Source organism: Bacteroides sp. AF34-31BH (genome assembly GCF_003602795.1).
Taxonomy (GTDB): Bacteria; Bacteroidota; Bacteroidia; order Bacteroidales; family Bacteroidaceae; genus Bacteroides; species Bacteroides uniformis.
Genome location: NZ_QTLV01000013.1, coordinates 57672 through 115342, shown reverse-complemented (window position 1 = coordinate 115342; position 57671 = coordinate 57672). Strand labels below are relative to the sequence as shown.

Below are 57671 nucleotides of genomic sequence, written 5' to 3'. Positions count from 1 at the left end.
CAGTCCAAGGTTCTGCCGATCCCCTTTATGTCATTGATGGTATTATCAGTAGTGCTTCTATGGTTAATCCTGCTGATATTGCTTCTATTGAAGTCTTGAAAGATGCCTCGGCAACTGCAATTTATGGTTCGCGTGCGGCAAATGGAGTGGTAATGATTACTACTAAACAAGGTGACAAGAACAAGAGTCGTATCAACTTTACTGCTAATTTATCGGTTCAGTCTGTAAACAATACGATAGATGTTGCTGATGCTGACTTATTTACTTGGGGTGTTCGTCAGAGTAAAGCGGCGGATGGTAAGTCCTTGACCAATTTAGCTTGGGGAGAACAATATGCAGGGCAACTTCAAACTATAGACTGGCAGAAAGAAATGACACGGACTGCTTTGTCGCGTAATTATCGGTTATCGGCCTCCGGAGGCAGTAGCACTTCCAACTATATGGCTTCCATAGGTTATACAAAAAATGATGGTACCATTATCAATTCTTGGTATGAACGGATTACAGCCCGTGCTAATGCAGCCAGCAAAATTCGTGACTTTCTGACTGTTAATACTAATCTTGCATATGTTCGTACTGGTAGTCACGGAGGTGGGAACATGCGGTCATATGCTTTGACGGTTCCAACTATGGACCATCTTGATGAAAATGGTAATTTGATGAATGTACCTATCAAATATCCTGACGGAAGTTATGGGGTACCTTTGCAAGAGATGAATGGGGATGTACCGAGAGGTAGTGACAATTTAGTGGCGAGAGCATACGATAATGACAGCAAGAATTTTACAGACCGGGTACAGATTGATTTTGGTTTGACAGTGGACATTTTGAAAGGCTTAACATTCAAAACCACCAACAGTTACAATGTAACCAATAAAAGTTCTTGGGATTATTCACCTCGAAATGAACGTACCATTACTTCTGATGGTTTGGATACCTTTTCCATGGAAATGAGTCGTAGTAGTGATTGGAACAGTGAGAACTACTTTAATTATATTTTTGATACAAAGGGGCATCATATCAATGCTATGGTAGGGCAATCATTCAATCAGTCGGTAGATGGATTTGAACTAAAAGGAAGCGCTAAGGATTTTCCTGCGGATAACTATCGTGACATCGCTTCTACATTGAATTCTACTACTAAAAACGTTGAAGGTGCTTTAAAAGTTAAAACTACCAGTCTTTCTTATTTCGGTCGTTTGATTTATTCTTATAAAGATAAGTATTTATTTACTGGTACAATCCGTCGTGACGGTTCTTCAGCTTTCGGACGTACAAATCGTTGGGGAACTTTTCCTTCAGCTTCGGTAGCTTGGCGACTGAATGAAGAATCTTTTATAAAGAATCTGAATATTTTCAGTAATTTGAAATTTCGTATTGGCTGGGGTAAAACTGGTAGTTCTTATGGTGACGGTTCTAAATCTATTGCCCAGATTTCAACAAGTAAGATGTATTATTATTGGTGGAATGGGGTAAATTACACAGAACAGATGGGAGCTGCCAAAGACAAGGAAATTGATACGAATCTTCATTGGGAAACGAATGAACAGACCAATTTGGGTATTGATATGGGATTTATGGACAATGCCTTGAATGTAACATTGGATTATTTTATACGTAATTCTTATGATTTGTTGCTGGATCGTAATATGCGTCCTTCTACAGGTTTTACTTCCATTTATACGAATGCCGGTAAAATCCAAAATAAAGGATTTGAATTTGCTGTGAATTATCGTAAGACTTTTGGAGACTGGTTTGTCAATGTGGGAGTGAATGGTTCTGCCCTTAGGAATGAAGTAAAGGAAGTCGGTGATCCTATTTTTGCTACAGAGGCCTCGAAGGGATATGAATGGGACAACCATTCCATTATTAAGAATGGATATGCCATAGGTTCGTTTTATGGTTATCGTGTAAAAGGAATTTTTCAAAATCAGGCCGAAATTGATGCCCTTAACAATGCGTCTTCCACTGGTAAATACCAATCCGGTTCTACACAACCCGGTGATTACTATTATTGGGATAAAGATGGTAATGGATATATCAATGCGGACGATAAGGATATAATAGGCAATGGATTTCCTAAACTGACTTATGGTATCTCTATTAATGCCAATTATCGTAAATGGGATTTTATGCTTTATGGTTATGGAGCTTATGGGCAAGATATTCTATCGTATTCAGCGATGAGTCTGTCTTCTATCCATAATTCAACGGGTGAATTCCAGAATTGTTTGCAGGAATATATAAGTAATGCTTGGACACCAGAGAATCACAGTACCAAATATGCTCGTATGACGGTTTCGGACAATAATAAGAATACACGTGTGTCTGATGCTTGGATTAAAAAAGGTGATTTCTTCAGACTTCAAAATATTCAGGTCGGTTATACCTTTGATTGGGGAATGAGAATTTATGGGAGCATTGAGAATTTATTCACGATTTCTTCCTATAATAAATACGGTGATCCGGAGATAGGTACGGGGAGATTGAATTTGGTGGGATATGATTCAGGCCGTTATCCCTATCAGAGAACTTATAGTGTGGGTATTAGTTTACAATTTTAAAAAATAAGAATATGAGAAAGAACAAAATATTATCTGTTATCGGTGGATTGGCAGCCTTTATATTTACTTCATGTGATGGTATATTTGATGTGGATTATTATACATTTTTGCCCGAAGATTATATATTTACCAATGAATCTACTATTGAGGAGGGGCTATTGGGATGTTACGAATTGCTTTATCCGAATAGTTTCGGAGGAAGTTCGTGGGGGGTACGTCCTCATATGATGCTTGCGAACTTACCTACTTTAGATGTACAAGCTTCCGGATGGGATTTTAATTATTGCAAGTATGAGTGGACTGCTTCCGAGAGCCAGTTTCGTTATTCATGGAAGTGCTCGTATGCTGCTATCAGTCGTATAAACAGTCTGCTTGCGGGAATGGAGAGTGTTAAGGAATCCGTATTTAAGGAAGGGATAAAGGCGAAAAATGAAGTTATTGCTCAAGCCCGTGCCTTGCGTGCGTATAATTATATTTATTTAGGTAAGAACTTTGGACGTGTACCAATGTTGATGACCGGTGAAAACTACTCAACCTCTCCCGCCAAGCCTCGTCCTGAAACAGCTGATGAAATGTGGAAGCTCATTATTGAGGATTTGGAATATGCGACTGGTGTGCTTGATTGGCAACCGTTAAATGGCCAGTATGGGCGTGTAACGAAAGGTATGTGTCTGGCCTATTTAGCTGAGGCTTATATGTATAATAATGATTATGATTCTGCCAAGCAAAGGTTGAAGCAGATTATTGATAGTAAGACTTATGAATTACTTCCTTGTTTTGCTTCAGTTCACGATATGGGAAATTATTGGTCGAAAGAAAGTGTTTGGGAACATTCCTTCTATAAATTCTCTACAATGACCAGTAGTGCGAGTAAACTTACTGATGCCTTGATTCAGATGGGTTACCGTTGTGCTTCTATGGAACATGCAGGTTATGGCTCATTCTGCTTGTCATGGGAGTTTTATAATTCGTTTGAACCGGGTGATAAACGAAAGCAGTATTCGTGTGTTGCATTGGGTGAAACCAATCCTTATACCGGTGAAGCTATAGGGGTTGATCCTGCTTATAATGCAGAGTTTGTAGGGACAGACCATAATCCGAATGTTTATACATTGAAATATTGGCGGGAACAGCATGGAGCCATGAAAAAAGATCATAACTATAATCCTTGTTCACTTACCATGAAACGATATGCAGGTGTATTGTTGGATTACGCAGAGTGCTGTTTCCGTACCAACGATGAGGCAACCGGTTGGGAAATAATCAAGCAGATTCGCAACAGGGCGTGGGGAAATCTGGAAACTGGGATGTCGGGTGAATATGTGTTTGGTTTTGAGGATCTTTCTTATGTAAGAGATGATTATAAACTTAATAAGGTAAAAGTAGAGGTGCCTGATGCTAAGAGCTTCTATACCAGATATAAGGCAGAAAAAGGATATACGGCAGATGTATGGTTAGTGGCTCTGACGATTGAACGCCGTCATGAGTTCAACATTGAATTTGAATTGTGGTATGATTTATGTCGATCGGGAATGGCCGAACAGTTTATCAATTGCGAATATCCGATGAATGAAGGTTGGACGAAACGCGATTTTCCGTTCTATGACTACTACATGCTTTTTCCGATTCCTACGGATGAGATTTTGAATAATGATCTTATTAATGAAGAAGACCAGAATCCCGGATATTAAAAATAATAACCTATAAATTTTTAGTATATGAAACGATTGAGGTGTATTTGCATTTTACTGTTTTTGTTTAGTCTGGCTTATGCTCAGCAAGCAAAATATGTATTCTATTTTATTGGTGATGGAATGGGAGTAAATCAAGTGAATGGTACGGAAATGTATCTTGCGGAGCAGGAAGGCCGTATTGGAGTAAAACCATTGTTGTTTACTGCATTTCCCATTACGGGTTTTGCTACAACATTTTCTGCTTCCAATTCTGTTACTGATTCTTCGGCTGCGGGGACAGCTCTTGCCACCGGAAAAAAAACATATAATGGAGCTATTAGTATGGATAATGAAAGGAATGTCCTTCAAACTGTTGCTGAACAAGCGAAAAGGTCCGGTCGGAAAGTGGGCATAGCAACAAGTGTCAGCGTGGATCATGCAACTCCTGCTGTGTTTTATGCTCATCAACCGGATCGTAACATGTATTACGAAATAGCTCTCGATCTTCCAAAGGCTGGATTCGACTTTTATGCAGGTAGTGGCTTTTTGAAGCCTGCAACTTTTGCCAATGGGAAAGAAGCACCAACAGTTTTTCCTGTCTTTGAGGAGGCTGGATATGCGATAGCCAGAGGTCTGGATGATTTTAAAATAAAAGCTGCACAAGCCGGTAAGATGATTCTTATCCAGAAAGATGGTGCATCGCCTTCCAGTTTACCTTATGCTATCGACCGTAAGGAAGGGGATATGACATTGGCACAAATTACGGAAAGTGCCATCTCTTTCTTGACCAAGGACCGGGATAAAGGTTTCTTTTTAATGGTTGAAGGTGGGAAAATAGATCATGCCTGCCATGGTAATGACGCTGCTACTGCTTTTGAAGAAGTCATTGATATGGATAATGCGGTGAAAGTGGCTTATGAGTTTTACAAGAAACATCCGAAGGAAACTTTGATTGTTGTTACGGCTGACCATGAAACGGGTGGTATGGGTTTAGGGACTATCAAATACGAGTTGTCACTGAAATCTTTGGCTAGTCAGAAGCAATCTCAAGATATCTTGTCGCGTTATATTACAAACTTGCGGAAAGATAAAAACAATAAAGTTTCTTGGGAGGATATACAATCATTATTGGCTGATAAAATGGGCTTCTGGAAGGAACTGCCATTATCTTGGGAGCAAGAAAGGATGTTGCGTGATGAATACGAACTTTCTTTTAGAAGAAGGAAAGCTGTTTTTGAAGAGACCCTTTATGCACGTACTGAACCTCTTGCTGCCGCAGCCAAGAAAGTGATGAACCAGATTGCCATGGTGGGGTGGACGAGTGTAAATCATACAGCTGGATATGTACCGGTTTTTGCTATAGGCATCGGTTCCGAGCTGTTTAAAGGAAAGATGGACAATACGGAAATCCCGAAACGAATAGCGAAAGCTGCTGGATATAAATGACAATAGGTATGGAAAAGGCCATTCTAATTCAAATGATTGGAATGGCCTTATTTTTTAGCTGTTATTTATTGAATAGAAATCAGTCGCAGACTCTCTGCCGGAACCTGAACCCTACTGTGGCTTGTATACATTGATAAGATTGATTTCAGTATTCAGAGGTAAATTCTCAGAGGAACTGCCTACCCTGATGATGGCAGGACCTTCTTCGAAAGTCCAACCATGTTTCTTTTCGTCCCAATGGCACAACTGTTCCAGAGGTATGGAGATAGTAATTTCTTTACTTTCTCCGGCTTTTAGGGCTACTCGCTGGAAACCTTTCAGCTCGTGTGCCGGACGTTCGATGGCAGATTGAGGGCGTGTGATGTAGACTTGTGCTACTTCTTCCGCATTCATTTTTCCTATATTATCTAATGTGAAACTGACGTCCACTTGGCTTTTGTTGATTTTGGCTTGCAACGCTGAATATTGGAAATTTGCATAAGAGAGTCCATGGCCGAATGGATAAAGAGGAGATATATTCTTAGTGGCATACCAGCGATAACCCACAAAGATGTCTTCGGCATAATCAGCTTCGGCTTTTTGCTCTGCACGGAATTTATCTCTGTTTACGAGGTCTACGAATACATCGCGTGGCCTTTCTGGTTGTTGCTGAGGGTAAACCCCTAAATGATAGGCTGGCGAATCTTCCAGTTTTATAGGAAAAGTGAAAGGTAATTTCCCCGAAGGCGAAATTTTCCCGGACAGTACATCTGCTAAGGCATGTCCTCCCTCTGAGCCATTAAACCAAGATACTAAAATACTTGAAGAGTTTTTCTCTATTGTCTGCAAATCAACAGGACCACCAATTACCATTACCGAAACAATGTTTGGATTGGCTTTGGCTATGCTCTGTATTAATTCGTCCTGATGCGATGGTAAAGTGATATTTTTGCGGTCAGAACCTTCTGTTTCCACTTCGCGGTTGTTGCCTCCGACAAAGATGACCAAGTCCGCCTCTTTGGCTAAGGCAATCGCTTCTTGAACCAGCCGTTCGCTTTTTTCTCTGATTTCTTTCTCTGATGAGGCTGTTTCGCTGCTGTTGCGCTTGTGCCGTGAGGAACGTTCCTGCGGCAGGTAACCTTGTGCATACTTGATTTTGACATTGGTTCCCTCATAAGCCTTCTGTAGTCCTTCCAAGGGTGTAATTTCATATAAAGCCTTGACACCGGCACCTACACCGCCCGTAGCCATATGCCGGACTGCATTGTCTCCGATGACGGCTATGTCCTTCACTTTTTCGGTGTTTATGGGCAGCAGTCCGGAGTTTTTGAGCAATACGATGCTTCTGGAAGCTACTTCATAGGCAATCTGCTGCTGGGCAGGCAGGGAAGTCATTTGGGTATTGGCTTCTTCTTTGGGAACAGCCGGGATAGCCAGCCGCACACGAAGCAGGTTCCTTACTTTCTCGTCAATGACTTTTTCCGAGACGACACCGGCTTGTACCGAATCGAGCAATGCCTTACCAAAATATCTGTCGTTGGGCATCTCTACATCAAGACCTCCCAGTGCAGCTTTTGTGGTGGAGTGGGTGCCTCCCCAGTCGGAAATGACGATACCCTTAAATCCCCATTCACCGCGTAGGATTTTATTCAGGAGGCGGTCATTCTCCGAGCACCATTCACCTGACACTTTATTGTAAGCAGCCATTACACCGTAGGCATTGGCTTTCTTCACAGCCGCCTCAAAAGGGGCGAGGTAAATTTCTCTCATGGCACGTTCGGAAACTTTTACGTCTACGAATCCGCGCATGTTTTCTTGGTTGTTCAGTGCATAATGTTTCAGACAGACAGCTTCCTGATGGTCTTGTGCACCTAATGTATAGTTGACAGCCAGTTCACCACTCAGTAGGGGGTCTTCACTTAAATATTCGTAAGTACGTCCTCCGGTTGGGATGCGTTGTATGTTGATGGCCGGCCCTAAGATCATGTCTTTACCCCGGAGTTTAGCTTCGGCAGCCATTCCCTCTCCGTATTTGTATGCCATTTCCGTGCTCCATGTAGCTGCAAGGGCAGAGCCTGTCGGGAAGAAAGTGGCGGAATCGGTGCTTAAATGCAAGGAGTTCCATGAATGCGGTTCCATTTCTTCGCGAATGCCGAAGGGACCGTCGGCATATTCTATGTCAGGTATATTCAGACGTTCGACACCTGCCGATGAAAACATGTTTTTTCCGTGGAGCATGTTTATTTTTTCTTCCAGTGTCATTTCTGCTATGATGTTTGTGATTTCGTCCTCGTGTTGTGTCAGGGGATTGACCTTTTCATTGGTAGGACTACATGCAGAGAAACATCCTCCTATGCAAATTAGTAATGATAATGTTGAGTGTTTCATGGTATGATTTTTTTATTGTTATCTTGTTGTCAATGTAAAATGGAGGATACTGGGGGCATCACCTACTTGCGGTCCTCCCCAGTCTGTCTGGTCACCGTTGAGGATACGGAGCATTTTGAAATCACCGTTCTCATCATAGAATCCTTCTTGTACTTTCAGGTACTGCCAGGCTTTTCCTTGTTTTTTCCCTATTGGTTCGAAAGTGAACCGGCAATTAGTACCGATACCGATGAATTCGTTTTCGCCAAGTTGGATAATCATGGCCTTTCCGTTGGCCGGACGCTTTTCGGCGGCAGCGGTTTGCCCTCCACGGGTGTTGCCGAATTTGATGATGGCTTTCCAACTGCCTAAGCTGACGTACTGTTCTGAATGGTCGGAAGGCTCTATGACAGGGTGTATCCTGTCTTCTGCACTCCATTCAGCCAGCAAGTGTGCCATCGGTTTTAGTATTTCATATTCAGCGGATAAGGGGGATTGCCTTTGCATGTCTGGAGAAAAGTTCCTCCGTTGGTCTACGCCGAATGGGGAAAAGCCGATTCCTTTTGCGATGGTATGATAAAGGAATCTCGGGCTTCCGATGGTTTCGGGAACCATTAATGCGTTATCGGGGCGGGCATATAGTTCGAGCACTTTCAGGACCGCCTTGTTATCACGGAGGTAGATGTCCGGAGCGACGAAGTCGATGTCAGGGGCTGCGGCTTTCCAGATGGATATGACATTGTCCGTTGCACCGCCGCTTTCATAGTGGTCTGCTGTGGGATTCGTCAGAGGATCTCTTAAGGCAACATTGATGTATAGGGGAAGCGGATAAATTTCTTTTCCTGCTTTGGCCACATAATTGATATAACGGGCTACGTGCCATGCATGGAAATATTCGTCTGCCCGTTCGCCAAAGACTTCCTTCCAGCTCCCTTTTGCATTTTTCGGTACATTCAGTTCTTTACAAACAGTGGGTGTCAGAATTTCTTGGGGAATGGAGCCTTCGAATAGTTTTTGGGCTTTCTTCGAATAGTCTCTTACGCTACCCCATGTCCCCGGTTCATTCTCCACTTGTACCATGATGACCGTATGTTGTGTATCTGCTTCCTTCAGATAACCCATGAATCTGGCGAAAGCTTTGGCATCCGCTTTCATCGCTTCTTCACAATGCGGACTGGGAGAGTCTACTTCTTGACCATTTTTGCCGACAACATTGGGATACTTCTTAGAATCTGTTTTCATCCATTCGGGCATGTAGTGATTGCTTCCGTTCTTCCAGGTGGCAAACCAGAGGAAGATAAGTCTCATATTGTTTTGCCGTGCCTGATTTAATACTGACTGCACTTGTGAGAAGTCGAACTTGCCTTCTTGAGGTTCCAGTTGTTCCCAATATACCGGTATTTCTAATGTGTTGGCATGCATTTCTTTCATCACATTCCATACATTGGGCAGCATGTAGGCCCAGTTGGATGAGTTTCCGCATTGTCCTCCCAGAACAAAGAAAGGTTTGTTGTCCACCAAGAGTGTGTAACGTCCGTTTTTCTGTATAAGCTTGGGGATGGATGTGTCTGTTTGTGCTGACAGCCACGTTGTGGTAAGTAGCATGGCGATACAAAAAGCCCATGCCTTGTAATTGGAGATTTGTTTCATGCTTGTTGATTTTGAAAAGGTTATTATTTGGCAAAGATGCTGATTCTTTTCGTGAAACGGCTCTCTCTTTTGTGTCTGATAAGGGAGGATAATGTTTCCCGTTTATTATTTGTTGGCAATAACTGTTTCTGCAAGCATAAACCGGAGTAAAACCTATTCTTCCGGTGTCTCTTCAGCATCTTGTTCCGGATACTGTCCATCTTCTTCTTCGTTGGTTTGTATTTTTCTGCTATGTTGCCTTATGAATTCGGAAGGGCTGATGTTGAACTCATCTTTAAAATGTTTGGAGAACACTTTGGGTGAGTTATAGCCCAATATGTAGGCAATCTCTGAGATTTGCATCTGGCTTTCTGTCAGGAGTTGTTGTGCCCGTTTCATGCGGATGGTCTTGATGAATTCGATGGGTTTCTTTCCCGTTATCTTAATCATCTTCTTGTAGAAGTAGCTGCGTGATATGTTCAGGCTGCTGGCAAGTTCCTCGACGGAAAATTCCGTTTCATTTATATTGTCTTCTACAATGGCGATGGCTTTTTCTATCAATTGCTGGTCAAGGGGGGTAATGGTGATGCGGCTGGGTTCGATCTTTATCTCCTGATTGAAGATTTCTTGCCGTTTTATATTCATTTCAATCATTTTGCAGATGCGGAGTTTTAGCACTTCCATGTTGAATGGTTTGGTAATATAATCGTCGGCACCGGTTTCGAGTCCTTCCAATTGGTGCTCTTCGCTTGCTTTGGCTGTTAAAAGTATTATGGGAATATGAGAATAACGTATGTCTTTTTTAATGTTTGAACACAGTTCCAGCCCATCCATTTCCGGCATCATGACATCGCTGATTATTAAATCTGCATCTTCTTTTTTTAAGATGGATAAGGCTTGTTTTCCATTGCTGGCTTTCAGTATATGATATTGTTTGGAAAGACTTTCAGAGAGAAACTTGAGAAAGTCGTAGTTGTCATCTACAAGCAGAATAGTGGATTGGCGAGATTCTTCTTCTGCCGATTGCATTTTGATTGTATCATCTTCTTCGATTACTTCACTGTTTTGGTGTAACGGGAATGTAATTAAAAAGATAGATCCGCAAGGATGATTGTCTTTGACACTGATTTTGCCATGATGCATTTTTATATATTCGGAGGCAATATGTAACCCAATGCCGCTGCCTCCGCTATTTGCCGGATTTTTGCTTGACTGATAAAATCGCTGGAATATTTTCTCCTTGTTTTCGTCTTCGATGCCGCAGCCGGTATCTGCGAATGTCAGTTCCAGATTTGATTCTTTCACCTCAATATTCATTGAGATACTTCCTTTGTTAGGAGTGAACTTAAAAGCGTTGGTTAGTATATTTGTACAGATTTTGCGCATTTTGTCATAATCAAAATCCATAAAAACAGAGTGTTGCGGGCAAGTGAGAGTATAGTTTATGCTCCTTTTTTGTGCTATCGGGTCAAAAGAGTAGAATATTTCGCTTAGAATGATGAGGATATTGTCATGTTTGCATTTCAGGCTCTCGGCTTTGGCATCCAGTTTTCTGAAGTCCAACAACTGGTTGATGAGTTCCAGCAAGTAGTTGGCGTTCTGCTTTACCATGTCAAGTATGCCTTTTCGGTGTTCGGGATGGTTTTCGAGAAATTCTTCAAGCGGATTAATAATCAGTGATAAAGGGGTGCGTAGTTCATGACTTATATTGGCGAAGAACTGTAGTTTCATGTCATTGATTTTTTGTTGTTTTTCATTTTCTATTTCAACAGTTTGTAGAATCAATTTTTGTTTGTGACGCATGCGCAGGCTTCGAATAACCAGTAAGATTAGGCACATGGCGATACATGTATAAATTGTGTATGCCCACCAAGTGCGCCATAGGGGAGGAAGGATATTGATTTTCAATTCTTTGATGTTTGGACTCCAAATGCCTTGTGAGTTGCATGCTTTTACAGATAATGTATAGTCTCCGGCAGGCAGCATAGACAGATTGACCTTATTGTTGTCTGCGTACACCCAGTCAAAGTTTCTTTGGTTAATTTTATAGGCATATTTTATTTTGTCTGTTTCTGCAAAGTCAAGTGCAGAGAAAGATAAAATGAATGAATTTTCTTTTTCAGTAAAAGAAAGGGTCTGTGTGCATTCAAGTGAACTTTCATTCGATAAGTTGGGATGGTATATTCCTGATTTGAGTTCAATCCCTGTCAGGTAGATGTTTGCGTGGTAGTCTGTTGCTAAAATTTCTTGGGGAATGATTGTCTGATATCCTTTGGGGGTACCTATTAAGATATTGCCATTGTCCAACTTGAGTATAGCATGTATATTGGTGTCATTGCATATTAATCCGTCTTTTATGGTATAATTCACAATGTAATATTTTCCATTTACTATTTGGACTCGTGAAATACCGTTTCCCGTACCGATCCACATTTGTTTGTTGTTGTCTTCTATAATAGCTTTGACGAAGTTGGTGGCAAGCCCACTCTTCTGGTCAAGAAAAAGGATGGAATCGTTCTTCTGGTCCCAGACACTTATTCCATGTGAATGGCCTATCCAAAGAAGGTTGCGGCTGTCTTTGTAGACAGTAAGGATATTCTTTTCGCTGAAGTGGTTGTCTTCATCGAAAAGGCTATAGGTTTGGTTTTCTGTATCAATGATGATCAATCCTCCGTTGGAAGCTACATAAAGATATTTGTCGCTGTCATAGTACATATCTCGGATGAAAAACTCTCCGGGGCGATACAGAACTGTGTCGAACTCTTCGGTTTCGGGGTTCAGCCTTTGAACGTAACCTCTCATTGTCCCTATCCATATATAACCATATTTGTCGACTTTTACTGTATATACGTTGTTTTCGAGCAAGTGGCTGTTGCTTACTGTATACTGTTTGATTTTCCCTTTTGAGTAGCACAAGAGTCCTTTCTGATAAGTTCCGATCCACAAACGGTCTTTGGAGTCTATGGATAAATCAACCACAATATTGGCAGGGGTTGGTATTTTTTCATATAAGTCACTTGCCAATGATTGGCGGATTAAACCTGTACCATCCGTACCGTAATATATAAATTCCTGATCGGTGTCTTTACAGAAGGTCAGGATGTCATTGTACTCTGGAGACTTGTTGCACAGTATGATTTGAGACATCGGACTGTAATAGGATATGCCGTGTTTAAAGTTGCCTATATATACAATTCCATCTTTGTCTTGATAGATTGTACTAAGGTTGTTACTGGCAATGGTATGCTGCTTTAGAGGGGTATGGGTCAGGTTGGTAATTGATTTGTTCAAGGTATTGTATATGAATAGGCCCTTGTGGCTGGTAAGTATCCATACGTTTCCATTGCCTATGTCCAGGATGCGTTGTATCCGGTTATATTGCATGTCCTGGCCATTGTTTAACTTTATTTCTTCCCATTGCCGGGTGAAGCTGTTTTTGTGCAATAGCAGGCTGTTCTGGTATGTATATAACCATATATTCTCGTTCCGGTCGGTATAAATATGAGGCTCGTGGTTTTTCAATAAAGGTATGAATGTTGTAGGGATGGCGATTTCTTTGGTTTCAGAGGTCTGCTTGTCTATACTGTATAATGCGCCGTCGGAGTACATTATATAGATGGACTGTACTGCAATAGATATGTTTGAGATTTTTTCAGTTTGTAGGGGAAAAACCTTGATGGGGTTCTTGTCTTCATTTTGTAAATAGAGCTTGCTACGGTTGTAGGCCCAGAATTCATTTCTGGGAGTCATGCCTATTCTTTGAATGTTTTTGCTTGGTATATGTTTCTTTTCAAGTACGGACTTGTAATCGTTGCTGATTTTCCCTGTTTTATAGTCATAAATGCTGTATTCGTTGGCTGTTTTAATCCATATGTTGCCTTGCGGCCCTTCAAAAACTTCAAAGATGGCATCATCGGATAGTCCTGAATTACTTTGATAATATTGATGGAATGAGTAACCGTCGTATTTGTTGAGCCCTGATTCAGTTCCTATCCACAAAAAGCCTCTACTGTCCCTGAAGATGCTTCGGACACTATTGTTGGAGAGTCCTTCTGATATGGAAAGTTGTTTAAACATCATGGTTAGTGTTTTCTCGTTCGTATTTCCTGAAGTGGTGAGTATAACACACAAGATATAAATGGCGGTTGTGAATAGGCGCTTCATGTATTTCTTAATTTTAAATTAGGAAGGTTAACAATATCATAATTCAAAATTAAAAATAATATTCTGATTAGGCAAGACTATTTTTGTGTATATATTGAGGATTATGTCATTTGTTTGTTGAAAAATAATGTATTGTTTGTTTCCAAAGGTGCCGAAATGTGCATTGTGAAACAAAATTGGGTATTAAAAGACATTTTTATAACCTATGTTTCGCTTTGGAAAGGAATATATTTGGCAGCAAAATCACTTAATTCTAATATTATGATAAAGAAAATTTTAACGGTGGCGATGCTTGTGTGCACTTGCAGTAGTTCATTGGCACAGCCGCATGTCAATGATGGTACTTCGTATTTGATGAATCAGGCTTTGGATATGAGTACGGACTTCCTTGATTTAAGTAATACTTTATTCTTTGCAGACCATCTGGAATCATTCGACGTTAAGTCGGGTGAAGGACTGGTGAATTGGAAACGGGGGCATTTAATGCCACGTCAGGCTTTCAATACCAACGGTGCGCAACCCCGTAAAATGAGAATGCTCGATTTTCCTTTTACTGCTTATGAGAATGACCCGAACTTAAAATTTAAGATTGACTTTGTAACTCCGCGTACAGTACGTATTCGTATGCTTACTACTCCAGTGGAACCTAAGGTAAGTACATCCATTATGCTGGCGAAGGAACCGGGTAAAGATGAAAGTTGGAAGGTAACCGAAACGGAAAATACCATTGTCTATGCCGGTAATTATGGAACTGTACAAATAAACAAGAATCCTTGGAGGGTTGTATTGAAAGATAAGACAGGACGTATATTAAGTCAAACCGTTACTTTGCGTGATGCTGATTCTACGCAAGTGAAGTATACCCCTTTCAGTTTCATTAAAAGGGGAAGCGACAATGCTCGTCGTATCAATCCCGTGTTTACTCTGACTGCAGATGAGATGATTTTTGGCTGTGGCGAGTCTGCTACAGGGTTGAACAAAGTGGGGCAGAAAGTAAATCTGTTTGTTACAGACCCACAAGGTCCGGAAACAGACCAGATGTACAAGCCCATTCCTTTCTTTATGAGCAATCGGGGATATGGTATGTTCATGCATACTTCCGCACCTGTCACTTGTGATTTCGGTGCTACTTATATCGGGCTGAACAAAATGTTTATGGGCGACGAAAACTTGGATTTGTTTGTATTCTTCGGTGAGCCGAAAGACATCTTGGATGAGTACACTGATTTGGTAGGAAAACCGGGTATGCCTCCATTGTGGTCTTTTGGTACATGGATGAGCCGTATCACCTATTTCAGTGAAAAAGAAGGTTATGATGTGGCTGCTAATATCCGCAAGAATAAGTATCCGTGCGATGTTATTCATTTTGATACTGGTTGGTTTGATGTAGACTGGCAATGCGATTATAAGTTTTCTGAAAACCGTTTCCAGAATCCCCAGCAGATGCTGAAGGACCTGAAGTCGCAAGGGTTCCATGTTTGCTTGTGGCAGTTGCCCTATTTTACTCCCAAGAACCGTTATTTCCCTGAACTGATAAAGAAGGACATGTATGTAAAGAATGGTAATGGGGAACTTCCTTATGAGGATGTGGTGCTCGATTTCTCCAATCCGGAGACTGTAAACTGGTATCAGAACAAGTTAGCCGGACTCTTGAATATCGGTGTCAGTGCCATCAAGGTTGACTTTGGCGAAGCTGCTCCTCTGAACGGTATTTATGCCTCTGGCAAGAGTGGTTGGTATGAGCATAACCTCTATCCGGTGCGCTATGACATGGCAGTATCCGAGATAACCAAAAAACTCCATAACGAGAACATTATGTGGGCTCGTGCTGCGTGGGCCGGTTCACAACGCTATCCGTTGCATTGGGGCGGTGATGCTGCTACGACGAATACGGGTATGCTGGGTACACTCCGTGCCGGTTTGTCCTTCGGTTTGTCGGGTTTCTCTTTCTGGAGCCATGATATGGGAGGGTTTGTAAAATCTACTCCCGAAGATTTGTATTGCCGTTGGTTGCCGTTCGGTTTTCTGACTTCTCATACTCGTGCACACGGTGCACCTCCGACAGAGCCGTGGTTGTACGACAGCAAGCGTGTACAGGATGTTTTCCGCAAAAGTGCAGAGATGAAATATCGGCTGATGCCTTATGTTTATGCCCAAGCTAAGGAATGTACCGAGAAAGGTTTGCCGATGTTAAGAGCCTTGTTCGTGGAATTCCCTGATGACCCTGGAGCATGGAAGGTGGACGATGAATATCTCTTCGGTTCGCAGATTTTGGTCGCTCCTTTGCTCGAATCAGGTATAACCGGTCGCACCGTTTACCTTCCCGAAGGAAAGTGGATAGACTATCAGACAGAGAAAGTGTATGAAGGCGGATGGCATAAGATTGAAGCAGGCAGCTTGCCGATAATCATGCTGGTGCGTGACGGTTCGGTGATTCCTCATCTGAAGTTGGCGCAGTCCACCTCTGAAATGGATTGGAGCAAGATGAACCTGAAAGTGTACAGTGCCGATAAGAAACAGGCAGAGGGCTTGATATGCCTGCCTACAGACAACCGCATTCAGGTAGTGAAAGTGGATTGCAGGAAGGCGAAACCGCAGTTGCTGAACCAAGTTGAAGGGACTTCCCTGAACTTTTGAATTTGATCTTTAAAAACCTATATTTAATTCACCCCTTGTCGGTATGGAAGAGAAAGGGATATAGTTACCGATATCTGTGCCATTACTATGGCACGGCAGTGCCTCTGTGTTGGCACAAAATTGTGTCGCGTGTCTTTTCCCTCGATATGCTATGACTGGGGTATTTGTTAAACCTAAGTATTTAATATTTTATGAGAAATGTGATGAAGTATTTGGGTATCGTGTCAGTATCGCTGGCATGTGCCGGACCTCTCTTTGCAATGGGTGTACAGCCGTTTGCAGGTGTCTCTGTAGTACAGCAGAATGTTGTCACAGTAAAAGGACAGGTCGTAGACGAGAAAGGCGAACCTGTTATTGGTGCTAATGTCATTGTGGAAGGTACGACCAATGGTATGATTACGGATTTGGATGGTAACTTCTCTTTACAATGTCCTGTAGGCTCTACATTGAAAGCTAGTTATATCGGTTATTTGACGCGGACCGTCAAGGTAAGTGGGGCGATGAATGCATTGAAGATTGTTTTAAAAGAAGATGCCGAAACATTGGAAGAAGTTGTGGTGGTAGGATACGGTACGATGAAGAAATCCGACCTGACCGGTTCCATTACTTCTGTAAATGCAGAGGAGATGATGAAACGTAATCCGGTGAATCTGGGACAAGGTTTGCAAGGTGCTGCTGCCGGTGTTTCCGTCATTCGCTCTTCCGGTGCGCCCGATGGAGGATTCAGCATTCGTATTCGTGGTGTAGCCACCGTAAATGGTAGTTCCGATCCGCTTTATGTAGTGGATGGAGTGCAAGTCGGTACTTCCATTGATTTTCTTAATCCTAACGATGTGGAAAGTATTGAAATCCTAAAAGATGCTTCTGCTACGGCTATTTACGGAACACGTGGTGCCAATGGTGTTATTATGATTACCACAAAAAGTGGAAGCAAGGGTAAGGCAAAAGTGGATTTCTCCGCCAACTATTCTCTTCAGTTCAACAGTAACAAGATAGATGTGGCCGATGCGGACCTCTTTGCTAAGGCAGTGCGTGAGTCTTGTCGTAATGGTTCGGTTATGACCAATCTGGCTTTTGGTGAAGAGTACATTGGCAAACTGAATAACATTGATTGGCAGGATGAAATGTCGCGTACGGCATTGCAGCAGAACTATAATCTCTCCGCTTCGGGAGGTACAGAAGCTACACAAGCCAATCTTTCGGTGGGATATCTGAATAATGAAGGTGTTGTCATTGAATCTTATTTCAAACGTCTGACAGCTCGTGCCAATATCACCCATAAAGTGAAAGATTTCATTCATGTGGGATTGAACTTGAACTATACACATGCCCAGCATCATTTTAGTGGCAATATGCGTAGTTATGCACAAGCTATTCCTACGATGGATTATGTGGAAAATGGAACTTTTTATTCTATGCCTATTGTTTTGCCCGACGGTTCATGGGGACATTATAAACAAGAGTCTGATGGTGATATCAACAAGGGAGCCGATAACTTGGTGGCTGCAGCTAAGACCAGAACCGACCAGATTTCCAAATGGGACCGTTTGGTGGCCAGTGCATTCTTGCAGTTGGATATTGCGAAGGGATTGACCTTTAAAGCTATCGGTAGCTACAATTATTCTACATCAGGTTATGATGGGTATACTCCCTATAATCCCCGTACATTCGGTTCGAAAGACCGTAAAGATAGTTACTCTATCAACCAGAATCAGAATTCGGAGATTGCTTTAGAATCGTTTGTGAACTATGATTGGTCGAATGATCATCATCGTGTCAGTGCCATGGCAGGTTTCTCTGTTAGCGATACGGACGGTGTTTGGTTGAATACCAGCGCCAGTGATTTCCCGGCTGATAATATCCGCCAGATTTCTTTGACAAACGATCCCTCTTCCAAAACTACGAATGGCGGGCGTGATTTGAAAACCCGTTATCAATCTTATTTTGGACGTTTGACCTACAGTTTGAATGACCGTTATATATTGACTGCTACAGTACGTCGTGATGGCTCTTCTAATTTTGGATCGGGTAACCGGTACGGTACTTTCCCTTCCGCTTCTTTGGCATGGCGTTTGTCAGAGGAGAATTTCATCAAGAATCTGAATCTTTTCAGTAATCTGAAGATACGTGCCGGTTGGGGACAGACGGGTAATGCAGGAAGTGCGACCAGTCTTTCTGTTCCTCAGCTCTCTTCCTTGAACTGTATGTATTATATGATGATTGGAGGCAGTATGACTAATGGAGCTGGTATCGCACAGCAAAAGGAAATTGATACAAACCTGAAGTGGGAAACTAACGAACAAACCAATATCGGTCTGGATATGGCCTTTATGAACAACGAGCTTTCATTCTCGGTTGACTACTTTATCCGTAACTCGAAAGATCTGCTTATTTATCGTCAGATCCGTCCTTCTACCGGTTTTACTACTGTGTATACCAATGCCGGACATATCCGTAACAAAGGTTTTGAGATTAGTGCTGCATGGAATAAGAGCTTCGGTGATTGGAATGTAGGAGTGCGTGTTAATGGTTCTACCTTGAAAAATGAGGCGGTAGAGGTCGGTGATCCTATTTTTTACAAAAACAACAGTTCTGGTGGTACGCAGGATGGCGATGACTGGGATAACCATTCCATCACACAGAACGGTTATGCCGTAGGTTCTTATTATGGCTGGAAAGTAGCCAGCATTTTCCAGAACCAGCAGGAAATTGATGCCTTGAACGCCCAGTCGCCTACAGGCAAGTATCAGGATGGTGACACTGCTCCGGGTGACTTCAAGTATATTGACCTTAATGGTGACGGCCAGATTACAGACGAAGACCGTACTGTTATCGGTAATGGTTTCCCCACTCTTTCTTACGGTTTGAACCTTACTGCCTCCTATAAGAATTTCGACTTTTCGATGAATATGTATGGGGTAGCTGGTATGGATATCTATTCTTATAGTGCTGCCCGTCTGACTTCTATGTATGGTCCTGATGGTGGCTACCAGAACGTTCTGGCAGAATATGTGAAGAATGCCTGGACTCTTGAGAATCCCAATGGTAAATATCCGCGTATCACCAAAGGCGACCACAATAAGAACCACCGTGCCAGTGACGCCTTCATTAAGAAAGGTGATTATTTGAAGATCTCGAACATTCAGGTTGGTTATACTTTCCCGAAGAATTTGATAAAGCATGCGAAGATGGAGAATGCCCGCGTATTTGTCAGTGCAGATAATATATTGACGCTTTCTTCCTATAATAAATGGGGTGATCCGGAAGTCGGGTCAAACAGAGTGTTGTTGACAGGATTCGATGGCGGACGGTATCCGTTCCCGTTATCTATTTCTTTCGGTGCGAGTGTACAATTCTAAATACTTAACAGATAAACAGATATCATTATGAAAAAAAGTTTTTATCATATATTGTTGCTGAGTGCTCTAACCTTGGGTACCACCAGTTCCTGTGATGACTATTTGGAAGTAGATCATTACGATATTCTGCCTGAAGATTTCATGTATCAGAATGAAACAAACATAAAGTCGGGGCTTTATGGTATATACGATACTTTTTATACTTATCAAGGCAGTGACAACAGTGGAGATGATACAACATGGGGATTCAAACCTAATGTATTTATTGCGGGGCATAGTACGATGGATTGTCAGGCATCCGGCTGGGATGCCGAATGGCAGCGTCATGCGGTATTGGCCAATAAAGGTTCGCTGGATACGGCTTGGCGTATGAGTTATAAAGCTATTGACCGGGCCAATCGTTTTCTGGCTGGATTGCAGAATGTGGACGTTTCCGTGCTTTCTGTCGAAAAGAAAACGCAGTTTGAAGCTGAGGCGCGTGCCATTCGTGCATATAATTACTTGTATTTGTCAAAAGTCTTTGGTCCTGTTCCTATGTTGCTTACAGGTGAGACTTATACAACCAGTGCAGGAAAGGCGCGTCCTGAAAATTTGGAGGGCACTTATCAGGTTGTTGAGGAAGACCTTAAGTTTGCTATGGAAAAGTTGGATTGGGAACCTGCCGATGGAGAATACGGTCGTATTACTAAAGGTTTCTGCAAGGCATTTTTGGCTGAACTCTATATGTATCAGAAGAAATTCACTGAGGCCAAGAAGGAGTTGAATGATATTATTGCTAGTAATGTATATGCATTGGAACCATGTTATGCCAATCTCCATGCCTGGGACAACCATTGGACAAAAGAATCGGTTTTCGAGGTTGCCTATCATACTCATGGCAATATGAATTGGGGAGGCAACAGCAACGATGACGGTAAGATATGGTATGGCTATATGTGTGCCGCTCCCGAATACGGTGGTTGGGGATCCTTGGCTCTGTCTTGGGAGTATTATCGCTCTTTTGAGCAAGGTGACAAACGCAAGGAATACACTTGTGTAGGTACTGGTGACACACATCCCATTACCGGCCAAAAGCTGGGGCTTAATCCCTCTTACAGCGGATATGTACAAGGCTCTGAAAATGTACCTTGCGTATATTCGTTGAAGTATTGGAGAAAGCAACCGGGTAAGGACGGGTTTGTGTATTGCCCGATTTCATTGACTTTCAAACGATATGCAGGCGTATTGCTGGATTATGCTGAATGTTGTTTCGAGACGGGTGAGGAAGCGACCGGATGGGAGATGATCAGACAAGTGCGTAATCGTGCGTGGGGTAACTTGGAAATTGGTGTACAAGCCATTGATTTCCCGCAGGCAATGTTGAATACGACAGTTGTCGATGTGCCCGATGCAAAGACTGTTTATGCTGAATATAAGACGCGGAAAGGGTATACAAGTGATGTATGGAAAGTGGCTTTGACACAAGAACGCCGTCATGAGCTCAATGCAGAGTTCTCTTTATATTTCGACCTTTGCCGTATGGGGTTGGCTGAAGAATGGTTCAGATGCGAATACCCGAAAACAAAAGCCAATTCTACACCGGAGGAGTGCTGGGAAACTGGCGATTCTTTCCGTTATTTTGAGCATCAGAAATATCAGGAGATTTTCCCAATACCTACTAATGAGATTCTTAATAATCCTCTCATCAATTCGGAGGACCAGAATGAGGGATATTGATGACTCTAAAATTGTGCTAAGAATAGACAATTATATTGTTCTGTTATTCTGAACGAAGTGAAGAATCTCTTCTACAGAAAAGAGATTCTTCACTATGTTTGGGGTATGTATTCCTGAATGAGCAAATCAGATGATTAAGTGTCCACAATTTAAACTTGTAGTTAAGTATGGCAAGAAAAACATTTTGTTTCCTTCTATTTATATGTATGGGCGTGTGTGCATGTACTGTTCGGCATAATTCGTTACGGTCGACATTGTGTGCGGAAATTGTTGCCAATGTGCAGGACAGCGTGTTGCCGTTTTGGATGGATTATGCAGTGGCGCCTGACGGCGGTTTTTATGGTATGGTATTACGGAATGGTACTCCGGTGGTAGATGCTCCCAGAGGAGGGGTGCTGAATGCCCGGATTCTGTGGAGCTTTTCTGCTGCATACCGTACATTTGGAGATGAATCCTATCTGAAACTTGCCGACAAGTCTCAGCGTTATTTCATCGATACATTCATAGATAAGGAGAACGGTGGGGTATATTGGCTGGTCAATCCCGATGGTGAGATAGTGAATGCTTCTAAATATACTTATGCCATGACCTATGCCATCTATGGACTGGCAGAGCACTATCTGGCGACGGGTAACGACGAAAGTCTGAAAACTGCTATTAGTTTGTATCATGTCTTGGAAGAAAAAGGTCGCGAACCGCAATATGACGGTTATGTGGAATCCTTTACCGAAAATTGGGAGAAATTGGAGCGATATGACAATAATGCTCCCAAGACCATGAATGCCCATCTGCATGTGTTGGAAGCTTATACCCTTCTATATCAGTGCTGGAAAGACAATGGCTTGAAGAAAAGGCTTGAGTTTTGCGTCGATTTGTTCATCAACCGCATTTACGACCCGTCAAGGAGGCATTTCAATCTGTTCTTTGATAATGAGTGGAACGGTCTGGTCGAAATGGATTCTTACGGACATGATGTTGAGACCGGATGGCTGCTTTGCGAGGCTGCCCGTACGCTGGAAAATCAGGACCTGATAGAACAGACAAACCAGCTTGCACTGGATGTAACGGGAGCTTGTCTGGCCGAAGGAATGAGTGATAAAGGCTATATGATTTACGAGAAGAAAGGTGACAGAAAAACCAGGCATGCTTCGTGGTGGGGACAGGTTGAAACCATGATAGCTTGCGTCAATGCCTGGCAGATAAGCGGAGACGAAGCTTGGCTGCAATCGGCCGATACGGTCTGGACTTTTGTCAAAGACCATATGGTGGACAAGGAATACGGGGAATGGTATAGCGACTGTTTCGACGGGGAGCCTAAAAAGGAGGCTCCCAAAGTAAGTATGTGGCGTTGTCCATATCATACGGTACGCTTGGGAGTGGAAATGTATAATCGTTTAAAATAATACGTATGAAGAAATTGATAATAGGTGCGGCATCACTGATGCTTTGTGCAGGTTTGCAAGCCCAGGACTTCAAGATTAACCCGTCGGGGTATTTTGAAAACCACGGGGCCAATGTGATGGTTTTCAGTGATGTCTATCCTGAAGGACACCAAGGGGGTGTCACCTTGGTTTTGAATGGAGACCGCAGGGCCGCAGGCGGTGATGTGCGTTTCGAGATTTCGCAGGGGCAGTGGCAGGGATTGCCCAAGATGAGGAAACGGGTGGTGGATGAGGCTGCTAACGAAATCCGTGTCACACTGAGCTATCCTGACTCGGCCAAGCATATGGCGGGGTTCAATCCGATGCTCTATCCGGATTTTGCTTTCGGCTATACTATCAAGGTGAAAGGGGAAAAGGACTATCTGGTATTGACTGTTGATTTGGACCGGCCGGTTCCGGAGCGCTTTGCCGGGAAGCTCGGTTTCAATCTGGAGCTGGTGCCTTCTACCTTGTTGGGCAAGCCCTGGATTATGGATAACCGGACGGGTGTTTTCCCTCATCAGGCGATGGGGCCCACCATGAAGCAGACCTCCAATATGGAGCATATCGGAGACTTCAATCCTAAGGGGAAAGCCAGCCTGGACCAGTTGCTTCTGGACCGGAAGACTTATAATCCGATGATTGCCGATGATATTGTCTCTGCCCCTCTTGCCGCGGGAAAAAAGTTTGTGCTCAATCCGCAGGATGAGTTGGCAAAGATTACGATTGAGAGTGAGAAGGGAGATTTGATGCTGTATGACGGACGGATAAACCATAATAACGGTTGGTTTGTGCTTCGTTCGGAATTTCCGGCAGGAACGAAAGGGAATGCGGTGAGATGGATTATCCGTCCCACAGTTACCAAGGAGTGGCGCTATGCACCGGTGGTACAGGTCTCTCAAGTGGGTTATCATCCCGGACAGAAGAAAGTGGCTGTCATCGAATTGGACAAACGGGATACGGATTTCCGGCAACCTGCCCTCTACCGTATTGCAGCCGATGGCAGGAAACTGGTGAAGCAGCAGGCTGCCAAGGATTGGGGAGATTTCCAGCGTTACCATTATTTGCAGTTCGACTTTACGGAAATTACGGAAGAGGGACTTTATCAGGTGATGTACGGTGATGCGGCTTCTCCGGTGTTCCGTATTGCAAAGGATGTTTGGGATAAAGGAATCTGGCAGGCGGAGGTGGAATATTTCCTGCCGGTACAGATGTGTCACATGCGTGTCAACGAGAAGTATCGTGTATGGCATGACTTCTGTCACCAGGACGATGCCCGAATGGCCCAAACGAATATCAATCACATTGACGGATATAGCCAGGGACCTTCTACTCTGTGCAAATATCAGCCGGGCGATCTTGTTCCGGGATTGAACGTAGGCGGTTGGCACGATGCAGGCGATTATGACCTGCGTGTGGAGTCGCAGGCAGGTGAAGCCTATATCCTCGCTATGGCTTGTGAGAATTTCGGTGCCTACTGGGACGAGACTTCCATTGATTTCGAAAAACGGATTGTAGAGATACACCAGCCTGACGGGAAAAACGACTTGTTACAGCAAGTGGAAAACGGGGCTTTGACCGTAGTAGCCGGTTGGAAGGCATTGGGACGCCTCTATAGAGGAATTTTGTGTCCTACTGTACGGCAATATGCACACTTGGGAGATGCTTCGGCCCATACTGATCATGTCAGTGGAACGGCTGATGACCGTTGGGTGTTTACGGAAGACAATCCGGGACGTGAGTTACAGGTGGCCGCTTGGCTGGCAGGTATTTCACGCGTGCTGAAGGGACATAATGATACTCTGGCGGCAGATTGTCTGGAAATAGCCCGTGAGCTGTTTAAGATTACACGTTGTGATAACAATTGGATACTGACAACGAAAGTACATGCCGCCGTAGAGCTTTATCTGGCAACGAAGGAAGCCGGGTACCGCGATTTCGTTTTGCAGCAGCAGGATTTCATCTGCAAGAATATCCGTCAGACGGGCTGGTTCATCGGACGGTTCGACCAGGCTGTGGGCAATGTCCGTTTCAGCAAGGCTATTCGTAAGGCATTGCCGGAGTTACAGGCCATGTATCAGGAGTATAGCAGTAAAACCCCGTATGGAGTGCCACACGACAGAGGTAACCGTTCTTCCGGTTCATGGGAGCCTCAGCATTTGGGCTATAACTACTGTTATTTACATGCTGCTTATCCTGACTTATTTACACCGGACTACATTTTTAATGCCGTCCAGTATCTGCTGGGTATGCATCCGGGACGTAACCAGGCAGCTTTTGTAACGGGGGTTGGTGCCGAAACGATGAAGGCCGCCTATGGTGTCAATCGTGCTGATTGGTCTTATATCCCGGGTGGAGTTTCTCCGGGTACTAATCTGATTCGTCCCGATCTACCCGAACTGCTTCATTTTCCGTTCTTGTGGCAGGAAGGTGAGTATTGCCTGGGTGGACATGCTACGTGGTTTATGTATATGGTATTGGCGTCTAATAAAATATTGAATTGCAATGAATAGTAAAATAAAGGTAGATAAGTTTGTAATTGTAGTTTTTCTGCTCTGCATGGTTTGTAATATGACCATGCAGGCAAAAGCTTACGAGAGTTTCAAAGTATCCATTTATGTCCGTGCTTACGAGGTAGACAAGATGAAGGACATCCATTGGCTGGATTCTACCTGGAATGTGATTTCACAACAGTTGGAAGTGGACAAGATTTATCTGGAAACACACCGGGACTTGCTGGTTGTGGAGGATGCCACTCTGGAGCAGGCAAAGAAATTCTTTCATGACCGGGGTATAGAGACAGCTGGAGGTATTACCTATACCATCAACGAGGCAAACAGTTTCGAGACATTCTGCTATTCCAATCCTGAACACCGCAAGATGGTGCAAAAGATTGCGGAACACACGGCGAAACACTTTGATGAGTTTATTCTGGATGATTTCTTCTTCACCAGCTGCAAGTCCGACATAGAAATAAAGGCAAAAGGAATGCAGAGCTGGACGGACTACCGCTTGAAGCTGATGACCGAGGCCGGTCGTGACCTCGTGCTGAAACCTGCCAAGAAAGTGAATCCTCAGGTAAAGGTGATTATCAAATATCCCAACTGGTATGATCACTTTCAAGGTTTGGGATTTAATTTGGAGGAAGGTCCCCAGCTCTTTGACGGTGTCTGGACCGGTACTGAAACAAGGGACCCGGCAGGTAATCAGCATTTGCAGAACTATCTGAGTTATAATATTATCCGTTATTTCGATAACCTGCGTCCGGGTTATAACGGTGGGGGATGGGTCGATGTAGGTGGACTGAACATGGGTATGGACCGGTATGCCGAACAGCTTCATTTGACCATGCTTGCCAAGGCTCCCGAGATTATTCTCTTTGCCTATCACCAGCTTCTGGATGTGAAGTTGTCTCCTAAATACCGTACTCCCTGGCAGGGAATGGGTACCAGCTTTAACTATGATGAGGTGACCGCTCCCATCCGGTTGGAAGACGGCTCTTTGGTAGAACCTACCACGATGGCCCGTATAGCCGGTGTTGTGCTGAAACAAACGGATAAGTTGATTCATAAGCTGGGGAATCCGGTGGGTATAAAATCCTACAAGCCTTTTCATGCCGCCGGTGATGATTTCCTTCAGAACTATTTGGGCATGATAGGTTTGCCGATGGATATGCGTCCTGTTTTTCCGGAAGACCGGCAAGTGGTTCTGCTGACTGCACAAGCTGCACAGGATACGGAAATTATGGCTAAAATCAAGAGACAACTGCAAAGCGGGCGTGATGTGGTGGTTACGAGCAGTTTGCTGAAAGCCATTCCTGAGAAGCTTACAGAGGTAGCCGAGTTGCGTTGTACTGATTTGAAGGCTCTTGTCAATGATTTCGGCCGTTACGGGCAGTCCGGACGTGACCTGTTGATTCCGCAGGTGCAGTATTATACGAATGATGCTTGGGAGATGGTCAGTGCCGGTCGTCCGCTGACGGGTGGAGTTTCGGGCTATCCTATTCTGTTGAGAGCCCCGTATGCTACCGGTAATCTGTATGTTCTTACCATTCCCGACGATATGGGCAATCTGTATGATTTTCCGGCCAATGCCTTGAATGAAATTCGTCGCATTATGAGTAAGGACATAGGAGTCTGTCTGGAAGCTCCCTCCAAAGTAGGCCTGTTTGTATATGACAATAAAACGCTGGTGGTAGAGAACTTCAATGACGAACCGGTAGAGGTGCGTATCGTGACCGGTGATAAGGTGATGAAGCTGGAAAGCTTGGAGGATGGGACTGTTTTGAGTCCTCTTCCTGCCGGACCGGTGATACAGACCAGACGTCCGGTTACGCCTAAGAATTCTTTCCGTTTATTACTGTTGCCCCATTCATATAAGGCATTCCGATATAAATAATGGGTAAGAAGATTGCCGGGTGACTATTTGAAAGAGCAAGGAGGCTGGTTTACTGTAAAACCAACCTCCTTTGCTTATTCATGAGCATGCTTATGCTCCCCCAGTATTCTGTGTGGCAGTGTTCCGTGTCCCAATAACTCTATCGGGCAGTTGAAGTTCCGTTCCAGCCACTCCTCCGTGACACCGGTGTCGGGGTGGTAATCCAGCGTTTCGTTGACGCAAGCGATAGACTTGACTTGCTGCAATACCGTACCGATGTCATGGCTGACGAGGATGATGGCACATTCTTCATTGATTTCTGTCAGTAGTTCGTAGAGGCGGGCTTCAAAACGCTTGTCAATGTAGGTACTGGGCTCATCAAGAATCACGACCTGTGGGTCGGAGATGATGGCACGTCCCAGCAAGGCGCGTTGCAACTGTCCGCCGCTCAAGGCACCTATGGCGCGTTGTTCCATGCCTTCCAGTCCCATGCGGGCTATCACATGGCGGGCCTTTTCCCGGTGTCGGGTATTGAAGCGCGAAGCAAGTGGCTTTTGGCTGCTGAGGCCTGAAAGGATGACTTCTTCTACTGTAATGGGAAACTTCCGGTCGATGCTGCTGTACTGGGGCAGATACCCCATGGATAATCGAGTGTTGAGGGGTAGGCATTGAGAACCGGCTACTTCGGGTGACGGGGAATCGGTATGATAAAGTATCTCTCCGGCAGTGGGCTTCAGCAGTCCCAGGATGCACTTGATAAGTGTGGTCTTTCCTCCACCGTTGGGGCCGATGATACCCAGAAAATCACGTTCGTAGATAGTCAGGTTTACATCGTGCAACACAGTCCGGTTATCGTATCCGGCACTGAGGTTCTTTATTTCTATAATAGGAGATGCGAGCATGTTTTTTTCTTTATTCTCCTTCTCCTTTAGGGGAACGAGGGGTGAGCAGTGCTTGGGCCGTATTCATCATCTCCTCCTCCCAGTCGTATGAGAGGGGATTGATAGCCACCACCCGGGTTCCGGTCTGCTGGGCGATAAGGTCGGCATTGCGGCGGTCGAATTCCGGCTGTACAAAGATGACGCGTACCTTCTCCTTCTTGCAGGAGTTTATCAGGTTCTTCAGATGGGTGGGAGAGGGTTCCTTTCCACCGGCTTCGATAGGAATCTGGTGCAGGTTGTAGTCGCGGGCAAAGTAGGAAAGTGCCGGATGATAAATCATGAAGGCACGGTCGGCATTCGGGCTGGAAAGCATCTGGCAGATGAGGCTGTCTGTATGCTCTATCCGCCGGATGAGTGCGTTGTAACGTTCCATGTAGGCGTTTTCATTGGCTTTGTCTATGGCGCAGAGTGCATTCAGAATATTTCCGGCAATGATTTGGGCGTTGATGGTGGAATTCCAGATGTGGGGTTCCACACCACCGGCGTGCGTATGGCCTTCGTGTACATGCCCGTCTTTATGATGATGTGCATGGGTATCGTCCAGAATAAGTTCCACATTCTCGGACATATCGAAGAATTGCAGGTGGGGAGCATTGTCCGTCAGTTTTTCCGTCCATGTCTGCTCGAAACCGATGTAGCCGATGCGGAAATAGGCCTTGCTTTGGGCAAGGTCGACAAGCTGCTGGGGCGTGGGGTCGTAGGTTTCCGGACTTGAACCTTTGGGCACCATGCTGACGACGGTGAATTCATCGCCGGCAATGGCTTCGGTGAAATACCGCAGCGGCTCGATGGTGACGGTAATCACGGGTTTATCGTCATTCTTCTTGTTCTGTTGGCCTCCTTGCTTGCACGAGAAGAGCAAGGTGGCTATGAGGAGTAAAAAACAAAACTTTTTCATTTACAATTTACTATTTACAATTTACAATTTGGCTGCGCTGTGGCAGGGGGCATCAACTATTCATTATCAACTATTCCTTATCCATTATCACTTCCTCTTTCCTTCCCCTCAGTATCTCCCGTTTCCCTCCGGGGGGGCCTGGAAGACGCTCTACCTTGAATCCTATGGCTTGCAGCATGCGACGTACTACTCCTTTGGCGCAGTAGGTGGTCAGCACGCCATCAGTGCTCATGGCGGCATGGATATTCCGGAAGACTTTTTCCTCCCACATTCCCGGTTGCTTTTCGGGTGCAAAAGCATCGAAGTAGACAACGTCGAACGGAGATTTATTAATCATTAACAAACTGTCGATGCTTATTGTTTCGATATCTGCCCGCACTTTTCTCAGTGTGAAATAAGGAGTTATGGCAACTTCTTCTTCCCACGCAGCCCGATGCAGTTCCTCGAACAGAGGATTGTCGCTATATTTTAGCGCATCCACCTCCGGCCATGCAAGCGGATAGAGTTCGATACCGGTATAGTGCACAGGTCTCTTTTCCTTTTCGGCAGTTTCCAGTGTAAGCAGGGCATTCAGCCCGGTGCCGAAACCGATTTCAAGGATATGCGGGCGGGCAGTAGCGGATGCTTTCAGTCCCATGTCGATGAAGATGTGCTGTGATTCTGTACGTGCCCCCTTTACCGAATGATAATGTTCATTCAGTTCCGGTACAAACAGTGTCGCACTTCCGTCTTCCGTCTTCTCTATGATTCGTTGCATCACTTCTGCTTTTGTTGAATGTTTTTATTTAGTTTAATTCTCTGTGATTCAGCGTGTTGTTGCGCCTATATATCCAGCGTGCTGCATCTATACATCCAGTACGTTGCATCTATACATCCAACGCGTTGTATCTATACATCTATTGCTCAAACTCACTACATGTCAATAATTCATCATCGAAATGGCTCCTTGCAGTGCCCACAGCATAGCTATGTAGCGCACCAGTTTCCCTGCAAACATGGACGTGGTGGTCAGTATCAGATTACTGCGCATGAAGCCCAGTGCAATGGCTATGGCCTCTCCCACAAAGGGCAGAAAGGCGAAGAAAGCCATCAGTGCCCCTTTCCCTTGGAGGAAATGCTGCATCCGTTCTATCTTTTCCCTTTTTACCTTGAAATATTTCTCAATCCAGTCTATACGTCCCAGACGTCCCATGTAGTAGCACGTCATGCCTCCCAGCGTATTTCCCAAGGTGGCGGAGAGTACGCACAGTGCCGGGCTCAGACCGACCTTGACCAGTGCTACCATCACTATCTCGGAACTGAACGGAATGATGCTTCCTGCCAATAGGGCAGAGATGAACAGACCGACATATCCCCAGTCAATCAGCAGCTGTACGAGTGTATCTACAAAAGCGTCCATATATTGAATCCTAATAGAATGAATAATCCGATAAATGCACAAATGAAGAATATATTGGAACTGCGGCTATTTGTCAGTACAAACAAGTGTCCCGCCAGGATGCTGACACCGATGAGCAGGAAGGACATCAGGTGGACACTCAATACCGGTTGCAGTCCGATATAGACAAAGATGCAGAAATTCAGCAGGATGAGGAAGTGTAGATAGCTTCGGGTGCGTATCTTGTCTTCATAGCCGGCAATGAGACAGTGTGCCGCGCTGACGATGAACAGAACAAGGAGATACCCGAGGGTGGCGAGTTCCCACGGCTGATAGTCGAACCGGGTGGGAGCGAAGGTCACCAGCTCGCGGAAGGGCTGGCAGAAGAGTTCCATTTGCCCGTAGTAGAGGGCGTGTCCCAGCAACAGCCAGTAGGGTACGCTCCATCCTACCAAGGAAGCGAAGAAACTTTTGGGTTGGAGAGACTGGAAGTTGTAGGCACCTATCCAGAAGATGGGGACAAACAGCATGAGCTGCGGAAAAAGCAGGCTGCCCAGTCCGATGAAGACAAAGGCGTGGAAGAGACTGCCTGTGGGCCGTGCCTGCTGGTAGCTCTTGAAGAGGAAAAACAGTGCCACCAGGAAGGAGGCGGCTGCCAAGTCTCCCGCATACAGCATGTGCAGGCTGGGGCAGACGGATATCAGCAGGAAGTAGACAGAAGTCTGTACCGATGCCCGCATCCGGATGATGGCGAACGTATTGTTGAGCTGTATCAGGAAATACCCGATGACGGCATACAGAATAAAGCTGAAGAGACGGTTTGCCCAGGTGGGGATGCAGAAGTCGCAGAATGTTTCCCAAAGGGAATATCCGCTTTGCTGTGTCTCCGTTTCGGGCAACAGAACAGCGGTCAGTATCCAGCAGGATACTGAAATCAGGATAGCGGTGGGTAGTGTGAACCGCCCTGCCGTTATCCGGTTCTGGAATCTCTTCGTTCTCATTTATAAGTCAAATCCGATGTCGCGACGGAAATATTTCTTCTCGAAGTTTATCATGTCGGCCACGCGGTAGCTCTTCTGCAAGGCTTCTTCCTTTGTTTCACCATAGGAGCAGACGGCGATGACACGGCCACCGGCAGTTACGGTCTGTCCGTCTTTGGTGGCTGTTCCGGCATGGAAGAGGATGCTGTCCGTTTCGGCAGCCTTCTCGAATCCGGTCATCACCTTGCCCTTTTCGTAGGCTTCCGGATATCCTCCGCTTACCAGCATGACGCAAGCGGCTGTGCGTGGGTCGAATTCCAGTGTACGCTGGTCGAGGTCGCCCTGGGCAATGCCTTCGAGTAGGTCTACCAGGTCGCTCTTGATACGTAGCATTACACTTTCGGTTTCGGGGTCGCCCATGCGGACGTTGTATTCAATCACCATCGGTTCGCCCTTCACGTTGATAAGTCCCAGGAAGATGAAGCCTTGGTAGCCGATTTCTTCTTCCAGCAGACCGTTTACGGTAGGTTCGATGATGCGGGTGCGTACTTTTTCCATAAATGTTTCGTCGGCAAAAGGTACGGGAGTAACGCTGCCCATACCGCCGGTGTTGAGGCCTTTGTCGCCTTCGCCGATACGCTTGTAATCTTTGGCTACGGGCAATACCTTATAGTGGCGGCCGTCTGTCATCACGAATACGGAACATTCGATGCCGCTGAGGAACTCTTCAATGACTACCGTGGCGCTGGCATCGCCGAACATGCCGTCCAGCATTTCCTTCAGCTCTTTCTGAGCTTCTTCCAGTGTGGGGAGAATCAGCACGCCCTTGCCTGCACACAGTCCGTCGGCCTTCAGTACGTAAGGCGCTTCGAGGGAAGCGAGGAAGTCGAGTCCCTCCTGCAAGTTGTCGGCGGTGATGCTCTTGTAGCGGGCAGTGGGGATGTTGTGGCGCATCATGAAGCCTTTGGCAAATTCCTTGCTACCTTCCAGTGTAGCACCTTTGGCGGTGGGGCCGATGATGTCGATATGGCAGGTGGCAGGGTCTTCCTTGAAGCTGTCGAAGATGCCTTGTACCAACGGGTCTTCGGGACCCACAACAATCATGTCGATTTCTTTCTCAAGGGCAAAGGCCTTGAGTGCGGGAAAGTCTGTCGCCTTCAGGTTCACATTCTCGCCTGCTTCGCTTGTACCTGCATTGCCGGGAGCAATATATAGTTTCTCTACTTTCGGGCTTTGGGCAATCTTCCATGCCAGAGCGTGTTCGCGGCCACCGGAGCCTAATAATAATACTTTCATGGGTTCATTTACAATTTACAATGTACAATTTGTCTGTGCTGTGGGGCATCAGGTAAGTTGTACAGATTGTTATACTTAATGATTTATTCTCTCTTTTATTCTCTTCTTTCTTCTACCATCTACTCCCTATTTGCACGCCCGCACTGCATAGCAAATTGTACGGTACATTGTACATTAAAGATATTCTTCAAAATATCTTGTTATCTTCTCGTGCAGATGCACACGGTCGCGTCCCAGGACGTTGTGCTTGTGCGTGGGATAGATAAACAAATCGGGATAGGTACGGGCATCCACGCACGCCTTCATGAATGAAAGGGTGTGCTGCGGCACGCAGGTGTCGTCGTGGTCGTCGTGTATGATGAGCAGATGTCCTTTCAAGTTACCGGCAAGGTTTTTCAGATTTGTCTGCTTGTAGCCTTCCGGGTTCGCTTGCGGAGTGTCCATATAGCGCTCACCGTACATTATCTCGTAGTATCCCCAGTCGATAACCGGTCCGCCGGCAACGCCTACCTTGAAAATTTCGGGATAGCGCAGCATCAGCGCCGTAGTCATGTGTCCTCCGAAGCTCCAGCCGTGCACGCCGATACGCTCTCCGTCCACATAAGGCTGGCTTTTCAGGAATTCTACGCCCTTCACCTGGTCTTTGCCCTCTTCGATGCCCAGCTGGCGGAAGGTGGCGTTTTCAAACTCCAGTCCACGGTTGCTGCTGCCACGGTTGTCGAGGCTGAACATGATGTAGCCTTTGTTTGCCATGTAGATGTCCCAGCCGCGGGCATCGTTCATCCAGCCGTTCGTTATCATCTGGGCGTGCGGGCCGCCGTATACGTAGACGATGGCGGGATACTTCTTTGCCGGGTCGAAGTCGGCAGGCTTTATCAGGCGGTAGTACAAGTCTGTCTTGCCGTCGGCGGCTTTGATGGTGCCTACTTCTATGCTGGGCATTTCAAAGCCTTCGTAGGGGTTCTTGGCTGTCAGCAGTGTGTGTTCCCGTTGTTTTTTCGGGTTGGTGGACATCAGTTTTATGATACGGGGGCAAGTGGGCGAAGAGGCATTGTCGATGAGGTAAGTTCCCATGAAACCGGAGATTTGTGCCGAGTGCATGCCGGTTGGGTCTCCTATCAAGCTGCGTTTGCCATTCTTCAGGTTGACAGCGTAAAGGTTGCTCTGCAAAGGAGAGATTTCCGTACTCTTGATGATGAGCTCTTTCGTGTTCCGGTTAAAACCTACGATGTCTTGTACAAGCCAGGGGCCGGAGGTGAGTTGCTTCAGCAGTTCCCCTTCCGTATTGTATAGGTACAGATGGTTGAAGCCGTCACGCTGGCTTTGATAGATGAACTTGTGGCTGTCCCATGGCAGGAATAGAATGGGAGATTGCGGCTCCACATATTTGGGATGTCTCTCTTCGATGAGCACTTGTTGCAGCTTTCCGCTTTCAGCATCGTACCGGCACAGTTTGGAGTGGTTTTGGTCTCGGTTTAGCTCTATCAGATAGAGGCTTTTACCATCCGGTGCCCAGGTGATGTTGGTGAAGTAGCGGTCTTTTGGGTCGCCCATGTCCAGGTAGATGGTCTTTTGAGTAGCCGGATTGTAGATACCTACCTTTACCTGATGGCTGAGCATGCCGGCCATGGGGTAGCGTATTTTATCCACCAGTGCTATTCTTGTCGTGATGTCAACCAATGGATAGGGGGTGACCATGCTTTCGTTCATTCGATAAAAGGCCAGCAGGTCCCCGGCAGGATTCCAGAAAGTGCCTTTTGAAATGCCGAATTCATTGCGGTGCACACTTTGTCCGCAGACGATACCTTCCGGTTCGTTGGTGACTTTCAGGGTTTGCCCGTCACCGGTCATCACATAGAGATTATTGCCGATAGTATAAGCCAAATGGCGGCTTACCTCGTTCCAATCCTCATTTGCGGCTTGGGCGGGGCAAGGCTGGCTCCAGATGACTTTTTTCTTCTTCCAGTCGACGAGGGCACGGTACTTGCCGGTGTTCAGCAGCAGGAGTGGGTCTATTTGGACTTGAATACCCAGATTGACGCCTCGGGGTACGTTGACAGCCTTTGCAGCATGAAAGTGACGCAGTTTTCCAAGTCCTTTTTCTTCCAGCAGCGCGTTGGCTTCTTCCAATGTGATGGCAGTGAATTTCTCTCCGGGCTTGGCACCTAATCCTTTGACAGCCCATGTACCTTCTATATTGTCGATGCCAAGTTCCAGACAAGCGGCATCGCCCCACCACTGGTACGATTTGTTTTCCGGTTTGTGGTAGGTCTCACCTCCGGGAATCAGATCTTCCAGGGTCGGCTTTTTCAGTTCTTGTGCCATAGCGTTTGTTGCAAGCAGAGCAGGTACTGTTATCAGCAGTGCAAGAATGCTCTTACTTATTTTCTTTGCATTCATTCTCCTTGTCATTGTTCGTGTTATTCTTCTTCCTTCTTTCCCGCCTCTCTTCTTTTGCTTTCCGGGTAAGACTCACCCGACCTTGTTCTGCGTTCTCCACCGAATTCACGTCTTTCCCTCGGTCTGAACTCCCGTCTTTCCCCATCCTTGAACTCTCTTCTTTCACGCGGACGGAATTCGCGCTTTTCGCCGTCCTTGAATTCTCTTGGTCTGCGTTCGCCGTTGAACTCGCGTCTTTCGCTACCGAATTCACGTCTCTCTCCACTGAATCGGGGACGGAATTCGCGTCTTTCTCCGGGTTTGAACTCTTTCCGTTCCCCAGAAGCCGGACGAAATTCTTTGCGCTCCTTGCTCAACTCCTCGCCTTCGGCACGAAATTCCTTGTACTTTCCATCGAAGATTTCGTACTGGCGGAATTCGCATTCCAGCGCACCATTGAATAAAGGTATCTTGGAGGTGGCTTTTAGCCCGATTTGGTCGAAGCACTCTTCCCGGTAAGAAAGAATCCATGCGGTGTTGCCCGTAAAGGCATGTTTCAGACGCTCGCCAATCATGGAGTAAAGGCCCAGCAGGTCGTTGGTAGAGATACGCTCACCGTAGGGAGGATTGGTGATGATGATGGATTTCTCCGCAGGTTGCTCGAATTGCTGGAAAGGTTGCAGCTTCAATACCACGTCCTTGCTTACGCCGGCAGCCTTTATATTGTGTGTGGCAATTTCGTTTGCCTTCGGGCTGTTGTCGTAACCGTATATCTTATGCGTAAATTCACGTTCCTGGCTGTCGTCATTGTATATCGTGTCGAACAGCTCCTGGTCAAAATCCACCCACTTCTCGAAAGCGAACTCCTTGCGGAATACGCCCGGAGCGATGTTGCGTGCAATCAGCGCCGCTTCGATGGGAATGGTTCCCGAACCACACATCGGGTCTATCAGGTCACATTCGCCACGCCAGCCGGTCATCAATATCATGCCGGCGGCCAGCACCTCATTCAGCGGGGCCTCTACTGCTTCCTGGCGATAACCGCGGCGGTGCAGCGATTCGCCGCTGGAGTCGAGAGACAGCGTACATTTGGTTTCGGCAATGTGTATGTTCAGCAGCACGTCCGGTTTGTTGACACGCACGCCGGGACGTTCGCCGGTCTTCTCGCGGAAATAGTCCACGATGGCATCCTTCACCTTGTAGGAAACGAACTTGGAATGACGGAACTCTTCACTGAATACAACCGCGTCCACGGCAAAGGTCTTGTCCGTATCCAGATAGTCTTCCCATCGGATGGCTTTAATCTGTTCGTAAACCTCGTCGGCATCTTTGGCTGTGAAGTGTTTGATGGGTTTCAGTATCCGGATGGCTGTACGCAGGCAGAAGTTTGCCTTGTACATCATTTCCTTATCACCACTGAAAGATACCATGCGGCGGCCTATTTCTATTTCGTTGGCGCCCAGTGCAGTCAGCTCTTGTGCCAGTACCTCTTCCAGTCCTTGGAAGGTTTTGGCAATCATTTCAAAAGATTGTTCGCTCATCTATGCATTTACTTTATGTGAATCGGCAATCTGGGTAGTTGTCACTCGTTTCTCTCATTAGTGGCTGATAACCATTTAACTACTTGAACTGCTGATTTGAGTTATTTACGATTTTAATTGTTTATTGGTTGTTTGTGACTTACTTCTTGGCCTTTGTCTGTACAATCCTTGCTCCTGCGGGAACATCTTCTGTCACCCAGATATTGCCGCCTACGGTGGCTCCTTGTCCGATGGTGATGCGTCCCAATATGGTGGCGTTGGAATAGACTATCACATTGTCTTCCAGAATGGGATGGCGGGGAATACCCTTGATGGGCTTGCCGTCTTCGTCTAGCGGGAAGCTCTTGGCACCGAGGGTCACACCCTGGTACAGCTTCACGTTGTTGCCGATGATGCAGGTCTCGCCGATTACCACACCCGTACCGTGGTCGATGGTAAAATAACCACCTATTTCCGCTCCTGGATGGATATCGATTCCCGTTTCACTGTGCGCCATCTCGGTGATGATGCGGGGAATGAGGGGAACACCCAACTTGAGCAACTCGTGTGCGATGCGGTAGTTGCTGATGGCGCGGATGGCCGGATAGCAGCTGATGACTTCGCCGAACGACTGTGCGGCGGGGTCACCGTTGTAGGCGGCTTCCACATCTGTGGCGAGTGTACGTCTCATTGCCGGCAGGTTGCTGATGAACTTGGCAGCCAATAAGGCGGCTTCTTCCCGTTGGAGCTCGGTACAACAGTTGCATTCGCCGTCGCCTGCAAAGCAGAGGCCGGCAAGGATTTGCTCGGTCAGCAGGTCGAACAAGCGTTCGACATTGACACCGATATGGTAAGTCACCGTACGGCTGTTGACCGTAGAATTTCCGAAATATCCGGGGAAGATGATGGCTCGCGCCAGTTCGATGATGTCGCGCAGCACTTTTGCCGAAGGCAGCGGGTTGCCGTCCGTATGCTGGTGAAACAGTCCTTTGTATGATTCGCTTTCCGATAGCTCATCGACTGCTTGTGTCAAAATGTGGGTAAAGTTGAGTGGACTCATTATGATATCCTTAAGTTTAAAAGTGGCAACAAAGATAGGAAATACTCGTCAAATATCCTACATATCCCTCATTTATAGTACGTATTTACCATATTTGTGGTATTTTCTACGAACCAATTTTGCGCTACTTTTGTCTTGTAAGAAATAACATACCTCGTTCCACTCCGGATTGTTAGTCTTTTCCCTTAGGGGAATGAGGAATTTAAAAACAGTTGGATTATGAAGAAGATAGCAGAACGCCTTACCGACCTGGTAGGCAACACTCCCTTGCTGGAGTTGAATAATTATAACAAGAATAAGGGTCTGAAAGCCCGTGTTATTGCCAAATTGGAATATTTTAACCCTGCCGGCAGTGTGAAGGACCGCGTGGCGCTTGCCATGATAGAAGATGCCGAGGCAAAAGGGCTGTTGAAGCCTGGTGCCACCATCATCGAACCTACCAGTGGGAATACGGGCGTAGGGCTGGCTTTTGTGGCCGCCGCCAAAGGTTACAAGCTGATACTGACGATGCCCGACACGATGAGTTTGGAACGCCGCAACCTCTTGAAAGCCCTTGGTGCGGAACTGGTACTGACTTCGGGTGCCGACGGTATGAAAGGCGCAATAGCCCGTGCCGAAGAACTGAAAGCCGCCAACCCCGGCTCGCTGATTCTACAGCAATTTGACAATCCTGCCAATCCGGCAATGCACGAGCGTACTACCGGACAAGAAATCTGGCGTGATACAGACGGCCGGGTGGATATTTTCGTGGCCGGTGTAGGGACGGGAGGCACAGTGAGTGGTGTGGGTGCAGCCTTGAAAGCCAATAACCCGAAGGTAAAGATTGTGGCTGTGGAGCCCGAAGATTCTCCCGTACTTTCCGGTGGGAAGCCCGGTCCCCATAAAATACAAGGTATCGGTGCCGGATTTGTGCCGAAGAACTATAACAGTGCCGTAATAGACGAAGTTCTGCAGGTATCCAATGATGACGCCATACGTACGGGCCGCGAACTGGCGAAGTATGAGGGATTGTTGGTCGGCATCTCTTCGGGAGCTGCCGTTGCTGCAGCTACCCGCTTGGCACGGTTGCCCGAGAATGAAGGAAAGACGATTGTAGCGCTGCTGCCCGATACGGGAGAACGGTATCTTTCGACGCTGTTGTATGCATTTGAGGAATATCCGTTGTAAAAGTAAATATTTCTGCCGGTTATCCGCTCCATCAATGTGGAGCAGGTGACCGGCAGATGGTATTTATAGTTCGCTTGGTCTTAACCCGAATGACCGGCAGCTTATTTTCTCTACTTTCACTTCCCATATCTTGACATTGCGTACGGCGGGTTCGGCATATTTGCATTCATTTTCCGTATATTGCTTCATCAGCATGTCGAGTACGCGTCGCTTCTCTTCCATGTCTTCCACGAAGTGTACTTTCCCACGACAGATAACACTGCGCGACTTCATGCTGTAGCTGCATGCCACTTGCCGGTGCATATAAACCAGCTCGTGTCCTTCGCAGAAGGTGATGCAAACTTGCGGGTGCTTTGTTACCATCTCCACTTTACTGCCTTCCGGGCCGGAATGCAAGTATATTACCCCGTCTTGATAGGCAAAGTTCATGGGAACCGCATATGGGTTTCCTTCAAGGTCTGTGATGCCCACTATGCAGTATGGGCATTTACGGATAATTTCCTCAATCTGTGTAGGGTCTGTAATAGTAATTGTCTTCATGTGCAAAGCCTCACCCCCGGCCCCTCTCCGAAAGAGAGGGGAGTGGGGAAGTGGGGATATTTAATATTGTAGGGTTATTCTTTATTTCACTTCACTCAAGTTTCGCAAGTTTTCAATTCATTGCTCTCCTCTCCCCTCTCTATCGGAGAGGGGAGAGGAGGTGAGGTTACACCAGTGCAAAGTCCAACTGCTTCTTTTCCAAGTTAGCGCGTGCCACCTTAATGGTAATGGCATCTCCCAGACTATAAATTTTATTTTTGCGGCGTCCGCGCAGGCAGTAGTTCTTTTCATCGAATTCGTAATAGTCATCGTCGAGGTCGCGGATGGGAATCATGCCTTCGCACTTGTTCTCATTCAGCTCCACGTAGAGTCCCCATTCCGTTACGCCGGAGATGACACCGTCGAAGGTCTGTCCCAGGCGTTCGGTCATGAATTCTACTTGCTTGTACTTGATGGAGGCGCGTTCCGCGTTGGAGGCTATCTGCTCCATGCTGCTGCTGTGTTCGCAGAGGGCTTCGTATTTCTGTTCGGACACGGTGCGGCCTCCCTGGTCCAAGTACTTGGTGAGCAGACGGTGTACCATCATATCCGGATAGCGGCGGATGGGCGAGGTGAAATGGGTATAGTAATCGAAAGCCAAACCATAGTGCCCCACGTTATGCACGGAGTAGCGTGCCTTCTGCATGGCGCGGATGGAGACGGTTTCAATCAAGTTCTCCTCCTTCTTGCCCTGGATGTCGTCCAGCAGGTGGTTGATGGACTTGGAGATGTCGGTCTTTGTACCGCTGGTACGCAGCTTGTAGCCGAAACGGGCGATGAACTGTGCCAGGTTGTCCAGCTTCTCCGGGTCGGGGAGGTCGTGAATACGGTATGGCAACACTTTGGCTTTCTTGCCTTTGGGCACGCGGCCTATCTTTTCGGCTACGGTGCGGTTGGCAAGCAGCATGAACTCCTCTATCAGCTTGTTGGCATCTTTCGACTCCTTGAAGTAGACGCTGACGGGTTTGCCCTTCTCGTCAATTTCGAACTTCACTTCGTAGCGGTCGAAGTTGATGGCTCCTGCCTTAAAGCGGTTCTCACGCAGTATTTTGGCAAGCTTATCCAGTTGGAGCACCTCTTCCTGGAAGTCTCCTTTGCCGGTTTCTATAATCTCCTGGGCTTCTTCGTAGGTGAAGCGGCGGTCGCTCTTGATGACGGTATGTACCACGCGTGAGTTCTTCACTTCGCCTTTTTCCGTCATTTCAAAGATGACGGAGTAGGCAAGCTTCTCTTCGTCGGGGCGGAGTGAACAGATGAAATTACACAACCGTTCGGGGAGCATTGGGATGGTGCGGTCTACGAGGTAGACGGATGTGGCACGCTTCTCGGCTTCCTTGTCTATGATGCCGCCCTCTTTCACGTAGTGGGTCACGTCGGCAATGTGTACGCCTACTTCCCAAAGTCCCCCTTTCAGTTTGCGGATGGAGAGGGCGTCGTCGAAGTCCTTGGCATCCTTGGGGTCGATGGTGAAGGTGGTCACACCCCGGAAGTCCTCACGTCGGGCTATTTCCTCGGCGGAGATTTCGGCGGGTATCTTGTCGGCAGCTTTCTCTACGGCAGCGGGGTAGACATAGGGCAGGCCGAATTCCGCCAGGATGGCGTGCATCTCGGTGGTATTGTCTCCTGCGCGCCCCAGGATGTCGATTACCTGGCCGATGGGGTTCTTGGCTTTGTCGGGCCATTCCACCACCTTTACGATGGCTTTGTCGCCCGTCTTGCCGCCTTTCAACTTTTCTTTGGGGATGAAGATGTCGTTGGCAAGCGTACGGTTTTCCGTTACAAGGAAAGCGTATGACTTGGCAACTTCCAGGGTACCCACGAAGGTGTCGTTGGCACGTTCCAGTATCTCGATGACTTCTCCTTCGGCTTCGCGTCCGCGACGCTTGGCATAGAAGGCGATACGCACTTTATCATTGTTCATGGCGTGTGCCGAGTTGCGTTCGGCCACGAATATCGGTTCGCCTCCACCTTCCGGTATAAAGGAATTCTTGCCGTTGCTCTTGCGCTGGAAGGTTCCGGTCATTTCCACGCCGTGGTTGTTCAGCTTGTATTTGTGCTTGTCCACTTCTGTGATGTAGTCGTCCATCGACAGTTCGGACAAGATGTCCATGCACAGCATCTTCAGCGGATGTGTGGTGAGGTGGAGTTGTTCAAAGATGTATTTCAGGGATAATACTTCGTCTTGCTTTGTGTGGAAGAATTCCAGCAGTACTTTGACGAGCTCTTTCTTCTTCATGCGTTTGCCGGCTTTCTTTTCTTTCTTTTTGGCCATAATGTTATGATGTATTTTATGTATAAATAGAGATTCTGTGTCAATCTGTGTAATCTGTGGTGATTACCTCTTGCAAAGTAAACAAATAAATATGTTCCTTCGTTCACTCAGACTTCAAAATATTATCATTCTATTGAAAATAATGAAGGAACGACAGATTGTAATGGATTTATGTACTATATTTGCACACAAAGTGAAGATAGGCTGTACCTTAGACGAAAAGCAGATGGAAATGCAAACTCTGAACAAAAAAGCAGATGCCACACGGGAAAAAGACATTTACCGGGTGACGGTTGTGGGAAGTGTGGTAAACTTTCTCTTGCTTGTCTTCAAATTCTTTGCAGGTATTGTAGGTCACAGTGCCGCCATGCTGGCGGATGCGGTACATTCTTTGTCGGATTTCATTACAGATATTATTGTCATTGTTTTTGTGCGCATTTCGGCAAAGCCCGAAGATGAAGGACACGATTACGGTCATGGCAAGTACGAGACGCTGGCAACTGCCATTATCGGTATTTTTCTGTTGTTTGTGGGATTCGGCATTTTCTGGAACGGGGCTTCCTCCATTTACCGCTTCCTGCAAGGCGGCTCTCTGCAGGAACCCGGTATACTGGCACTGGTGGCTGCATTGGTATCCATCGTTTTCAAGGAAGTGCTTTATCAATATACCGTATTCAAGGGCAGGAAGTTGAATTCGCAGGCGGTTGTTGCCAATGCCTGGCATCACCGGAGTGACGTGTTTTCGTCCATAGGCACGGCAGCGGGTATAGGTGGCGCCATTCTTTTGGGTGACCATTGGCGGGTGCTGGACCCGGTGGCAGCGGTTATTGTCAGCTTCTTCATTATGAAGGTGGCTGTGCAGTTGTTGATACCGTGTGTGGACGAACTGTTGGAGAAATCATTGCCTGCCGAGGTGGAGGATGAGATACTGAAGACGATTCTCTCTTTTCCCGGTATCAGCTCGCCGCATCACCTTCGTACGCGCCGCATCGGCAGTTATTGTGCCATCGAGGTGCATGTGCGTATGGATGGTAGCATCTCGCTGGAGGAAGCTCACGAGACGGCAACGGCGGTGGAGAACAAGCTGAAAAGGCAGTTCGGCAAAGGAACACTGGTCAGCATCCATGTGGAGCCGGTGAAGAAGAGTAACGAGGCGACAGAGTAACACAAGGAGCGTCAAGGTGACGGACCGGATGAAAAGTAATTAGTAATTTGTAACAGAAGAAGTGGAATCGATTTTAATTACAGGAGCAAGCGGATTTATCGGAAGTTTCATCGTGGAGGAGGCGTTGAAGCGCAAGTTCGGTGTGTGGGCGGGTGTACGTTCGTCCAGCAGCCGCGAGTATCTGCGTGACCGCAAGATACATTTCCTCGAACTGGACTTTGCGCACCCCAATGAACTGAGGGCACAACTCTCGGGACATAAAGGGACCTACAATAAGTTTGATTATATTGTCCATTGTGCCGGTGTGACGAAGTGTGTGGACAAGAACGAATTCGATTTGGTGAATTATCTGCAGACCAAATACTTCATCGATACGCTGAGGGAGCTGAACATGATTCCCAAGCAGTTTATCTTCATCAGTACGCTGAGTGTGTTCGGCCCGGTACGCGAGAGGACCTACGACCCGATTATGGAGAGTGACCCCCCTTCACCCAATACCGCTTACGGACTCAGTAAACTGAAAACAGAACTTTATTTGCAGAGTATTCCGGGTTTCCCCTACGTCATCTACCGGCCGACGGGTGTATACGGGCCGCGTGAGAAGGATTATTACCTCATGGCGAAGTCCATCCGGCAGCATACGGACTTTTCTGTAGGCTTCTGCCGCCAGGACTTGACGTTTGTATATGTAAAGGACATCGTGCAGGCTGTCTTCCTCGGGATAGAGAAGCAGGTGTCCCGCCGCGCCTATTTCCTGGCTGACGGGAAGGTGTATAGCAGCCGTGCTTTTTCCGATTTGATAAGGAAAGAATTGGGCAATCCGTTTGTTATTCGCCTGAGATGTCCGTTAATTGTATTGAAAGTCGTATCTTTGCTCGCCGAATTCTGGGCGAAGCGGCAGAACAAGACCAGTACGCTCAATTCGGACAAGTATAGAATAATGAAACAACGCAACTGGCAGTGTGACATCACACCGGCCGTCGAGGAACTGGGCTTCAGTCCTGAGTACGACCTGGAACGGGGTGTAAAGGAAACCATTGCCTGGTATAAGGATAAGGGATGGCTTTAGATTTATTTAAAAGGGTAGAAACCCGTAAGGGGCTTTTTGCGGTAGAGAAGATTACGCTGATATACAATTTGCTGACTTCCATTCTCATTCTGTTTCTTTTTCAGGAAATGGATCATCCGGTGCAGATGCTTGCAGACCGTGTTGTCATTGCGGGTATGACGTTCCTGTTGATGTATCTTTACCGGCTGGCACCCTGCAAGTTCTCTGCCTTTGTGCGCATAGCCATCCAGATGTCACTGCTTTCCTATTGGTATCCCGACACCTTTGAGTTCAACCGGATATTCCCCAATCTCGACCACGTGTTCGCGTCGGTGGAGCAGTGGATGTTTGGTGGACAGCCTGCTGTGTGGTTCTGTGAAAGGTTTCCGCAGATGTGGGTGAGCGAGCCGTTCAATATGGGATACTTCTTCTATTATCCGATGATTCTGCTGGTGGTGGTGTGGTATTTCCTTTATCGTTTCGACCTTTTCGAGAAGGTTTCGTTCGTCATCGTCACCGCTTTCTTCATCTATTACCTTATTTATATTTTCGTCCCCGTTGCCGGGCCGCAGTTCTACTTCCCCGCCATTGGAAGCGACCATGTGGCGCAAGGTATCTTCCCGTCCATCGGTGACTATTTCCATCACCATCAGGAACTTCTTCCCGGTCCGGGCTATGAGCACGGCTTCTTCTACAACCTGGTGGAGAGTTCCCAGCAGGTGGGTGAGCGCCCCACGGCTGCTTTTCCCAGTTCGCACGTCGGAATGTCTACGGTACTGATGATTATGGCATGGCGTGGCAGCAAGCGTCTGTTTGCCTGCTTGTTTCCTTTCTATCTGCTGTTGTGCGGGGCTACGGTCTATATCCAGGCACATTACCTGATAGACTCTATCGTGGGTTTCGTATCGGCTTTCGGCATTTATATCCTGGCCACGTGGATGTTCAAGCGATGGTTTGCGCAGCCGATGTTCCGCTAGTCGGGCACGGTGATTATCTTTCCACTGTCTGTGGGCAATACCAATGTACGCGGATAAACTTCTGCCGGAAGTGAATGCTGGAAGTTTACGATGAGCTGTTTGAGCAGTTTTTTCTTTTTCATAAAGACATATTTATGGGATTCTTTCTTTCTTGGGAAGACGAATATAGGGACTTGTTTCTTTCTGCCAAAGAAACAATGTTTTTTTCTTGCCTCCTTGTTGGCAAGGTTTTGCCTTCCCATTGGCAAGGCTTTGCCACCGCGTTGGCAAAACTTTGCCATAGGCATGGCAAAAGTTTGCCAAGGGCAAGGCAAGTGGTTGGCAAAATTTCTTGCTGACAGACAGTGAGTTATGCGGATGGCAACAAAGCGTGTCATCTGCGTCTGAATACTCCCCCCCTCTCAGAAGCTATTCAAGAAGGGGCGTGAGGATGATTGCTCAAGTATCGGACTCGATGGTAAAAATCGTATGCGGTTTTCTCCTATGGCAGCAACGGTTCTATCTCTTCGAAGATGCGGTACAGTTCCTCCTTCGTCTCTGCCCGCAGCATGGCTATCCGGGTGTCGCGGAAATTGGGAATCCCTTTGAAGAGCGGGCTTGCTGCCAGGTGGCGGCGCACGTGCAGTATGCCCCGTCGTTCATCCAGCAGGTTGACGCTGTCTTCCACTTCCTGGCGGAGTACGTTCAGCCGCCATTCGGAACTCGGCGGAGGGAGTTCTTCGCCCGTCTCCAAATAATGCTTCACTTCCTTAAAGAACCACGGGCGGCCGAAGCTGGCACGGCCTATCATGATGGCGTCCACACCGTAGAGGTCGAAGCATTCTTTGGCCCGTTGGGGAGTGGTGATATCACCGTTGCCGATGATGGGAATGTGCATGCGTGGGTTCTTTTTCACCTCGCCGATAAGTGTCCAGTCCGCCTCGCCGGTATACATCTGGGCGCGGGTACGGCCGTGGATGGTGAGGGCGGCAATGCCGCAGTCCTGCAACTGCTCGGCAAGGTCTACGATGATTTTACTGTTGGCATCCCAGCCCAGGCGGGTCTTCACGGTGACGGGAATCTTCACGGCATCTACCACGGCACGGGTGATTTCCAGCATCAGCGGAATGTTCTGTAGCATACCGGCACCGGCACCCTTGCCGGCAACGCGCTTCACGGGGCAGCCGAAGTTGATGTCCAGCGTGTCCGGATGTGCCTGCTCCACAATGCGGGCGGCTTCTACCATGGTGGCGGTGTCCCGTCCGTATATCTGTATGGCTACGGGCCGCTCTTCATCGCTGATGTTCAGTTTCTGCTGGGTCTTGCCTACGGAGCGTATCAAGGCATCGGCAGAAACGAACTCGGTATATACCATGTCTGCTCCGAAGTGCTTGCACATCAGGCGGAAAGCAGGGTCGGTGACGTCCTCCATCGGGGCGAGGAATACGGGGCGTGGGCCCAGGTCTATATCTTTAATCTTCATAATCTAAGCGGATTTGTCCGCAAAAGTACAGAAAAAAGCCTACCTTTGCATACTCTAATTCAAAAAGAAATGATGAAACACTCAATCAGTGACTTCGAAATCATGGCACCGGTAGGCTCGCGCGAATCTCTCGCAGCAGCCATACAAGCAGGTGCCGACTCCATCTATTTCGGTATCGAGAACCTGAACATGCGTGCCCGTTCGGCAAATACCTTCACTATCGACGATTTGCGGGAAATAGCCCGGACGTGCGACGAACATGGCATGAAGAGCTACCTCACCGTCAATACCATTATATACGACCATGACATTCCGCTGATGCGTACCATTGTAGATGCGGCAAAGGCGGCAGGCATCTCGGCAGTCATTGCCGCTGATGTGGCAGTGATGAGCTATGCCCGGCAGATAGGGCAGGAGGTACACCTCAGCACACAGCTCAACATCAGCAACGTGGAAGCCCTGCGCTTCTATGCGCAGTTTGCCGATGTGGTGGTGCTGGCGCGTGAGCTGAATTTGGAGCAGGTGGCAGAAATCTACCGACATATCCGTGAGGAGAATATCTGCGGTCCCAGTGGAGAGCAGATACGTATAGAGATGTTCTGCCACGGTGCGCTTTGCATGGCAGTCAGCGGAAAGTGTTATCTCTCATTGCATGAAATGAACCACTCCGCCAACCGCGGTGCCTGCATGCAGGTATGCCGCCGTAGTTATACGGTGCGCGACAAGGAGACGGATGTGGAATTGGAGGTGGACAACCAATACATCATGTCCCCCAAAGACTTAAAAACTATCCACTTCATGAACAAGATGCTGGATGCAGGTGTTCGTGTTTTCAAAATAGAAGGACGTGCCCGCGGACCCGAGTACGTGCGCACGGTAGTGGAGTGTTACAAAGAAGCCATCCGTTCCTATCTGGACGATACATTCACCGATGAGAAAATTGCCCGGTGGGACGAACGTTTGAAGACGGTCTTCAATCGTGGTTTCTGGGACGGCTACTACCTGGGACAACGCTTGGGCGAATGGACCAAGAACTACGGCTCTGCCGCTACGGAACGTAAAATCTATGTGGGTAAGGGCATCCGCTACTTCTCAAACATCGGTGTGGCAGAGTTCCTGGTAGAAGCAGCCGAAGTGAGCGTAGGCGACAAGTTGCTGATTACGGGTCCCACAACGGGTGCCGAATTCGTCACTTTGGACGAGGCACGCGTCGATTTGAAACCCGTGCAGACTGTAAAGAAAGGCCAGCATTTCTCGATGAAATCGGTGAAAATACGTCCCAGTGACAAACTCTACAAGCTGGTCAGCGTAGAGGAACTGAAGAAGTTCAAAGGCTTGGATGTGGAGAAACAACGTGGCTAAGTATCAAATAGTAAATAGTCCAATAGTAAATATGAATTATATCTATGAACTTCCCATGAAGGTGCGCGACTATGAATGCGACCTGCAAGGCATCGTCAATAATGCCAATTATCAGCATTATCTGGAGCATACGCGCCATGAGTTTCTGTTGAGTGCCGGCGTCAGCTTTGCCGGACTGCACGAGCAGGGGGTAGACCCGGTAGTGGCACGTATCAATATGGCTTTCAAGACTCCCCTGAGGAGTGGTGACGAGTTTGTCTCCAAGCTTTATATGAAGAAGGAAGGCATCAAGTACGTCTTCTATCAAGACATCTTCCGTGCTTCCGACGGTAAGGTCTGCCTCAAGGGCGTGGTCGAGACCGTGTGTGTAGTCAATGGCCGGTTGAGCGACAGCGAACTGTTCGACCGCCTTTTTGCCCCTTATCTCAACCCGGGTAAGTCCGTGTAATCTTTGGTGGAATGAACAGTGACGAACGGATTTGCAGTATAGCTCTCACACTTTGCCCCGGTATAGGACATATCGGGGCAAAGCGTTTAATAGAGGGTACGGGCAGTGCTGCCGAAGTATTCAGTCGGCGGAAGGAGCTCCCCGAAATCATGCCCGGTGTGAATCCGGGGGTAGTGACGGCCCTTGATTGTCCCGCTGCCTTTCTGCGTGCCGAGCAGGAGATGGAGTTTGTAGAGAAGAACCGCCTTTCCTGCCTGACGTTGAAGGATGAGGCTTACCCTTCCCGCTTGCGTGAATGTGAGGACGCACCGATTGTACTTTTCTTTAAAGGAAACACCGATTTCAACCGCCTGCATGTCGTCGATATGGTAGGTACACGCCGTGCCACCGATTACGGCAAGCAATTCTGTGCCGACTTCCTGCGCGATTTGGCCGTTCTTTGTCCCGATGTGCTGGTAGTAAGCGGACTGGCTTACGGGATAGATATCCATGCCCATCGGGCCGCTTTGGCAAATCATCTCCCTACCGTTGCTGTCCTTGCTCACGGACTGGACCGCATCTATCCGTATGTACACCGGAAAACAGCCATCGACATGCTGGCACAAGGCGGACTGTTGACCGAATTCCTTACCGGGACGAATCCGGACAAGCATAATTTCGTCAGCCGCAACCGTATTGTGGCGGGTATGAGTGATGCTACCATTGTGGTGGAATCTGCCGCAAAGGGAGGTTCCCTTATCACTGCAGAGTTGGCAGAGGGATATCATCGTGACTGTTTTGCTGTTCCGGGGCGTGTTACGGACGAATCTTCCATCGGTTGCAACCGGTTGATACGCGACAACAAGGCCGCCCTTATCCAAAATGCGGAAGAGTTTGTGCAGATTATGGGCTGGGCCGTAGCGGAGCAGCCTGCCCGGACAGAAGGTATTCAGCGTAATCTTTTCCCGGAACTGACGGAAGAGGAGGAGCTTGTTGTACGCATCCTTATGCGGCAGGGAGACCTCCATATCAATGCGATGGTGGTGGAAGCGGATATACCCGTCAACCGGATGAGTGCCTTGCTTTTTGAATTGGAGATGAAAGGAGTGGTCAAGGCAATGGTGGGCGGTGTCTATCATTTGCTGACTTGAGCGCGGCAGGTCTCTTGCCTTATATGGACGGTTGCCCGTATTTCATGATGAACTTTTCCGGATGGTCCGTCGCTATGATGTCTACCCCCAGGTCGACCGCCTTCTGGTTCTCTTCCGTCTTGTCGTCCAGCCCCAGGACAAGTGCCAGTACCTGCAGGTTGTGCTCACGGCATTTCTTTACGAATTGCGGGGTAAGGGAGTCAATCCAGACGACAGCGATGTCGGGATGCAGTTCCTTTACGACATGCTCTATGTCTTTTTCACTTTTGATGTAGGCTTGCAGGGTTCTTACCTCGGGTGCCATCTTTCTGAAGCATTTGGCATGATACTCCTTGCTGAAGGTGAAGTTGCAGTTTTCCAGCATGCCTTCGTCCTTTATCAGATTCAGTAATTGGTGCAGACCGCCGTTGCGGTAGTCGATGGTGATTCTTAAACCGTGCTCTTTGGCCTTGCGTAGCAGGTCGGTAAGACGTAGTACCCGTTGTCCGGCAAATCGGGGCGCAAACCAAGAGCCGGCATCCAGTGTGTCGATGTCGGCGGACAGCCATTGGGAGATGGCGCCGGTACCGTTGGTGGTACGGTCGAGGGTGGAATCGTGCAGTACGTAGAAGACACTGTCCTTACTGATGCAGACATCGCATTCTATATTGCCTACACCGTATTTGATGCACGAATCTACGGATGCCATTGTGTTTTCGGGAGCGATGGTGGCGGCACCACGGTGTGCGCTGGTTAGGGGTATCTTGGTGGTGGCAGCAGGCCGTTGGGAACATCCTGCGGTAAGTAGGATTATGGAAAGCAATGCGAGTACCGGTTTTTTCATAATGGGCTCAAGTGGTGATGTTTTCTTCTTTAACAGTTATAAAAGCCATCGAAGATAGCTATTTTTTGTCATTCGGAGAAACGTATGGGCATAAAAAAAGGAGTACCGCTGTACTCCAACCTTTGTTAACCTTAAATCTAATACTATGAAAAAAATCACATTACAAATGTAAGGTTCCCGTTGTTATCTTCCAAATTTCAGAATGTTCCTGCTACTTCTTTTGTATTTCTTTCACTGAATTTTACTGTTTTCGCACACGGATTGACTTTTTGAGAGAGAAGAATCTATTCACAGCGTCCCGGATAAGGCAGAAGTTGCAAATCTGTTTCAATCGTTTCACAGAACCTTTCAGCCTTTGAAAAGAGTGATGGAAAGTGATTTTTATTCGGTAATTATCTTCTACTTTTGTTTGTATACAACGCGAAATTATGGGAAAACGCATTTTTATATATGTCTTTTGGCTACTCCTTTTTTGCATGATGTCGGGGCAGGTAATAGGGCAGAATAAGTCGGTAGAATCCCATAGCCATACTTGTAAAACGGTGCTGGCGTTAAAAAATAATTTGCTTTACGACCTGGCCTTGGCTCCGAACATAGAAGTGGAGCTGCCATTGGGAAAGAGGTGGTCTTTGAATGTTGAGTACAAATGCCCTTGGTGGTCTGACAGCGGATGTAATTTCTGCTATCAGCTCCTTTCGGGAGGGACAGAGGCGCGTTACTGGTTGGGAAACCGCCATACGCGCGGAAGATTGTCCGGACACTTCCTGGGAGCATATGCCGAAGGAGGTACCTATGATTTTCAGTTGAAAAAGGAGAAGGGATACCGGGGGAAGTATTACGCAGCTGCAGGAATAACTTATGGATACGTGCGTCCACTGGCTCGGCATCTGGCGATTGAATTCAGTGTGGGCATTGGATACTTGGATACGGAGTACAGGAAATATACTTCTTATGGAAATGACTTGGTTTGGGTCAGCAGTGGAAAGTATCACTTTATCGGGCCGACAAAAGCAAAAATTTCTTTGGTATGGCTTCTAACGTCGGGGAGATGAGTGGTATGAAAGATGCACGGCATATGATTCTCTGACTGTTCTTCGGACTGTTGCCAATGCTGGGAAGCTGTGACTTCCGCGATATGCTGGATGATTATCCCGTTAGCGGAGTACAGATTAAACTGGATTGGAAAGGGGTGACGGATAAGCTGCCGCAGACCATGCGGATTATCTTCTATCCGAAAGATACTCAGGGGAGAAAGGTTGAAAGTTATCTGCCTGCCGGAGGGGGTGAGGTGAAGGTACCGCCGGGGAAGTATGCGGTGGTGGCCTATAACTTCAATACGGAGAGTATACAGATACGGGGCGACGAGAGTTATGAGACGATTGAGGCTTTTACGGGACACTGTACGGGGCTGGATGTACACGAAGATATGGTTTGGTCGCCCGACCCTTTGTATGTGGTGGCTTTGGACGAGGTGGAAATAAGGCAGAGTGATGTGGCGCTTCCGTTGGACTGGAAGCCGGAAGCGGTAGTGGACCATTATTCCTTTGATATAAAGGTGGAAGGATGGGATAGAATATCGAGCATCATCTGCCATGTGGACGGCTTGAACGGAAGTTACTTTATAGGCAACCGTGCTTGCCATTTGAGCGAGGTACCTATATGTGTGGATACAAAGCGTGAAAACGGGCTTTTATGGGGGTATTTCTCCAGTTTTGTATTACTGAAAGATACCAAGACCCGTGCGGATAGTCCTATGTTGCTGACACTGAAGATTGTGAAACGAGATAAAACGGTTCAAGAGGTGAAGGTGGATATCACGGAAGTGATTGAAACAGCTCCTCCCTCGGGAGGAGGCGAAGAAGAACCTGATGTGGGCGTTCCTGGGTCGGAAATCCATATCGAGGTTCCCGTACCGGAGGACAAGGTTGTGGTGGATGATTTGGAACCGGGAACCGATGAAGGAGATGGAGGGATTGGTGGCGATGTGGATGATTGGGATGATGAGACGGATGTGGAGCTACCGGTGAATTGATAGCAAACAGACAAATAAATATATTAACTTTAATAACAGACAATTATGAAGAAGGTTTTATTTTTGGCTTTGGCTGCAGCAGCAGTAATGAGTTGCTCGGAAAGTGAGGAGATAGAGAATGCCGGACAAAAGGCAGAGATTAAATTGGGAACAGTAGTGGGTAACACTACGAGAGCCACAGTGACTGATTTGCCGGAATTGCAGAAGGTAGGGTTCACTGTGTATGCTTATAATACGGGAGCGACAGCAATGGCCTCCGTTGCGACTTTTGATGCGATGAAGGAATTCATGACAGATGTTAAAGTAACCTATAGTGCTCCCAACTGGAGTTTGACTGGGGGAACATATTATTGGCCAATGACGGATAACTTGCAGTTCTTTGCTTACGGGAATCCGGGTACCGGAGCCTTGACGTACAATCAACCGGCTGCTGGTGCTATATATCCTTCCATTACTTATACGGTAGCAGATGTAGCTGCCCAAACGGACTTGGTAGCCGCGAAAGTGACGGATGCAACCAAGGCATCAAATGCCAGTGGGGTATCTTTGAAATTCGGCCATATACTGACCCAAATAAATTTCACTGTCAAGGCAGCCGACGCTTTGACTTATAAACTGAAAACACTTACAATATCCGGCGTGCACAATAAGGGAACTTATGGTTTTGATGATTCAACATGGAAGTCACAAGAAGGAACAGCCACTTATGCGCATACGATTGCCGGCAGTGCATTGGAAGTGAATACAACGGGTGTGGAAATGAATGCAGCCTGGATGTTGATGCCCCAGACGTTGGATACGAATGCCAAAATCAATGTTGTCTATGACATCTATGAGAAAGACGTTCTTCTTGATACTGTAACTTCCGCCATTGACTTGAATGATACACAAGCCTGGGGTGAAGGCAAAAAGATACGTTATACGCTGACGCTGGCCAATAAGGCGGCAAAAGTAACCTTTGTACCTGAAGTTGGTCCATGGAGTACGGCTGATGATACGAACGTGGAAAAATAAAACGGCACTGTCCGCAATAAAAAACTGAATTACTTCTATTTTATTCATTCCCCGAAACTTCTTTATGAAAGTTTTCGGGGAATGTTTCTTTTATGAGTATTATTTATCTATTTTTGTCACTGCAACAAACAAACAAATCTACTTGCCGATGCCCAACTCTTCTGCTTGCAGAGGTAAAAAACAATGCGCTCAATGTCCCAAGGCTGTGGACAATGCAATAATATATGCTTCCCACCTCAGAGGATTCCATCTGCCGGCGCGAAAGTGTGAGGAAAATATTATAATTTTCCTGCTGAAAGGAGAAGTGCTTGTCAACAGTAAGGAGTATGCGGGAACTGTGTTGCATGCAGGTGAGTTCATCCTTCAAGCTATTGGTTCCAAGTACGAAATACTTGCCATGACGGATGTGGAATGCGTTTGTTACCGGTTCAGTAAGCCTGAATTCTTCTGTGAGGACCGGTATAACCATATTATGAAAGAGGTTACCCCTCCATTGATATTCTATCCTTTGACCATTACTCCCGAGTTGCAGCTCTTTCTGGAAAGTTCCAAGGCCTATTTGTCCGAGGAGAAGATTTGCCGGGAAATGCTTTGTTTCAAAAGGAAAGAACTTGCTTTCATTCTTGGAAATTACTACTCCGACTATGAGCTTTCCATGCTGATACATTCTCTTGCCCAGTATACTAATTCCTTTCACTACTTTGTCTTGCAGAATCATGCCAAAGTCAAGACGGTAGAGGAACTTGCCCAGTTGGGAGGATATACAGTAGCTACTTTCCGGCGTATATTCAATTCTGTTTTTCATCAACCGGTGTACGAGTGGATGATGGAACGGAGGAAGGAAAGCGTGGTTTATGAACTTCGTTATACGGATGCTTCTATATCAGAGATTTGCTATAAATATGGCTTTGAATCGCTGCCTCATTTTTCCAATTTCTGCAAAAAGAATTTCGGGGCTTCTCCCCGTAGCTTGCGTGCCGGCAATTTATCTGAAGTAAACGGCATGTCATAAAAAAACTCCTCCGGCGGTTTCCCGGCAGAGGAGTCTCTTGTGATATTAATCAAATATAGTGAAAGCTGAGTGATAAATCTGAGCTTGCTCAAAAGGTTTATCCGAAGCGCATCCTATATTATTTGCAGAAAGACCGGATTAGTCTTTCAGTTTCGCAATGATAAAGTCGCGGTTCAGGCGAGCAATGTTGCTGATGGAAACATTCTTCGGGCATTCAGCTTCGCACGCACGAGTGTTTGTACAGTTACCGAAACCGAGTTCGTCCATCTTGCTCAACATAGCCTTGGCACGGCGCAATGCTTCCGGTTTGCCTTGGGGCAACAGGTTCAGCTGGCTCACCTTGGCAGAAACGAACAGCATAGCAGAACCGTTCTTACAAGCAGCCACACAAGCACCACAACCGATACAGCTGGCAGCATCCATAGCCTCGTCAGCGATGGGCTTCGGAATCAGGATAGCGTTGGCATCCTGGGGAGCACCGGTACGTACGCTGACGTAGCCGCCTGCCTGCATAATCTTGTCGTAGGCCGTACGGTCGACCATCAAGTCCTTGATAACCGGGAAACCGGCAGAGCGCCACGGTTCAACAGTGATGGTATCGCCGTCGTTGAAACGACGCATATAAATCTGGCAAGTCGTAGCGCCGGTTGCAGGACCGTGGGGGTGTCCGTTGATGTAGAGCGAACACATACCGCAGATACCTTCGCGGCAGTCGTGGTCGAATACAACCGGTTCTTTACCTTCAGAAATCAGCTGTTCGTTCAAGATATCCAGCATTTCGAGGAATGAAGTATCGCCCGGGATATCTTTCATTTGGTATGTTTCAAAAGCGCCTTTTGCTTTCGGACCCTTCTGGCGCCATACCTTGAGCGTAAATGATATATTTTTATCCATTTTCTTTAATTCTTTAAATGTTCAACTTCCCGATTAGCTCTTGTAGTTACGAGTCTGTACCTTGATTGCTTCGTAAACCAGCGGCTCTTTCAGCAATACCGGTTCCTTTTCGTCAGAACCCTGATATTCCCAGCAAGCCACGTAGAAGTAGTTTTCATCGTCACGCTTGGCTTCGCCTTCTTCAGTCTGATATTCTTCACGGAAGTGACCGCCGCAGCTTTCGTTACGGTTCAGTGCATCGTAAGCAACCAGCTCGCCCATAGTGATGAAGTCGTACAGACGGATAGCCTTGTCGAGTTCTACATTCATACCTTCCTTGTCGCCTGGGATGAACAGTTCTTTCTCGAACTCCTTGCGGACTTCTTTCAGCTTCTTCAGACCTTCCTTCAAGCCTTCGGCCGTACGTCCCATACCTACATATTCCCACATAATGTGGCCCAGTTCCTTGTGGATAGAGTCTACAGACTTCTTACCCTTGATGTTCATCATCCAGTCAATCTTCTCCTGAACGGCCTTTTCTGCAGCTGCAAATTCGGGCAGGTCGGTAGAGAAACGGGGAACTGTAATCTGGTCGGCCAGATAGTTCTGGATAGTGTAAGGCAATACGAAGTAACCATCGGCCAGACCTTGCATCAGGGCGGAAGCACCGAGGCGGTTTGCACCGTGGTCGGAGAAGTTACATTCACCGATGGCGAACAGTCCCTTGATGGAGGTCATCAGTTCGTAGTCAACCCAGATACCACCCATGGTATAGTGGATAGCCGGATAAATCATCATCGGGTTTTCGTATGGGCTGACATCAGTGATTTCTTCATACATATCGAAGAGGTTGCCGTAACGTTGTGCAACGACATCTTTACCCAGACGGTTGATAGCTTCGGAGAAGTCAAGGAATACGGCAAGACCGGTGTTGTTTACGCCGAAGCCCTTGTCGCAGCGTTCTTTGGCAGCGCGGCTGGCAACGTCACGCGGAACGAGGTTACCGAATGCCGGATAACGGCGTTCCAGGTAGTAGTCGCGGTCTTCCTCGGGAATATCTTTTCCTTGCAGTGTACCTTCCTGCAGTTTCTTGGCATCTTCCAGCTTCTTCGGAACCCAGATACGACCATCGTTACGCAGAGATTCGGACATCAAAGTCAGCTTAGACTGCTTGTCACCGTGAACCGGGATACAAGTGGGGTGAATCTGTACGTAAGCAGGGTTGGCAAACCAGGCACCTTTACGGTAGCAAGCCATTGCTGCAGAGCAGTTACATGCCATTGCATTGGTAGAAAGGAAGTAGGCATTGCCGTAACCACCGGTAGCGATTACCACAGCGTGGGCGGCAAAACGTTCCAATTTACCGGTAACGAGGTTCTTTGCAATGATACCGCGGGCACGTCCGTCAATGAGGACAACGTCTTCCATTTCGTAGCGGGTATACAGTTTCACAGTGCCTACGTTCACCTGGCGGCTCAATGCAGAGTATGCACCCAGCAACAGCTGCTGTCCGGTCTGACCCTTGGCATAGAAAGTACGGGATACCTGAGCACCACCGAAAGAACGGTTGTCCAGTGTACCGCCGTATTCGCGGGCGAAAGGAACACCTTGTGCAACGCATTGGTCGATAATATTGTTGGATACTTCAGCCAGACGGTAAACGTTGGCTTCGCGGGCACGGTAGTCGCCACCCTTTACTGTATCGTAGAACAGACGGTATACAGAGTCACCGTCGTTTTGGTAATTCTTAGCAGCATTGATACCACCTTGTGCAGCGATGGAGTGTGCACGGCGCGGAGAGTCCTGGATGCAGAAGTTGAATACTCTGAAACCCATTTCGCCCAGAGAGGCGGCAGCACTGGCACCGGCAAGTCCGGTTCCTACTACGATGATGTCCAGACGACGTTTGTTGGCAGGGTTTACTAATTTTTGGTGAGCCTTATAATTGGTCCATTTCTCAGCCACCGGTCCTTCCGGTATTTTAGAATCTATCTTAGTCATAATGCAATTTACAATTTAGTCATTTACAATTTGAATTTAGCAAGCGCCGCACAATGATTTTGCAAAGAATACGACAACTACCAGAGCGAAGCAGAGGACAACGATAGTAGAATAGATGTTGGAGATACATTTCCAACGGTTAATCCATACTTTGTTGTTCCAGCCCAAAGACTGCATGGAGCTCCAGAAACCGTGAGTGAGGTGGAACCACAATGCGCCCAGCCAAACAAGGTAAAGCACTACGAATACCGGATTGCTGAAGGTGTTTTGAATGTGATAGACACCGTTGGCTGCATATGCCAGCGTGAGGGTGTCAGCATGCATGCCCATGTTGTGCATCAACTCGGGAAGCTGCATTTTAGCCCAGAAGTTTACCAGGTGCAGGCCCAAACCCACGATTACGATGATACCCAGTACGAGCATGTTTTGAGAAGCCCATTCCACAGTCTTGGGCTTTTCCGTAACGGCATAGCGTTCGCTACCACGTGCCTTACGGTTCTGCATAGTCAGCCAGAAAGCGTA

Annotated in this window: 39 protein-coding genes and 1 pseudogene (2 of these 40 cut by a window edge); 20 read left to right on the top strand and 20 right to left on the bottom strand. The window is 46.9% G+C overall.

The window, feature by feature from the left end:
• The 3 genes in view from DWZ67_RS17105 to DWZ67_RS17095 are tightly spaced (at most 27 nt apart) and all read left to right on the top strand, a layout consistent with a single transcriptional unit that may run on beyond the window.
• A protein-coding gene (locus tag DWZ67_RS17105) for a SusC/RagA family TonB-linked outer membrane protein (RefSeq protein ID WP_120139392.1) crosses the window boundary here: on the top strand, positions 1-2564 show its 3' portion. 625 nt of this gene lie to the left of the window's left edge; only the last 2564 of its 3189 coding nucleotides appear in the window; its start codon lies off the left edge, out of view; the stop codon is at positions 2562-2564.
• A gap of 11 nt (positions 2565-2575) precedes the next feature.
• A complete protein-coding gene (locus DWZ67_RS17100) occupies positions 2576-4255 on the top strand; it encodes a RagB/SusD family nutrient uptake outer membrane protein (protein ID WP_016272264.1) in 1680 nt (559 codons plus the stop codon).
• 27 nt (positions 4256-4282) lie between these two features.
• The gene (locus tag DWZ67_RS17095) at positions 4283-5683 is read left to right on the top strand and encodes an alkaline phosphatase (RefSeq protein ID WP_005834226.1); all 1401 of its coding nucleotides are present in this window, start codon (positions 4283-4285) and stop codon (positions 5681-5683) included.
• A 111-nt stretch (positions 5684-5794) separates the two neighbouring features.
• Here the strand turns inward: DWZ67_RS17095 and DWZ67_RS17090 are convergent, their stop codons facing one another.
• The 3 genes from DWZ67_RS17090 to DWZ67_RS17080 form a co-directional block, all read right to left on the bottom strand.
• On the bottom strand, positions 5795-8050 hold the full coding sequence (locus DWZ67_RS17090; protein WP_120139391.1) for a glycoside hydrolase family 3 C-terminal domain-containing protein: 2256 nt from the start codon (positions 8048-8050) through the stop codon (positions 5795-5797).
• Positions 8051-8068: 18 nt separating this feature from the next.
• Complete coding sequence (locus DWZ67_RS17085; RefSeq protein WP_120139390.1) at positions 8069-9679, bottom strand: DUF5597 domain-containing protein; 1611 nt, start codon at positions 9677-9679, stop codon at positions 8069-8071.
• A gap of 153 nt (positions 9680-9832) precedes the next feature.
• Positions 9833-13822, bottom strand: a complete 3990-nt coding sequence (locus DWZ67_RS17080; protein ID WP_120139389.1) for a two-component regulator propeller domain-containing protein — start codon at positions 13820-13822, stop codon at positions 9833-9835.
• Positions 13823-14083: 261 nt separating this feature from the next.
• Here DWZ67_RS17080 and DWZ67_RS17075 point away from each other — a divergent pair, with 261 nt between their 5' ends.
• From DWZ67_RS17075 to DWZ67_RS17050, 6 genes are all read left to right on the top strand, one after another.
• Positions 14084-16459 (top strand): alpha-xylosidase, encoded by a 2376-nt coding sequence (locus tag DWZ67_RS17075; RefSeq protein WP_120139408.1) that lies wholly within the window; start codon positions 14084-14086, stop codon positions 16457-16459.
• A gap of 203 nt (positions 16460-16662) precedes the next feature.
• Entirely contained in the window at positions 16663-19818 is a 3156-nt protein-coding gene (locus tag DWZ67_RS17070) for a SusC/RagA family TonB-linked outer membrane protein (protein ID WP_243635187.1), read from the top strand.
• Positions 19819-19845: 27 nt separating this feature from the next.
• Positions 19846-21534: a RagB/SusD family nutrient uptake outer membrane protein gene (locus DWZ67_RS17065; RefSeq protein ID WP_005834242.1), complete on the top strand. Its 1689-nt coding sequence runs from the start codon at positions 19846-19848 to the stop codon at positions 21532-21534.
• Between the two features lie 167 nt (positions 21535-21701).
• Positions 21702-22937: an AGE family epimerase/isomerase gene (locus DWZ67_RS17060; protein ID WP_120139387.1), complete on the top strand. Its 1236-nt coding sequence runs from the start codon at positions 21702-21704 to the stop codon at positions 22935-22937.
• A gap of 5 nt (positions 22938-22942) precedes the next feature.
• Positions 22943-25468 carry a glycoside hydrolase family 9 protein gene (locus tag DWZ67_RS17055; protein WP_120139386.1) on the top strand — a complete coding sequence of 842 codons (2526 nt, stop codon included), beginning with the start codon at positions 22943-22945 and terminating at the stop codon, positions 25466-25468.
• Positions 25461-27353, top strand: coding sequence for a hypothetical protein (locus DWZ67_RS17050; protein WP_120139385.1), 1893 nt, complete (start codon positions 25461-25463; stop codon positions 27351-27353). The genes DWZ67_RS17055 and DWZ67_RS17050 overlap by 8 nt, the downstream gene beginning before the upstream one ends.
• A gap of 74 nt (positions 27354-27427) precedes the next feature.
• On the opposite strand, the gene DWZ67_RS17045 is transcribed toward DWZ67_RS17050, so the two are convergent.
• The 9 genes from DWZ67_RS17045 to epsC all read right to left on the bottom strand — a co-directional run bounded on the left by DWZ67_RS17045 (position 27428) and on the right by epsC (position 37784).
• Positions 27428-28234, bottom strand: coding sequence for a metal ABC transporter ATP-binding protein (locus DWZ67_RS17045; RefSeq protein WP_005834252.1), 807 nt, complete (start codon positions 28232-28234; stop codon positions 27428-27430).
• A gap of 10 nt (positions 28235-28244) precedes the next feature.
• Positions 28245-29171, bottom strand: coding sequence for a metal ABC transporter solute-binding protein, Zn/Mn family (locus DWZ67_RS17040; protein WP_016272273.1), 927 nt, complete (start codon positions 29169-29171; stop codon positions 28245-28247).
• 70 nt (positions 29172-29241) lie between these two features.
• Positions 29242-29928 carry a tRNA (5-methylaminomethyl-2-thiouridine)(34)-methyltransferase MnmD gene (mnmD, locus tag DWZ67_RS17035; RefSeq protein ID WP_034529232.1) on the bottom strand — a complete coding sequence of 229 codons (687 nt, stop codon included), beginning with the start codon at positions 29926-29928 and terminating at the stop codon, positions 29242-29244.
• A 162-nt stretch (positions 29929-30090) separates the two neighbouring features.
• Positions 30091-30570, bottom strand: coding sequence for a YqaA family protein (locus tag DWZ67_RS17030; RefSeq protein ID WP_025832326.1), 480 nt, complete (start codon positions 30568-30570; stop codon positions 30091-30093).
• Positions 30555-31550: a hypothetical protein gene (locus tag DWZ67_RS17025; protein WP_005834261.1), complete on the bottom strand. Its 996-nt coding sequence runs from the start codon at positions 31548-31550 to the stop codon at positions 30555-30557. The genes DWZ67_RS17030 and DWZ67_RS17025 overlap by 16 nt, the downstream gene beginning before the upstream one ends.
• Positions 31551-32825 (bottom strand): phosphoribosylamine--glycine ligase, encoded by a 1275-nt coding sequence (purD, locus tag DWZ67_RS17020; protein WP_120139384.1) that lies wholly within the window; start codon positions 32823-32825, stop codon positions 31551-31553.
• Between the two features lie 174 nt (positions 32826-32999).
• A complete protein-coding gene (locus tag DWZ67_RS17015) occupies positions 33000-35225 on the bottom strand; it encodes a S9 family peptidase (RefSeq protein WP_009037569.1) in 2226 nt (741 codons plus the stop codon).
• Between the two features lie 20 nt (positions 35226-35245).
• Positions 35246-36745: a THUMP domain-containing protein gene (locus DWZ67_RS17010; RefSeq protein WP_009037570.1), complete on the bottom strand. Its 1500-nt coding sequence runs from the start codon at positions 36743-36745 to the stop codon at positions 35246-35248.
• A gap of 139 nt (positions 36746-36884) precedes the next feature.
• A complete protein-coding gene (gene epsC, locus DWZ67_RS17005) occupies positions 36885-37784 on the bottom strand; it encodes a serine O-acetyltransferase EpsC (protein ID WP_005830965.1) in 900 nt (299 codons plus the stop codon).
• A 219-nt stretch (positions 37785-38003) separates the two neighbouring features.
• On the opposite strand from epsC, the gene cysK reads away from it, so the two are divergent.
• On the top strand, positions 38004-38951 hold the full coding sequence (gene cysK / locus DWZ67_RS17000) for a cysteine synthase A (RefSeq protein ID WP_005830963.1): 948 nt from the start codon (positions 38004-38006) through the stop codon (positions 38949-38951).
• 63 nt (positions 38952-39014) lie between these two features.
• On the opposite strand, the gene DWZ67_RS16995 is transcribed toward cysK, so the two are convergent.
• Both DWZ67_RS16995 and rnr read right to left on the bottom strand, forming a co-directional pair.
• Positions 39015-39491, bottom strand: a complete 477-nt coding sequence (locus DWZ67_RS16995) for a pyridoxamine 5'-phosphate oxidase family protein (protein ID WP_005830961.1) — start codon at positions 39489-39491, stop codon at positions 39015-39017.
• A 166-nt stretch (positions 39492-39657) separates the two neighbouring features.
• Entirely contained in the window at positions 39658-41802 is a 2145-nt protein-coding gene (gene rnr, locus DWZ67_RS16990; protein WP_005830959.1) for a ribonuclease R, read from the bottom strand.
• 226 nt (positions 41803-42028) lie between these two features.
• On the opposite strand from rnr, the gene DWZ67_RS16985 reads away from it, so the two are divergent.
• The 3 genes from DWZ67_RS16985 (at position 42029) to DWZ67_RS16975 (ending at position 44992) form a co-directional block, all read left to right on the top strand.
• Positions 42029-42967: a cation diffusion facilitator family transporter gene (locus DWZ67_RS16985; protein WP_120139407.1), complete on the top strand. Its 939-nt coding sequence runs from the start codon at positions 42029-42031 to the stop codon at positions 42965-42967.
• Between the two features lie 61 nt (positions 42968-43028).
• Positions 43029-44036 carry an NAD-dependent epimerase/dehydratase family protein gene (locus DWZ67_RS16980; protein ID WP_005830955.1) on the top strand — a complete coding sequence of 336 codons (1008 nt, stop codon included), beginning with the start codon at positions 43029-43031 and terminating at the stop codon, positions 44034-44036.
• A complete protein-coding gene (locus tag DWZ67_RS16975) occupies positions 44027-44992 on the top strand; it encodes a phosphatase PAP2 family protein (protein ID WP_005830954.1) in 966 nt (321 codons plus the stop codon). Before DWZ67_RS16980 ends, DWZ67_RS16975 begins: the two co-directional genes overlap by 10 nt.
• On the opposite strand, the gene DWZ67_RS20600 is transcribed toward DWZ67_RS16975, so the two are convergent.
• Together DWZ67_RS20600 and dusB are read right to left on the bottom strand one after the other, a co-directional pair.
• A complete protein-coding gene (locus tag DWZ67_RS20600; RefSeq protein ID WP_005834280.1) occupies positions 44989-45114 on the bottom strand; it encodes a hypothetical protein in 126 nt (41 codons plus the stop codon). The genes DWZ67_RS16975 and DWZ67_RS20600 overlap by 4 nt on opposite strands.
• A 359-nt stretch (positions 45115-45473) precedes the next feature.
• Positions 45474-46454 (bottom strand): tRNA dihydrouridine synthase DusB, encoded by a 981-nt coding sequence (gene dusB, locus DWZ67_RS16965; protein ID WP_005830947.1) that lies wholly within the window; start codon positions 46452-46454, stop codon positions 45474-45476.
• Positions 46455-46523: 69 nt separating this feature from the next.
• Here dusB and DWZ67_RS16960 point away from each other — a divergent pair, with 69 nt between their 5' ends.
• From DWZ67_RS16960 to dprA, 3 genes are read left to right on the top strand one after another with little or no spacing between them, the layout of a single operon-like run.
• A complete protein-coding gene (locus DWZ67_RS16960; RefSeq protein WP_005830944.1) occupies positions 46524-47816 on the top strand; it encodes a peptidase U32 family protein in 1293 nt (430 codons plus the stop codon).
• Positions 47817-47847: 31 nt separating this feature from the next.
• On the top strand, positions 47848-48264 hold the full coding sequence (locus DWZ67_RS16955; RefSeq protein ID WP_044468320.1) for an acyl-CoA thioesterase: 417 nt from the start codon (positions 47848-47850) through the stop codon (positions 48262-48264).
• Positions 48265-48275: 11 nt separating this feature from the next.
• Positions 48276-49394 carry a DNA-processing protein DprA gene (dprA, locus tag DWZ67_RS16950; protein WP_057088802.1) on the top strand — a complete coding sequence of 373 codons (1119 nt, stop codon included), beginning with the start codon at positions 48276-48278 and terminating at the stop codon, positions 49392-49394.
• Between the two features lie 19 nt (positions 49395-49413).
• Here the strand turns inward: dprA and DWZ67_RS16945 are convergent, their stop codons facing one another.
• Complete coding sequence (locus tag DWZ67_RS16945) at positions 49414-50217, bottom strand: glycerophosphodiester phosphodiesterase (RefSeq protein ID WP_087333178.1); 804 nt, start codon at positions 50215-50217, stop codon at positions 49414-49416.
• Between the two features lie 536 nt (positions 50218-50753).
• Here DWZ67_RS16945 and DWZ67_RS16940 point away from each other — a divergent pair.
• From DWZ67_RS16940 to DWZ67_RS16925, 4 genes and pseudogenes are all read left to right on the top strand, one after another.
• A pseudogene (locus DWZ67_RS16940) lies at positions 50754-51269 on the top strand (DUF3575 domain-containing protein); the annotation flags it as partial.
• Positions 51270-51325: 56 nt separating this feature from the next.
• Complete coding sequence (locus DWZ67_RS16935; protein WP_120139383.1) at positions 51326-52249, top strand: DUF5119 domain-containing protein; 924 nt, start codon at positions 51326-51328, stop codon at positions 52247-52249.
• 45 nt (positions 52250-52294) lie between these two features.
• A complete protein-coding gene (locus DWZ67_RS16930; protein WP_005830928.1) occupies positions 52295-53263 on the top strand; it encodes a fimbrillin family protein in 969 nt (322 codons plus the stop codon).
• Between the two features lie 148 nt (positions 53264-53411).
• The gene (locus DWZ67_RS16925) at positions 53412-54275 is read left to right on the top strand and encodes a helix-turn-helix domain-containing protein (RefSeq protein WP_117703902.1); all 864 of its coding nucleotides are present in this window, start codon (positions 53412-53414) and stop codon (positions 54273-54275) included.
• Positions 54276-54413: 138 nt separating this feature from the next.
• On the opposite strand, the gene DWZ67_RS16920 is transcribed toward DWZ67_RS16925, so the two are convergent.
• The 3 genes in view from DWZ67_RS16920 to DWZ67_RS16910 are tightly spaced (at most 36 nt apart) and all read right to left on the bottom strand, a layout consistent with a single transcriptional unit that may run on beyond the window.
• Positions 54414-55169: a succinate dehydrogenase/fumarate reductase iron-sulfur subunit gene (locus DWZ67_RS16920; RefSeq protein WP_005830925.1), complete on the bottom strand. Its 756-nt coding sequence runs from the start codon at positions 55167-55169 to the stop codon at positions 54414-54416.
• Positions 55170-55202: 33 nt separating this feature from the next.
• Positions 55203-57149: a fumarate reductase/succinate dehydrogenase flavoprotein subunit gene (locus tag DWZ67_RS16915; RefSeq protein ID WP_005830924.1), complete on the bottom strand. Its 1947-nt coding sequence runs from the start codon at positions 57147-57149 to the stop codon at positions 55203-55205.
• Between the two features lie 36 nt (positions 57150-57185).
• Positions 57186-57671, bottom strand: partial view of a succinate dehydrogenase/fumarate reductase cytochrome b subunit gene (locus DWZ67_RS16910; RefSeq protein ID WP_005830923.1) — the 3' portion only. 213 nt of this gene lie beyond the right edge of the window; 486 of the gene's 699 nt are visible here — the last part of the coding sequence; its start codon lies off the right edge, out of view; its stop codon occupies positions 57186-57188.

Coding starts and splice junctions, on each gene's coding strand:
- DWZ67_RS17010 (WP_009037570.1), bottom strand. CDS start 36,745: ATGAGCGAACAATCTTTTGAAATGATTGCCAAAACCTTCCAAGGACTG.
- dprA (WP_057088802.1), top strand. CDS start 48,276: ATGAACAGTGACGAACGGATTTGCAGTATAGCTCTCACACTTTGCCCC.
- cysK (WP_005830963.1), top strand. CDS start 38,004: ATGAAGAAGATAGCAGAACGCCTTACCGACCTGGTAGGCAACACTCCC.
- DWZ67_RS17025 (WP_005834261.1), bottom strand. CDS start 31,550: ATGAGAACGAAGAGATTCCAGAACCGGATAACGGCAGGGCGGTTCACA.
- DWZ67_RS17080 (WP_120139389.1), bottom strand. CDS start 13,822: ATGAAGCGCCTATTCACAACCGCCATTTATATCTTGTGTGTTATACTC.
- DWZ67_RS17100 (WP_016272264.1), top strand. CDS start 2,576: ATGAGAAAGAACAAAATATTATCTGTTATCGGTGGATTGGCAGCCTTT.
- epsC (WP_005830965.1), bottom strand. CDS start 37,784: ATGAGTCCACTCAACTTTACCCACATTTTGACACAAGCAGTCGATGAG.
- DWZ67_RS16945 (WP_087333178.1), bottom strand. CDS start 50,217: ATGAAAAAACCGGTACTCGCATTGCTTTCCATAATCCTACTTACCGCA.
- DWZ67_RS17060 (WP_120139387.1), top strand. CDS start 21,702: ATGGCAAGAAAAACATTTTGTTTCCTTCTATTTATATGTATGGGCGTG.
- DWZ67_RS17065 (WP_005834242.1), top strand. CDS start 19,846: ATGAAAAAAAGTTTTTATCATATATTGTTGCTGAGTGCTCTAACCTTG.
- DWZ67_RS16960 (WP_005830944.1), top strand. CDS start 46,524: ATGATGAAACACTCAATCAGTGACTTCGAAATCATGGCACCGGTAGGC.
- DWZ67_RS16955 (WP_044468320.1), top strand. CDS start 47,848: ATGAATTATATCTATGAACTTCCCATGAAGGTGCGCGACTATGAATGC.
- DWZ67_RS16935 (WP_120139383.1), top strand. CDS start 51,326: ATGCTGGGAAGCTGTGACTTCCGCGATATGCTGGATGATTATCCCGTT.
- DWZ67_RS17030 (WP_025832326.1), bottom strand. CDS start 30,570: ATGGACGCTTTTGTAGATACACTCGTACAGCTGCTGATTGACTGGGGA.
- purD (WP_120139384.1), bottom strand. CDS start 32,825: ATGAAAGTATTATTATTAGGCTCCGGTGGCCGCGAACACGCTCTGGCA.
- DWZ67_RS17075 (WP_120139408.1), top strand. CDS start 14,084: ATGATAAAGAAAATTTTAACGGTGGCGATGCTTGTGTGCACTTGCAGT.
- DWZ67_RS17095 (WP_005834226.1), top strand. CDS start 4,283: ATGAAACGATTGAGGTGTATTTGCATTTTACTGTTTTTGTTTAGTCTG.
- DWZ67_RS16995 (WP_005830961.1), bottom strand. CDS start 39,491: ATGAAGACAATTACTATTACAGACCCTACACAGATTGAGGAAATTATC.
- DWZ67_RS20600 (WP_005834280.1), bottom strand. CDS start 45,114: ATGAAAAAGAAAAAACTGCTCAAACAGCTCATCGTAAACTTCCAGCAT.
- DWZ67_RS16930 (WP_005830928.1), top strand. CDS start 52,295: ATGAAGAAGGTTTTATTTTTGGCTTTGGCTGCAGCAGCAGTAATGAGT.
- DWZ67_RS16915 (WP_005830924.1), bottom strand. CDS start 57,149: ATGACTAAGATAGATTCTAAAATACCGGAAGGACCGGTGGCTGAGAAA.
- DWZ67_RS17090 (WP_120139391.1), bottom strand. CDS start 8,050: ATGAAACACTCAACATTATCATTACTAATTTGCATAGGAGGATGTTTC.
- mnmD (WP_034529232.1), bottom strand. CDS start 29,928: ATGCAACGAATCATAGAGAAGACGGAAGACGGAAGTGCGACACTGTTT.
- DWZ67_RS17055 (WP_120139386.1), top strand. CDS start 22,943: ATGAAGAAATTGATAATAGGTGCGGCATCACTGATGCTTTGTGCAGGT.
- DWZ67_RS16920 (WP_005830925.1), bottom strand. CDS start 55,169: ATGGATAAAAATATATCATTTACGCTCAAGGTATGGCGCCAGAAGGGT.
- DWZ67_RS17070 (WP_243635187.1), top strand. CDS start 16,663: ATGAAGTATTTGGGTATCGTGTCAGTATCGCTGGCATGTGCCGGACCT.
- DWZ67_RS16975 (WP_005830954.1), top strand. CDS start 44,027: ATGGCTTTAGATTTATTTAAAAGGGTAGAAACCCGTAAGGGGCTTTTT.
- rnr (WP_005830959.1), bottom strand. CDS start 41,802: ATGGCCAAAAAGAAAGAAAAGAAAGCCGGCAAACGCATGAAGAAGAAA.
- DWZ67_RS17040 (WP_016272273.1), bottom strand. CDS start 29,171: ATGAAAAAGTTTTGTTTTTTACTCCTCATAGCCACCTTGCTCTTCTCG.
- DWZ67_RS16985 (WP_120139407.1), top strand. CDS start 42,029: ATGGAAATGCAAACTCTGAACAAAAAAGCAGATGCCACACGGGAAAAA.
- DWZ67_RS17045 (WP_005834252.1), bottom strand. CDS start 28,234: ATGCTCGCATCTCCTATTATAGAAATAAAGAACCTCAGTGCCGGATAC.
- DWZ67_RS17085 (WP_120139390.1), bottom strand. CDS start 9,679: ATGAAACAAATCTCCAATTACAAGGCATGGGCTTTTTGTATCGCCATG.
- DWZ67_RS17050 (WP_120139385.1), top strand. CDS start 25,461: ATGAATAGTAAAATAAAGGTAGATAAGTTTGTAATTGTAGTTTTTCTG.
- DWZ67_RS17015 (WP_009037569.1), bottom strand. CDS start 35,225: ATGAATGCAAAGAAAATAAGTAAGAGCATTCTTGCACTGCTGATAACA.
- DWZ67_RS16925 (WP_117703902.1), top strand. CDS start 53,412: ATGCCCAACTCTTCTGCTTGCAGAGGTAAAAAACAATGCGCTCAATGT.
- dusB (WP_005830947.1), bottom strand. CDS start 46,454: ATGAAGATTAAAGATATAGACCTGGGCCCACGCCCCGTATTCCTCGCC.